The organism is Kitasatospora sp. NPDC036993 (assembly GCF_055607525.1).
In genome coordinates, this window is the sequence record NZ_JBVJRP010000003.1 from 401,289 (window position 1) to 458,101 (window position 56,813).

The following is a 56,813-nucleotide window of genomic DNA, read 5'->3' on the forward strand; positions in this document are numbered from 1 at the left end:
ACCGCGTTCAGCGCGAGCGGCAGTCCGCCGCACAGCTCGACCAGCTCCGCCAGCTCCCCGTCGGTGCCCCGCCCCGAGCCCACCCAGCCGCGCACCAGCTCGGCGCCCGCCGTCGCGCTCAGCGGCCCGAGCTGCCGCACCCGCGCGCCGTCCGTCCGCAGCGCGGGCAGCCGGCGCCGGCTCGCGACCACCACCAGCCCGCGGGCCGGGAGCAGCGCCCGGACCTCCGCGGCGTGTTCGACGTTGTCCAGGAAGAACAGGCAGCGGCGCTCGGCGGTGGCGGTGCGGAAGGCCGTGAACCGCTCGGCCTCCACGGCCGGCGGCTCGGTGCCGAGGGCGCGCAGGAAGCCGGCCAGCAGCTCGGGGAGGTCCACCCCGCCCTGGTGCCGGTAGGCGAGGAGGTCCGCGTAGAGGTCGCCGTCCGGGAAGCTCCCCCGGTGCTCCTCGGTGAACTTGGCGATCAGCTCGGTCTTGCCGACCCCGCCCAGACCGGTGAACACCACGATCCCGAGTCCGCCCGCCTCGACCGGGGCCAGGGCCTCGGCGAGGGCGGCGAGTTCCGGCTCGCGGTTGACGAACGGGCCGTGCGGCGACCGGACCTGACGAGGTCTCGCCTTCTGTTCGGGCTGGTGGATGTGCAGCGATCCGATGGTCCCGGCCTGCACCACATGGCCGCCCACCGTGGCCCCCGACAGGGTGTTGGCCACCTCGTGCCGCTCCATCTGCCCGCTCCCTCCGACCGGCCCGGGCCCCAGCCTACGGGCTGGGCGCCGGGCCGGAGGGGCACTCCGGGTGTCAGCGGGGGGTGATCTCCCCCATCTCAGCCCAGCCGTCCATGCCGGGGATCTCGGTGGAGACGATCCGCGGCTTGGCGGCCACCGCGTACGACAGGTCCTCCATGGCCTTGGCGAAGTGCGCGGACTCCACGTGCTCCTTGCCGGCCTCGCCGTCGCGGAACGCCTCGACCAGGACGAACTCGTTGGGGTCGTCGACGCTGCGGGACCACTCGAAGAAGATGTTGCCGGGCTCGTTCCGGGTGGCCCGGGTGAACTCGTCGACCAGGTCGAGCCAGCCGTCGACGCGCTCGGGGCGGACCGGGAACTTGACGGTGATGAAGATCATGGGGCTTCCTTCCACGCCACGCTCACACGTGGCGGTACGGGTTCGGGGACGGGCGGCTCGACGAGCACAGTGTCCATCGTCGCAGGTCAGCAGGGCCGCCTACGACACAGGACCGGTTCCGCTCAGGCCGCCTGGCAGCTCGGGCACCAGAAGAGGTTGCGGGCGGCGTGCTCCTCCGTCCGCACGTCGGTGCCGCAGACCAGGCACGGCATGGCCGCCCGCCGGTAGACGTAGACCTCACCGCCGTGGTCGTCCACCCGGGGCGGACGGCCCATCGCCTCGGGGGTGTGCTCGGGGCGGACGGTGTCGATCCGGCCCGCGGTGACACCCTCGCGCATCAGCGCGACCAGGTCGGCCCAGATCGCGTCCCACTCCCGGCGGGTGAGGTCGCGCCCGGCCCGGTGCGGGTCGATGCCGTGGCGGAACAGCACCTCGGCCCGGTAGACGTTGCCCACCCCGGCCAGCACCTTCTGGTCCATCAGCAGCGCCGCGACCGTCGTCCGGCTGCCCGATATCCGGCGCCAGGCGGCCTCCGCGTCGGCGTCGGCGCGCAGCGGGTCCGGCCCCAGCCGGGCGGCGACGGCCGCCTTCTGCTCCTCCGTGACGAGCGCACAGGTGTTGGGGCCGCGCAGGTCCGCGTAGCCGTCCTCGTTCTCCAGCCGCAGCCGGACCAGCCCGACCGGCTCCGGTGCCGGGCCCGTGCCGAAGGTGAACCCGCCGTAGAGGCCGAGGTGGACGTGCACCCAGCCGCCCTCCTCGAAGCCGAGGAAGAGGTGCTTGCCGGTGGCCTCCGCGCCGGTGAGCAGCTGCCCGTCGATCACCTTGGCCTCGTCGGCGAACCGGCCCTGCGGACTGGAGACCCTGACCGGGCGGCCGCCGAAGGCCTTCCGGTTCTCGGTGGCGAGGCGGTGGATGATGTGGCCTTCCGGCACGGGCGTCAGCTCCTCCGGGCGCTGCGACAGGACCCGTCCATCATCGCAGCCGGCCCTGACACTTCCACGACCGTGCGGGTCAGCGGACCGGGACGCCCATCAGCCTGGCCAGGATGACGCGGTCCAGCTCGGCGGCCGTCCCGGCGACGTCCAGGGCGGAGTTGTCGATGATCGGCAGCCCGGAGTTGTACCAGCCGGCCATCCGCCCGTGGATCCGGGCCACCTCCTCGTCCCCGAGGCGGCGGTTGCCGCTGCGCCGGGCGTTGCGGTGCAGCACCGAGTCCAGGCTGGGCAGCAGCACGACCGGGATCATGCCGGGGCCGATGTGCCGCTTCCAGCCGCCGAGGCCGATCGCCGGGCGGTCCGGGAAGACGGCGTCGTCGACGATGCAGGAGATGCCGTTGGCCAGGTAGTTGCGGCAGGCGAAGCCGCAGGTGCGGCGGGCGAGCCGGTACTGCGCCTCGGAGGCGTTGTTCCAGCCGGACTGCGGGTTGGCGAAGCCGGACTGCACCCACTCGCGGACGTCGTCCAGGCTGATGTGCGCGGTCGGGGTGGGCCTGCGCTCGGCCCAGTACCGGGCGACGGTGGTCTTGCCGGCCCCGGCCGGTCCGATCAGCAGGACGGCGATCGGCCCGGTGGGCGCGCGCCGCTGCGGCGGGTGGGTGGGCAGCTGGACCGGCATCCCGGCCGGCAGCACGAAGTGCCCGGTGCCTCCCGCGGGCACCGGCGCGCTCGGCGCCGGTGCGGGGGGAGGCGCAGCCGGTGCGGGGGCGGGCGCCGGACGGACCGGCGGCGGAGCGGAGATCGGCGTTCCCGACGACGTCCCCCGCGGACCGCCCCCCGGCGGCACCGGCGGAGCGACGGGACGCGGCGGGACCTGCCCGCCTCCGGCGTACTGCGTCACGACACCTCCCGACACCTCTCAGCGGGGACACTACACGGAGGCCCGGCAGCGGGCACAGTCCGCCGCCGGGCCACCGCCCGTACCCTCAGCGCGTGGCGAGCCGCTCGGCCAGCGCACGCAGCGCCAGCTCGTAGGAGCCGAGCCCGAATCCGGCGATGGTGCCGGAGGCCACCGCAGCGATCACCGAGGTGTGCCGGAAGGTCTCCCGGGCGTACGGGTTGGAGATGTGCACCTCGATCAGCGGCGCGGTGCGCTGGGCGGCGGCGTCCCGCATCGCGTACGAGTAGTGGGTGAACGCGCCGGGGTTGATCACCACCGGCAGCTGCCCGTCGGCCGCCTCGTGCAGCCACTCCACCATCTGCTGCTCGGAGTTGGTCTCGCGCACCTCGACCTCGAAGCCGAACTCCCGGCCGAGCGCGGTGCAGCGCTCGACCAGTCCGGCGTACGAGGTGGCGCCGTAGACGTCCGGCTCGCGGCTGCCCAGCCGGCCCAGGTTGGGGCCGTTGAGCACCAGCACCCTGGTCACGCCGAGACCTCCGCGTAGGCGGCGACCAGCAGGGACGGGTCGGGGCCCTCCAGCACGGAGGTCTTGCCCAGGCCGTCCAGCACGATGAAGCGGATCAGGTCGCCGCGGGACTTCTTGTCGATCTTCATCGCGTCCAGCAGCTTCGGCCAGGCGTCCGCCCGGTAGCTCAGCGGCAGGCCGACCGAGGCCAGCACGGTGCGGTGCCTGTCGGCCGTCTCGTCGTCCAACCGCCCTGCCAGCCGGCCGAGTTCGGCCGCGAAGACCATGCCGATGGAGATCGCGGCGCCGTGCCGCCACTTGTACCGCTCGTTGCGTTCGATGGCGTGGCCGAGGGTGTGGCCGTAGTTGAGGATCTCGCGGCGCCCGGACTCCTTGAGGTCCCCGGAGACCACGTCGGCCTTGACCTGGATGGCGCGGCGGATCAGCTCGACGGTGTGCGGGCCCGCCGGGGTCTTGGCGCCCTCGGGGTCGGCCTCGATCAGGTCGAGGATGGCCGGGTCGGCGATGAAGCCGCACTTGATGACCTCGGCGAGGCCGGAGACGTAGTCGTGCTTCGGCACGGTCTCCAGGGTGCCGAGGTCGGCCAGCACGCCCACCGGCGGGTGGAAGGCGCCGACCATGTTCTTGCCCTCGGCGATGTTGATGCCGGTCTTGCCGCCGACCGCCGCGTCGACCATGCCGAGCAGCGTGGTGGGCATGGAGATCCAGCGCACCCCGCGCAGCCAGGTGGCGGCCACGAAGCCGGCCAGGTCGGTGGTGGCGCCGCCGCCGAGGCCGACGACGACGTCGCTGCGGGTGAAGCCGGTCTGTCCGAGCACCGACCAGCAGTACGCGGCGACCTCGGCGCTCTTGGCGTCCTCGGCGTTGGGCACCTGGAGCGCGATCGCCTCGTAGCCCTCGCCGGCCAGGTCCTCGCGGACGGCGTCGGCGGTGGCGGCCAGCGCCTCCGGGTGGATGATCGCGACCCGCTTGGCCCGGGGACCGATCAGCGGCGCCAGCTCACCGAGCAGCTGGTGCCCGATCAGCACGTCGTACGGGTCGTGGCCGGCGCTGCCGCCGACGTGGATCCTGACGGTGGTGTCAGTCATGGGGGGTCTTCAGCTCCAGTGCTTCCAGTACGGCGTCCGCGACCTGCTCCGGGGTGCGCCCGGCGGTGTCGACCACGGCGGTGGCCACCTCCAGGTAGAGGGGGCGGCGGGCCTCCATCAGCTCGCGCCAGCGGGCCCGCGGGTTGACGGCCAGCAGCGGGCGCGGGGCGTCCAGGCCGACCCGCTTGACCGCGTCGGCGAGCGGGACCTCCAGCAGGACCACCGGCAGCTCGCGCAGCAGCGCGCGGGTGGCCTCGGCCAGCACCGCGCCGCCGCCGAGCGCCAGGATCCCGTCGTGCCCCTCGGCGGCGGCGCGCACGGCCGCCGCCTCCAGCGCGCGGAAGTGCGGCTCGCCCTCGTCGACGAAGATGTCCGGGATCGGCTTGCCGGCCGTCGCCTCGATGTCGGCGTCGGTGTCCCGGAAGCCGACGCCCAGGCGCTCGGCCAGGACCCGCCCGACGGTGGACTTGCCACTGCCGGGCGGGCCGACCAGCACGATGACGGGAGAGGTCATCGGATGATCAGGTTGTCGAGGTAGCCCTGCACGTTGCGACGGGTCTCGCTGACGTTGTCGCCGCCGAACTTCTCGCTGACCGCGTCCGCCAGCACCAGCGCGACCATCGCCTCCGCGACGATGCCGGCGGCCGGCACCGCGCAGACGTCCGAGCGCTGGTGGTGCGCCTTGGCCGGCTCACCGGTGCGCACGTCCAGGGTCTGGAGCGCCCGCGGCACGGTGGCGATCGGCTTCATCGCGGCGCGCACCCGCAGCACCTCGCCGGTGGACAGGCCGCCCTCGGTGCCGCCGGAGCGGCCGGAGGTGCGCTTGACGCCCTCGGCGGTCGGGACGATCTCGTCGTGCGCCTGCGAGCCCGGCACCCGGGCCAGCTCGAAGCCGTCGCCGACCTCGACGCCCTTGATCGCCTGGATGCCCATCAGCGCGGCGGCCAGCCGCGCGTCCAGCCGGCGGTCCCAGTGCACGTGCGAGCCGAGGCCCACCGGCACGCCGTACGCCAGCACCTCGACCACGCCGCCCAGGGTGTCGCCGTCCTTGTGGGCCTGGTCGATCTCGGCGACCATCGCCTTCGAGGCGTCGGCGTCCAGGCAGCGCACCGGGTCGGCGTCCAGCGCGGCCTCGTCCGAGGGCAGCGGGACCACGCCGGCCGGCGCCTTGGCGGCGGCCAGCTCGACCACGTGGCTGACGATCTCGATCCCGGCCACCTCCCGCAGGTACGAGCGGGCGACGGCGCCCAGCGCGACCCGGGCGGCCGTCTCCCGGGCGCTGGCGCGCTCCAGGATCGGCCTGGCCTCGTCGATCGAGTACTTCTGCATGCCGGCCAGGTCGGCGTGGCCGGGCCGGGGGCGGGTGAGCGCCTCGTTGCGGGCCAGGCCCGCCAGCACCTCGGGGTCGACCGGGTCGGCCGACATGACCTGCTCCCACTTCGGCCACTCGGTGTTGCCGACCATGACCGCGACCGGGCTGCCCATGGTCAGGCCGTGCCGGACGCCGCCGAGGAAGGTCACCTGGTCCTGCTCGAACTTCATCCGCGCCCCGCGACCGTAACCGAGCCGGCGGCGCGCCAGCGCGTCGGCCACCAGGTCGGTGGTGACCGGTACACCGGCGGGCAGGCCTTCCAGCGTCGCGACGAGTGCGGGGCCGTGCGACTCCCCCGCGGTGAGCCAGCGCAACGTACCCAACGGAGCTCCTTCATCAGCGGACCGGCCTCGGCACCGCCGGGGCCGCCCGGGCGTGCCTTGTGGCTGAATCCTTTCATGCCCCAGGAGCACCCGGCGGCACAGTCCGCGTGACGGACGGCGACCGGCCACCATCCGGCCGGGAAACCGGTCGCAGGACGGGCCCGGCCCCCGGCCCTACGGCCGGGCCGCCCGGCTCAGCGCCCGGCGAGCGCCTTCTCCCCCGCCTCGCGCATCGCCGCCAGCGGCCCGGGGGCCCGCCCGGTGAAGGCCTCGCTCTGCAGCACCGCCTGGTGCACCAGCAGGTCCAGCCCGCCCAGGACGGTCGCCCCGCGCCCGGCCACGGCGGCGGCCAGCGCCGTCGGCCACGGGTGGTACAGCACGTCGAACAGCGCGCCCGGCCCGGCGGGCAGCGCGTCGGCGAAGACGTCGGTGGCGCCGGCCGGCGTGGTGGAGACGGTCAGCGGCCCGGCCAGCGCCCCGGCCCCACGCTCCCAGTCGGCGGTCCGGACGGCCACGCCCAGCCGCTCGCCCAGCTCGGCCATCTCCCTGGCCCGCTCGGCGCTGCGCACGTAGACCGTCACCTCGCCGGTGCACACCTGGGCCAGCGCGGCCAGCGCCGAGGAGGCGGTGGCCCCGGCGCCCAGCACGGCCGCCTCGGGCACCTCGGTGATCCCGCGCTCGCGCAGCGCGTTGACCAGCCCGGGGACGTCGGTGTTGTCCCCGGTGCGCCGGCCGTCGGCGGTGAAGACCACGGTGTTCACCGCGTCCACCGAGCGGGCCGTCGCGCTGACCTCGTCGAGCAGCGGGACGATCGCCCGCTTCAGCGGCATGGTGAGCGACAGCCCCGCCCACTCGGCCTCGTCCAGGGCGGCGACGAACCCCGGCAGCCCGGCCTCGTCGACCTCGAAGCGGTCGTAGCGCCAGCCGTCCAGCCCGAGCGCCGCGAAGGCGGCCCGGTGCAGGTCCGGCGAGAGCGAGTGGGCGATCGGCGAGCCGAGTACGGCCGCCCGGTGCTTGCTGGTCAAGGCTGCCTCTCCACGAACTGTCTTCCGGCCGTCGCTACTTGGTGGTGCAGTGGCCACGGGCCTCGTCGAAGTTCTGCCCGGCCGCCGTGCAGTACTCCTTGACGTTGGCGTAGTGCTCCTTGCTCGTCTCCGCGAACCTGGTCTCGGTCGGGGACATCGCGATGAAGTACAGCCACTTGCCGTCCGCCGGGTGCAGCACCGCGTTGAGCGCGTCGTCGCCGGGGTTGGCGATCGGCGTCGGCGGCAGGCCCTGGTTGATGTAGGTGTTGTACTTGTTGGACGCGTCGTCCATGTCCTTCTTGTTGAGTTCCTTGCGGTTCAACGAGTACTGGAGCGTGGTGTCCATGCCGAGCCGGTGGTTGATCTCGCCGCCGGCGGCCAGCCGGTTCTGGATGGTCTTGGCCATCTTGGCGAAGTCCGCCGCGTTGTTGCCCTCGCGCTGGAGGATGCTCGCCTCGATGAGCACCTCGTAGCCCGTCTTCAGGCCCACCGAGGCGGCCTGGGAGTCCAGGTTGGCGTACTTCTCGGTGGCGTTCTTCACCATCTGCTTGAGCAGGTCCTCGGGCTTCATGCCCTCGGCGATGTTGTAGCGGGTCGGCCAGAGGAAGCCCTCCGGGTTGCCGTTCGCGTACGGCGGCAGGCCGAGGTCGTTGACCTGGGCCTTGGCGACGCCCGCCGTGGTGCCCTGCTGGAGCTTCAGCTTGGTGTCGATCAGGGTGTAGATCTCGGTGGAGTTCTTGCCCTCCGGGACCACGATCGCCGCACCGCCCGCCTGGGCTAGCAGCTCCTTGAGCGCGGCGGCGGCCGGCATCTCCTTCTTCAGCCCGTAGTAGCCGTACTGGATGGTGCCGCACTTGGGCTCGGCGTTGCAGGCGCCGGTGAAGGCGTCGACGCTCTTGACCACGCCGGCGTTCTTCAGCACCAGGCCGATCTGCCCGCCGACCGCGCCCTTCTTGACCTCGACCTGGACGGAGCCGGTGCCCTCGCCGGTGAAGTCCGGCGCCGGGCCGAAGTGGTCCTGGTAGAAGCCGTAGCCCCACCAGCCGGCCCCGCCCATGGCGCCGAGCAGCACCATCGCGACCAGCAGGCAGGCGCCGCCGTTGCGGCGGCCCGACTTCTTGCCCTTCTCCTTGCGCTTCTTCTGGGCCTCGCGGGAGTCGTCCCGGTCCCCGAGGAAGCCCGCCTCGGGCTGCTCCTCCAGGTACCCGCCGTCCTCGTGGCGGCCGTCCTCGTGGCCGTCCCACTCGTCCGCGGCGTCCTCGCGCGCTCCGCCGACCGGGCCGGTGCCGGCCTCCAGCGCGGCGGCCTCGGCCTCCCAGTCGATCCCGTCCGGGCCGGGGCCCGCGGCCGGGGCGGGAGCCGGCTGCGGCCGGGCCTGCTGCTGTTGCCGCGCCTGCTGCTGTTGGGCCACCTGCTGCTGGGGCTGCGCGGCCTGCTGCGGCATCCCCTGCTGCGACATCCCCTGTTGGGGCATTCCGAGCTGGGGCATCCCCTGCTGCTGCGCCGGCGCCTGCTGCTGGGGCACCTGCTGCGGGTAGCCCTGCTGCATCGGGTGCTGGGGCTGCCGGCCCTGCATGAACCCCTGCTGGGCGTAGCCCTGCTGCTGCATCTGCTGCGGGTACCCCTGCTGCCCACCGGGGAAGCCCTGCTGCGGCGCCATCTGCTGCTGGGGCTGCTGCTGGGGGTAGCCCTGCTGCGCCATCATCTGCTGCTGCATCTGCGGCGCCATCTGCTGCTGGGGCTGCTGCTGCGCGTACCCCTGCTGCACGTCCCCGTACGGCTGCTGGACCTGCTGGCCCTGCTGCTGGACCTGCTGCGGGTACTGCTGCTGCCACTGGCCGTCCTGCTGGCCGGGGACCGGCTGCCGGCCGTCGTACCCGGGATCACCGGGGTGCCACGGCTCGCCCTGGGGGCCGTAGCCCCCACCCAGATCGGTCATCGATCCCCTTAACCGACGGTGACGGCCGGAGGATCGAACCGGCCGTCCGGGACGACGCCGTCCCGGCTGATTCTCGAACCGGCGTGCTAGCGCAGCGCCTGGAGGGAGACGTTACCGTACCGCAGCCTCACCCCCGGCCGGGCGGACGCACCGTCAGTGAGCGACCTCACCGACGGCACACACCACCGTCACGGGGTCGCCGCACCGGCGCCGGACGGTGCGCCGGACCCGCCCGGCGCCGACGGGGACCCCGAGCCAGGGGCGCTCGGCTTGGCCGCCGCCCGGTTGGCGTTGAACTCCGCCACGTTGCGTTGCTGCACGTCGAAGCTGTCGGTGAAACGGGTGTCCCCCGGCTTCACGGTGACGAAGTACAGCCAGTCCCCCGGCGTCGGGTCCAGCGCCGCCATGATCGCCTGCCGCCCCGGGTTGGAGATCGGGCTCGGCGGCAGCCCGGCGTGCAGGTAGGTGTTGTACGGGGAGTCGAGCCTGGTGTCGGTCACCGAGGTGTTCAGGGTCGAACGGCCGAGCGCGTAGTTGATGGTGGAGTCCAGTTGCAGGGGCATGCCCTTGGCCAGCCGGTTGTAGATCACCCTGGCGACCTTGCCCATGTCCTCGGTGTTGTCGGCCTCGCCCTGGACCATGCTGGCCACGGTGACCAGTCCGTACTCGCTCTGCCCGAGGTTCTGCGCGACCACGGTGGCGTCGTCCCGGCTGAACTCCTTCCCGGCCCGGTCCACCATCTGCTTCAGCAGGTCGAAGGCGGTGGTGCCCTCGGTGACGCTGTACGTCGCCGGGAACAGGTAGCCCTCGGGGCTGCCGTTGGTGAAGTCCGGCAGGCCGAGGTCCGCGCCCTGTTCCTGGGCGGTCTTCTGGGCGGTGCCCTCGGGCAGGTCCAGCTTCTTGTCGATGGCCGCGTAGATCTGGTAGCCGCGCCAGCCCTCGGGGATGGTCAGGCCGTTGGCGTTGGCCGGGTCGATCAGGATCGCCAGCGCCGCCGCGGCCGACATCTTCTGCCTGAGCGTGTACGTCCCCGGCTGGATCCGCCCGGCGGCCGCCGCGCTGCCCTTCGCGGCCCGGGTGAAGGCGAGCGAGCTGGCCACCACCCCGTTGCGCACCAGCGCGGACGCGATCTGGGCGAGGCCGGCGCCCTCCGGCACCGAGACCTGGACGCTGCCGGTGCCCTGCCCGGCGAAGTCGGCGGCGACCGGGGGTTTGCGCTGCGACTGGACCCAGGTGTACCCGGTCAGCCCGATCCCGCCGAAGACCGCGATCAGCGCCAGCGCGGTGAGCCCGCAGGCCAGTCCGTTACGCCGTCGGTGCGGATCGGGCGCATCGAAGCGCGGACGGGGCGCGCCCGGCGGGCGGCCCTCCGGTTCCAGCACCGGCGCACCCAGGTGCCCGGGCGTGAGCCCCGGATGGAAGTCCTGGTCGGTCATGGCTCGCGTCCCCTCGGCGGTCCCAGAGCGTTCAGGATCGACGCGAATCAATCCAAAACGGACATGGAAACGAACGAAAAAGGGGTCCGTGCGGACGCGTCCGCACGGACCCCTCTTCGGGACGTTAGATCAGACCGGTCAGCCGGCCGTCTCGACGCTCTCACCGGGCGGGCGTCCGCTCACCCGTTCGGACTCAAGGGCGGTCTGGAGGATCACCACCGCGGCGGCCTGGTCGACCACCGAGCGGCCCTTCTTCGCCTTGACCCCCGACGCGCGCAGCCCGTGGGTCGCGGTGACGGTCGACATCCGCTCGTCGACCAGCCGCACCGGCACCGGGTAGAGCCGGTTGGCCAGCCGCGCCGCGTACGCCCTGACCTTCTCCGCCGCCGGGCCCTCCTTGCCGCTGAGCGAGCGCGGCAGCCCGACGATCACCTCCATCGCGCCGTACTCGTCGACGATGGCGGCGATCCTGGCCTGCGACTTCACTCCGGCCGGGACGGTCTCCACGGGCGTGGCGAGCACCCCGTCGGGGTCGCAGGACGCGACCCCGATCCGGGCGTCCCCGACGTCGACGGCGATCCGCCGCCCCCGCCGGAAGGGCCTCTCCTCCTGCTCCATCAGCTGGCGCGCTCCGCGACCAGGCCGCGCACCGCGGCGATGGCCTCGCCGACCGCGGCCGCGTCGGAGCCGCCGCCCTGGGCGACGTCGTCCTTGCCGCCACCGCCGCCGCCGAGGGTCTTGGCGGCGACTCGGACCAGCTCGCCGGCCTTGATGCCGCGGCCGCGGGCGTCCTCGTTGGTGGCGACCACGGTCAGCGGACGGTCGTTCGCCACGGTGAAGGCGGCGACCACGGCCGGGCGCGCGCCGAGGCGGCCGCGCACGTCCAGGACCAGCTTGCGCAGCTCGTCCGCGCCCACGCCGTCGGCGACCTGCGCGGCGACCACGGCGATGCCGTGCACGTCCTCGGCCGAGTCGGCCAGGCCCGCCGCGGCGGCCAGCACCTTCTCGGCGCGGAAGCGCTCGATCTCCTTCTCGGCGTCCTTGAGCTTGGCGAGCATGCCGGAGATCTTCTCCGGCAGCTCCTCCGGACGGCCCTTGACCAGCTCGGTGAGCTGGGCGACCACGGTGTGCTCACGGGCCAGGAAGTTGTACGCGTCGGTGCCGACCAGCGCCTCGACGCGGCGCACGCCGGAGCCGATCGACGACTCGCCGAGCAGCTTCACCAGGCCCAGCTGGGCGGTGTTGCCGACGTGGGTGCCGCCGCACAGCTCCTTGGAGAAGTCGCCGATGGTGACGACCCGCACCTCGTCGCCGTACTTCTCGCCGAACATCGCGATGGCGCCGGCCTTGCGGGCCTGGTCCATCGTCATGACCTCGGCGCTGACCTCCAGCTCGCGGCCCAGCACGTCGTTGATCTTCTGCTCCACGTCGGTCAGCACGCTGCCGGGCACGGCGGCGGGCGAGCCGAAGTCGAAGCGGAAGCGGCCGGGGGCGTTCTCGGAGCCGGCCTGGGCGGCCGTCGGGCCGAGCGCGTCACGCAGCGCCTGGTGGGTCAGGTGGGTGGCCGAGTGGGCGCGGGCGATCGCCCGGCGGCGCTCGGTGTCGATCGTGGCGTACGCCGAGGCGCCCAGCACGACCTCGCCGAACAGCACCCCGCCGGAGTGCACGACGACACCGGGGACGGGCTTCTGCACGTCGCGGATCTCCACCACCGCGCCGGACTCCAGCCGGATCCGGCCCTGGTCGGCGAGCTGGCCGCCGCCCTCGGCGTAGAACGGGGTCCGGTCGAGGATGATCTCGACCTCGTCCCCCTCGGAGGCGGCCGGCGACGGGACGCCGTTCACCAGCAGGCCGACCACGGTGGCCTCGCCCTCGGTGAGGGTGTAGCCGGTGAAGACGCTGGCGCCGGACCTGTCGGCGACCTCGCGGTACGCCGCGACGTCGGCGTGGCCCATCTTCTTGGCCTTGGCGTCCGCCTTGGCGCGGTCCCGCTGCTCCTGCATCAGCCGGCGGAAGCCCGCCTCGTCCACCTGGAGGCCCTGCTCCTCGGCCATCTCCAGGGTGAGGTCGATCGGGAAGCCGTAGGTGTCGTGCAGCTTGAACGCCTGCTCGCCGGAGAGCACCGCGCCGCCGGACTGCTTGGTCTCGGTGACCGCGACGTCCAGCAGGTTGGTGCCGGCCTTCAGGGTCTGGAGGAAGGCCGCCTCCTCGCCGACGACGACCGTCTCGACGCGCTTGCGGTCGGACTCCAGCTCCGGGTACTGCGGGGCCATCGCCTTGATCGCGACGTCGATGAGCTCCTTGGCCACCGGCTCGGTGGCGCCCAGCAGCCGCATGTTGCGGATGGCACGGCGCAGGATGCGGCGCAGCACGTAGCCGCGGCCCTCGTTGCCCGGGGAGACGCCGTCGCCCACCAGCATCAGCGCGGTGCGGATGTGGTCGGTGACCACGCGCAGCGAGACGTCCGACTTGTGGTCGGCACCGTAGGCGTGGCCGGTGAGCTCGGCGGCGCGGTCGAGGATCATCCGGCTGGTGTCGATCTCGAAGAGGTTGTCGACGTCCTGGAGGATGGCGGCGAGACGCTCCAGGCCGAGGCCGGTGTCGATGTTCTTGCTCGGCAGGTCGCCGAGGATCTCGAAGCCGTCCTTGCCGTCGCCGTGGCCGCGCTCGTACTGCATGAAGACCAGGTTCCAGATCTCCAGGTAGCGCTCGCCGTTGACGGCCGGGCCGCCCTCCTCGCCGTACGCGGGGCCGCGGTCGTAGTTGATCTCCGAGCACGGGCCGCACGGGCCGGGGACGCCCATCGACCAGAAGTTGTCCTTCATGCCCAGGCGCTGGATGCGCTCGGAGGGGACGCCGATGACGTCACGCCAGATCTGCTCGGCCTCGTCGTCGTCCTTGTAGACGGTGATCCAGAGCTTCTCCTTCTCCAGGCCGTAGCCGCCGTCCGCGACGGGAGAGGTGAGCAGCTCCCAGGCGAACTTGATGGCTCCTTCCTTGAAGTAGTCACCGAAGGAGAAGTTGCCGCACATCTGGAAGAAGGAGCCGTGCCGGGTGGTCTTCCCGACCTCCTCGATGTCCAGCGTGCGCACGCACTTCTGGACGCTGGTGGCGCGCGAGAACTGCGGCTTGACCTCGCCCAGGAAGTAGGGCTTGAACGGCACCATGCCGGCGTTGACGAGCAGCAGGGTGGGGTCGTCGGCGACCAGGGACGCCGACGGAACGACGGTGTGGCCGCGCTCCTCGAAGAAGCGCAGCCAGCGGCGGCGGATCTCAGCCGACTCCATTAGTGGTCCTTCCGGTTCGGGATGCCGCCCCGCGGCGGCAGCGCGCGGCGGGGCGTTTCTTCAGTGGTCTCGGGGGTGGTGCGGGCGCCGTCGGATCCGGCGCGGGTACGGGACGGAGGCAGGGCGGCGGCCGGGCGACCGGGCACCGCCTGGATAGCTCGGTACCGCTCCGCCGAGGGGGGCAGCGCGGAGCGCCGCCCGTGCGGGGCGGCGGGCAACGGGCGGGAGCCGCGGGGCTCCGTCACGGCGGTGCCGTGCAGCCCGAGGTCGTCCTTCAGCTGCTCCTCGCGCTCGGCCATGCCGGCCTTCACGTCCTGGGCGAACTGCTTGGCCAGGTCGCCCAGGTGCAGCGCACCGCGGGCGGCGGTGCCGGAGAGGCTGTCCGGGGTGAGCCGGTGCACGGCCTCGTTGGCCTTGTTCATGGCCCAGACGGTGGCGCCGGCGCCGACCGCCATCCAGAAGATGCGTCGCACCATGCCGTCAGCCCCTCACCGCGCGCCGGACCCGGGAGAACAGGCCGCTCCTGGGCGCGGTCGCGGCGCGCACCTCGGCCCGGATCAGCCGGGCCAGCTCCTCGCGCTCGCCGGCCTGCCCGGGCACCGACGACAGACCGCCCTGCTGCCGGGCGACGGCCTTGCGCACGCCGTAGCTGAAGGCGGCGACCTTCACCAGCGGTCCGCCCAGGGTGGCGGCCACGGTGGAGGAGAGCGCGTTGGCGTTGGCGGCGGCGTCCTGCACGTTGGCGGTGATCTCGTCGACCCGCTCCAGCTGCTCGTTGGCGCTGCGCACCGCGGCGCCCGCGTCGGTCAGCAGCGGGACGGCCTGCTCGGTGACCGCGGAGACCAGGACGGTGGCCTCCTTGAGCACCCGCGAGAGGCGGACCAGCACCACGGCGAGCAGGGTGACCAGGACCGCCCAGAACACGGCGACGAGCAATCCGGCCAGCTCTCCCACGGACACCTTTGCGCGCTCCCTCGCCTTGCTGTTCTCCAGGGGAACCCTATCGCGCCCGGGCCCGGTTTCCGGACCGGGTTGTTTCCCGGCGATCCGGTCGGGTGTGCGATCCGCGCGCGTAACCTACCGGCCGGTCACCTCGTTCTGCCGTGCAGGCCGTCGCCCGTACGGCCCGACGCACGCCCGGACCGCGACGGTCCGGCCTGGAAGCACGGGGAGCAGCCCTTGGCCGGGGACCGGAGAGCACGGGCGGGCGAGCCCGCGGCGGGGCCGCCCGAGCCGGAGCCGGGACGGCTGCCGGCCGAGGTGACCGGGTTCGTCGGGCGGCAGGACGAACTGGCCGAACTGGCCGGCCTGCTGGCCTCGGCCCGGCTGGTGACCGTCACCGGGCCCGGCGGCGTGGGCAAGAGCCGGCTCGCCCTGCGCGCGGCGGTGCTGGCGGCCGGCCCGTTCCCGGACGGCGCCTGGCTGGTGGACGTGACCCCGGTGCAGGACTCGCTGCTGCTCGGCCACGCCGTCCTGGAGGCGCTGCGCCTGGCCGAAGGCACCGCCCGTCCGCCGCTGGACGTCCTGGCCGAGCGGCTGGAGGGCCGGCGCCTGCTGCTGGTCCTGGACGGCTGCGAGCACCTGGTGGAGGCCTGCGCCGAGCTGGCCGACGCGCTGCTGCGGGCGCTGCCGGGCCTGCGGCTGCTGGCCACCAGCCGCACCGCCCTGCGGGCCTCGGGCGAGCACCTGCTGGCCCTGGCCCCGCTGCCGGTCGGGCCCGGGCCCGCCGGCCCGGCGCGGCCGGGCGCGCTGCCGGACGCGGTGCGGCTGTTCGCCGAGCGGGCCAGGGCGGTGCTGCCGGCCTTCGAGGTCACGGAGGCCAACGCGGAGGCGGTCACCCAGCTCTGCCGCCGGCTGGACGGCCTCCCGCTGGCCGTGGAGCTGGCCGCGGGCCGGCTGCGCGCGCTCTCGGTGGAGCAGATCACGGCCCGGTTGGACGACCGCTTCCGGCTGCTCACCGGCGGCTCCAGGACGGCCCTGCCGAGGCACCGGGCACTGCGCACGACGATCGGCTGGAGCCATGAGCTGTGCACCGTGCAGGAACGTTTACTCTGGGCCCGCCTGTCGGCCTTCGTCGGCGGTTTCGACCTGGAGGCCGCCGAGTACGTCTGCGCCGGCGAGGGCATCGAGCCCGAGGAGGTCCTCGACCTGCTCGACGAGCTGGTCGCCGGGTCCGTGGTGCTGCGCGAGGACGGCCCCTTCGGCGTGCGCTTCCGGCTGCTGGACACCCTGCGCGAGTACGGCGGCCAGTGGCTGCGCGCCGCGGGCGAGGAGCAGCGGCTGCTGCGCCGCCACCGGGACTGGTACCTGGGCCTGGCCACCTGGGGCGAGGTCGAGTGGTTCGGCCCCCGCCAGGCCGAGACCGCCGAGCGCACCGGACTCGCCCACACCAACCTCCGCGCGGCACTGGAGTTCTGCCTCGCCGAGCCCGGCGAGGAGCAGATCGCCCTGCTGCTGGCCGGCACGCTCTGGTTCTACTGGGTCGGCTGCGGCCACCTCGGCGAGGGCCGGCACTGGCTGGACCGCGCGCTCGCCCTGGACCGCGAGCCCACCGAGGCCAGGGCCAGGGCGCTCTGGGTGACCGGGTACCTGGCCACCCTCCAGGGCGACCTCGGCAGCGCCCGCCCGGCGCTGGAGGAGTGCCGCCGCCAGGCCCTGGACACCGGCGACGACCGGGCACTGGCCCACGCCGTCCACCGCCAGGGCTGCGTCGCCCTGGTCGGCGACGACCCCGACCGGGCCGCCGAGCTGTTCGAGGAGGCGCTCTGGCACTACCGGACCATCGGCGAGCTCAACAGCAACGTGGTGATGGCCATGCTGGAGCTGGGCCTGGCCTACCTGTTCCAGGGCGACCTGGACAGCGCCGAACTCTGGTTCGGCCAGGCCAGGGAGCTGTGCGAGGAGCACGGCGAGCAGTGGGCCTACGCGTACGCGCTCTACGCCACGGCGTACTCGCACTGGCTGGACGGCGCCGTGCAGCCCGCCCGGATGCTGGCCAGGGAGTGCGTCCGGCTGAACCACCTCTTCCACGACCTGCTGGGCATCGTGCTGGGCATCGACCTGCTGGCGCTGCTGGAGACCGAGCCGAGCGGCCCCGGCGATGCCGGCGACCTGCGCGAGGCCCGGCTGCTGCAGGGGGCCGCGCACCGGATCTGGCGCGCGGTCGGCAACCCGTTCCTGGGCTCGCGGAACTTCTTCGGCCCGCACCAGGAGTGCGCCGAGCGGGCCAGGGCCGGGCTGACCACCGAGGAGTTCGAGACGTGCTACGAGGCCGGCGCCCTGCTGGACCTGGACGCGGCGGTCACCCGGGCGCTCGACGGCGGGGGCCCGGCGGACGGCCGGGAGCTGACGGCGGGGCCCCGCTCGGTGCCGCCGGCTCCGACGTCCGCGACGGCCCGGAATAGTTGAAACTTGCCGATTGCTTGAGCAGGCAAGGATCCACCCCGGAAGGAGCACCATGGCCGTCCACAACGCCGCTGACGAGTACCGCATGGCGAAGTTCTACTTCGATTCCAAGGCGTACGCCGACGCGGCCCTCATGCTCGAAGGCGTGCTGGCCGAAGAGCCGGCCAACCTCTCCGTCCGGCTACTGCTGGCCCGCAGCTACTACCACTCCGCCCAGCTGCGCCGCGCCGAGTCCGAGCTGCTCCGCGTCCTGGAGGCCGACCCGGCCGAGGACTACGCCCGGCTGATGCTCGGCCGCGTCCTGGAGCGCCAGGGCCGCGCCGAGGAGGCCCGCCCGCACCTGCGACTGGCCGCCGCGATGACCGGCGAGAGCCGGTAGCGGCGCACCGGACCGAACGGAAAAGGGGCGAGCCCCCGCCGCCTCGAAGGGCGACGGGGGCTCGCTGGTGGTCTCGCGAAGAGCGAAGCCGGGTCAGCGCGAGTAGTACTCGACGACCAGCTGCTCGTCACAGATCACCGGGACCTCCTTGCGCTGCGGCGCACGGTCCAGGCGGAAGGCCAGGGCCTTCAGGTTGACCTCGAGGTACTTCGGGGTCTGGCCCTCACCCGCGTAGCCACCCTCGCGGGCGACCTGGAAGGGGACCTTCTCCTTGCTGCGCTCGCGGACGGTGACCACGAAGCCCGGCTTCATCTGGTACGACGGCTTGTTGACCTTGCCGCCGTTGACCTCGATGTGGCCGTGGACGACCATCTGACGGGCCTGGTAGATGGTGCGGGCGATGCCCGAACGCAGCACCAGCGAGTCCAGACGGGTCTCCAGCTCGGCGACGAGCGCCTCACCGGTCTTGCCCTCGGCCTTCTTCGCGCGGTCGAACGCGCGCGCCATCTGCTTCTCGCTCAGGTCGTACTGGGCGCGCAGACGCTGCTTCTCGAGCAGACGGACCTTGTAGTCCGAGTTCTGCTTGCGGCCACGGCCGTGCTGGCCGGGCGGGTACGGGCGGGCCTCGAAGTACTTGACGGACTTCGGGGTCAGCGGCACACCGAGGGCACGCGCGATCTTGACCTTGGGACGCTTCTGGTTCGCCATGAACCAAACCTTCCTTGCTTACGGATACGGCTTCACCAGGTGTTGACGGAGGTCGCATGTCGCGACCCGGAGAAAACCCCGCCGCCTGCGCGATGGGATCAGCCGCTCTCCGGAGCCGGGCACGGAAGTGCTGGTCACACGGGCCGGCCCAGGATCCTGGGCAGCCCGCGACACCGAAAACGGTGCGCGACGCTCCTGGTGCGGGCCTCCCTGGGGAGGCCTACGGCCGGTGCCCCGCTGGTGCGGCCGGTCGGTGGGGTCTCCCCCGCCGCCGTCCCGGGACATGGCACTCCGACCGAGTATACCGGTGGATCACTCGCCCTTTTCCCCGGGCTTCGCCTCTGCCGTCCCGTCCGGCTTCTCCGGCTTCCGCTCGGCCTTCTTCTCCACCCGGCGCTCGCCCCGCAGCCGGCCGCGCGTCCACTCCACCACGTCCGCGTACCTGGCCTCGCCGCCGCGCCTGGTCGGCTGGTAGTACTCCCTGCCGTGCACCGTGTCCGGCGCGTACTGCTGGGCGGCGATGCCCTCCGGCAGGTCGTGCGGGTACCGGTAGCCCTTGCCGTGGCCGAGCTTGCCGGCGCCGCCGTAGTGGGCGTCCCGCAGGTGCGCGGGGACCGCGCCGGCCAGGCCCTGCCGGACGTCCGCCAGCGCCGCGTCGATCGCCAGGTAGGCGGCGTTGGACTTGGGCGCCAGGGCCAGCGCGATGGCCGCCTGGGAGAGGATGATCCGGGCCTCGGGGAAGCCGATCAGGGCCACCGCCTGGGCCGCCGCCACCGCCGTCTGGAGGGCCGTCGGGTCCGCCAGGCCGACGTCCTCGCTGGCCGAGATCATCAGCCGGCGGGCGATGAAGCGCGGGTCCTCCCCCGCCTCGATCATCCGCGCCAGGTAGTGCAGGGTGGCGTCCACGTCGCTGCCGCGGATCGACTTGATCAGCGCGCTGGCCACGTCGTAGTGCTGGTCGCCGTCCTTGTCGTAGCGCACCGCCGCCTGGTTGACGGCCGTCTCGGTGGTGGCCAGCGTGATGCCGGGCTCGCCCTTCTCCAGCGCCGCCCCGGCCGCCGCCTCCAGCGTGGTGAGCGCCCGCCGGGCGTCCCCGCCGGCCAGCCGCACCAGGTGGTCCTCGGCCTCCGCGGTCAGCTCCAGCGCGCCCTCCAGACCGCGCTCGTCGGCCACCGCACGGCGCAGCAGCGCGCGGATGTCCTCGTCGGTGAGCGACTCCAGGGTGAGCAGCAGCGAGCGGGACAGCAGCGGGGAGATCACCGAGAAGTACGGGTTCTCGGTGGTCGCCGCGATCAGGGTGACCCAGCGGTTCTCCACGGCCGGCAGCAGCGAGTCCTGCTGGGCCTTGGAGAAACGGTGGATCTCGTCCAGGAAGAGCACCGTCTCCCGGCCCGACATCCCGACCGCCCGCCGGGCGCCGTCGATCACCGCCCGGACCTCCTTGACCCCTGCGGTGATCGCGGACAGCTCCACGAAGCGGCCCTCGACCGCCTGGCTGATCACGTGCGCCAGGGTGGTCTTGCCGGTGCCGGGCGGCCCCCAGAGGATCACCGAGCTGGTCGCCGCCGGGCCGCGCGAGCCCGCGACCAGCCGGCGCAGCGGCGAGCCCTGCTTCAGCAGCTGCCGCTGCCCGGCCACCTCGTCCAGGGTGCGCGGGCGCATCCGTACGGCCAGGGGCGCCCGGCCCGGCTCCCTGGTCTGGAGTTCCTCGGCTGCGGCGGTGAAGAGGTCCGGTTCGTCCACACCGGAAGCCTATGCGAGGGCCACGACAGCCCGGTTCGCTACGCCAGGCCGGCGGCGTGGTCGGGGACGTACCGCTGGAGGTCGCGCGGGGGACGCTGGTAGCCGTGCGACTCGGGGCGGGGCGGCAGCTCGATCTGCGGGGCCTTGATCTCGTGGTACGACACGGTGGACAGCAGGTGGGCGATCATGTTGATCCTGGCCCGGCGCTTGTCGTCGCTCTCCACCACGTGCCAGGGCGAGTCCGGGGTGTCCGTGTGGATGAACATCTCGTCCTTGGCCCGCGAGTAGTCCTCCCAGCGGGTGATCGACTCGACGTCCATCGGGGAGAGCTTCCAGCGCTTCATCGGGTCCTTCAGCCGCCCCCGGAAGCGCCGCTCCTGCTCCGTGTCGCTCACCGAGAACCAGTACTTGCGCAGCAGGATGCCGGACTCGCTCAGCATCCGCTCGAAGGTCGGGCACTGGTGCAGGAACTGCCAGTACTCCTCGTCGCTGCAGAAGCCCATCACGCGCTCGACGCCGGCGCGGTTGTACCAGCTGCGGTCGAACAGCACGATCTCCCCCGCGGCCGGCAGGTGCTCGACGTACCGCTGGAAGTACCACTGGGTCTTCTGCCGCTCGGTCGGCGTGGGCAGCGCCGCGACCCTGGCGATGCGGGGGTTCAGGTACTCCGTGACCCGCTTGATCGCCCCGCCCTTGCCGGCGGCGTCGCGGCCCTCGAAGACCACCACCAGCCTGGCACCCTCGACCCGCACCCACTCCTGGAGCTTCACCAGCTCCTGCTGGAGCCGCAGCAGCTCCCGCTCGTACGGCTTCCTCGCCAGCTTCTCCGGCTTCTCGGTCCGCTGCTGCCTCGTCACCCTCGGGTCCTCCGTCCGGCTGAATGCTGATGAGCACTCACCGTAGGCGCCGACGGCCGAATCCGCAGATCGGCGTGGCCGTGGCGACCGGGGCCGGTCTTGTGGACCGGCCCTGGGGAGAGGCCCCCGAGGAAGAGGCGCCCGGGGTTTTCCCAGGACGCGCCTCAGACCGAGACGAAGGGCTCGGGGTAGCGGCAGAGCCCGCGCGGGCCGCCGTCGTACGCCGTCAGCGGCAGCGCCTGGAAGTAGGCCTCCGGCACCTCGAACGGGCCGGTGACCTCGTGCCGTCCGGCCGGCGCGAAGCCGAACCGCTCGTAGTACTCCGGATCTCCGAGGACGACCACGAGCTTCTCGCCCGCGTCCTCGGCCGCCTCCAGCACGGCCCGGACGACCAGCTCGCCGACGCCGCGGCGCTGCCATTCGGGCGCCACCGCGACCGGCGCGAGCGCCAGCGCCTTGCCGTCGCCGACCCGCAGCCGGGTCAGCAGCGCGTGCCCGATCACCAGACCGGTGCCGTCCGTGGCGACCACGGACAGCCCGGGCAGCCAGGCGGGGTCGCGGCGCAGCGCGTCCACCAGGTCCGCCTCGTCAGGACCGGGGAACGCGGCCATGTGGACGCGTCTGGTCGCCGGGGCGTCCTCCGGACATTCGACTCTCGTTGTGACCTGCATGAGTCAACCCTCCCTGTGTCACACACCGTTGTGGACCGGCCCCGGACGGCGGGTGAGCCGTCCGGGGCCGTTGCAGGTTAGCGGATGACGCGGCGTCAGGCCTTGGGCTGCGCCTCGGGCTTGACGTCCTCGCGAACCTTGGGCTTGGCGTCCACGCCGGCCTCGCGGCGCTGCGCCGGGGTGATCGGGGTCGGGGCACCGGTCAGCGGGTCGCCACCGGTGGACGTCTTCGGGAAGGCGATGACGTCGCGGATGGTGTCGTACCCGCCCAGCAGCGTGACGATGCGGTCCAGGCCGAAGGCGACACCGCCGTGCGGCGGCGGGCCGTAGTTGAAGGCGTCCAGCAGGAAGCCGAACTGCGAGGCCGCCTCCTCCTCGGAGAGGCCGATCGCGTCGAACGCCCGCTTCTGCACGTCGCGCTGGTGGATACGGATCGAACCGCCGCCCAGCTCCGAGCCGTTCAGGACCAGGTCGTAGGCGTTGGAGAGGGCCGAGCCCGGGTCGGTGTCGAAGGTGGCCAGCGACTCCGCGGTCGGGGCGGTGAACGGGTGGTGCACCGCGTGCCAGCCCTGGAACTGGCCCTTGTCGTCCTCGATCGGCTCGAACATCGGGAAGTCGACCACCCAGAGGAAGGCCCACTTCGACTCGTCGATCAGCTCGCAGCGGCGGCCGATCTCCAGTCGGGCGGCGCCGAGCAGCTCCTGCGAGGGGCGCTCCTTGCCGGCCGCGAAGAAGACCGCGTCGCCGTTCTTGGCACCCGCGGCGGCGGCGAGGCCGGCCAGGTGCTCCGCGGAGAGGTTCTTGGCGACCGGGCCGCGCAGCTCGCCGGTCTCGGCGTCGATGAGGACGTACGCCAGGCCCTTGGCGCCGCGCGCCTTGGCCCAGTCCTGCCAGGCGTCCAGCTGCTTGCGCGGCTGCGAGGCGCCGCCGGGCATGACCACGGCGCCGACGTACGGGGCCTGGAAGACGCGGAACCCGGTGCCCTTGAAGTACTCGGTCAGGTCGGTGAGTTCCTGGCCGAAGCGGACGTCCGGCTTGTCCGAGCCGTAGCGGCCCATGGCGTCCGCGTAGGTCATCCGCGGCAGCGGGTTCGGGATCTCGTAGCCGTGCACCTCGCGCCAGACGGAGCCGACGATCTTCTCGCCGAGGGCCAGGACGTCCTCCTGGTCGACGAACGAGGCCTCGATGTCCAGCTGGGTGAACTCCGGCTGCCGGTCGGCGCGGAAGTCCTCGTCGCGGAAGCAACGGGCGATCTGGTAGTAGCGCTCCATGCCGGCCACCATCAGCAGCTGCTTGAACAGCTGGGGCGACTGCGGCAGGGCGTACCAGTGGCCGGGCTGGAGGCGGACCGGGACGAGGAAGTCGCGGGCGCCCTCGGGGGTGGAGCGGGTGAGGTACGGCGTCTCGATGTCGAGGTAGTCGTTCTCCTCCATCACCCGGCGGATGATGTTGTTGACCTTGGAGCGCAGGCGCAGGCCCTTGGCCGGGCCCTCGCGGCGCAGGTCCAGGTAGCGGTAGCGCAGCCGGACCTCCTCGTTGACCGTGCCCGGCTCGTACTCGGCGACCGGGAAGGGCAGCGGGGCGGCCTCGGAGAGCACCTCGATCGCGCTGACGACGACCTCGACCGCGCCGGTCGGGATGTCCGGGTTCTCGTTGCCCTCGGGGCGGACCCGGACGTCGCCGACGACCTTGACGCAGTACTCGGCGCGCAGGCCGTGGACCGAGTCGAGGTCGCGGACCACGATCTGCACGGTGCCGGAGGCGTCGCGCAGGTCGATGAAGGCGACGCCGCCGTGGTCGCGGCGGCGGGCGACCCAGCCGGCCAGGGTGACGGTGGTGCCTGCGTGCTCCGGGCGGAGCGTGCCCGCGTCGTGCGTGCGGATCACAGCTGCTTCTCCTTCAGGGTGGTGACGAGTGCGTCGAGGGCGACGGGGGACTGCTCGCCGGTGGTGAGGTCCTTGAGCTGGACGACGCCTTCGGCGAGGTCCCGGTCCCCGGCGATCAGGGCGAAGCGGGCGCCGGACCGGTCGGCGGACTTCATGGCGTTCTTGATGCTCTTGACGCCGAAGGCGAGGTCGGTGGCCACGCCGGCCCGGCGCAGCTCGACCACCTTGGCGAACAGGACGTTCTTGGCCTCCTCGCCGAGCGCGACGGCGTAGACGGAGGTGGCGGCCGGCAGGTCGAGGGTGACGCCCTCGGCCTCCAGCGCGAGGAAGGTGCGGTCCACGCCGAGCGCCCAGCCGACGGACGGCAGTTCCGGGCCGCCGATCATCTCGGACAGGCCGTCGTAGCGGCCGCCGCCGCCGATCGCGGACTGCGCGCCCAGGCCGTTGTGCACGAACTCGAAGGTGGTGCGGGTGTAGTAGTCCAGGCCGCGCACCAGCTTGGGGTCGTCCACGAAGGCCACGCCCGCCGCGGTGAGCAGCTCGCGGACCTTCTCGTCGTACGCCTTGCAGTCCTCGCACAGGTAGTCGCGCAGCATCGGCGCGCCGACCAGCTGGGCCTGCACCGACTCGCGCTTGTCGTCGAGGACGCGCAGCGGGTTGATCCCGGCGCGGCGGCGGGTCTCCTCGTCCAGGTCCAGCCCGGAGAGGAACTCGATCAGCGCGGCACGGTAGACCGGGCGGCACTGCCGGTCGCCCAGGCTGTTGAGCAGCAGCGAGTAGTCGCTCAGGCCCAGCGAGCGGAAGGCGTCGTCGGCCAGGATGATCAGCTCGGCGTCCAGCGCCGGGTCCTCCGCGCCGATCGCCTCCGCGCCGACCTGCGAGAACTGGCGGTAGCGGCCCTTCTGCGCGCGCTCGTAGCGGTAGTACGAGCCGGAGTACCAGAGCTTGACCGGCAGGTTGCCCTGCTTGTGCAGGTTGGCCTGGAGCGCGGCGCGCAGCACCGAGGCGGTGCCCTCGGGGCGCAGCGCGAGCTCGTCGCCGCCCTTGGTGGTGAGGTTGTACATCTCCTTGGTGACGATGTCGGTGGACTCGCCGACGCCGCGGGAGAACAGCTTCACGTCCTCGAAGACCGGGGTCTCGACGTAGCCGTAGCCGGCCCGGCGGGCGGGCGCGGCGATGCGCTCGCGGATCGCCAGGAAGGTCGCGGAGCTGGGGGGCAGCAGGTCGTAGGTGCCCTTGGGGGCGGTGAAGGTGCTCAACTTCTCTTCCGTCACATTCCTCGTCGCGGGAAAGCCGGGGCGCCGGCCGCCCCCGCTGCCTGTCGGAGGTAGGGGTTGGTGGCGCGCTCGCGGCCGATGGTGGTCTGACCGCCGTGGCCGGAGAGGACCACGGTGGAGTCGTCGAGGGGCAGGCACACCCGGGCCAGCGAGTCCATGATCGCTCCGCTGTCCCCGCCCGGGAGGTCGGTACGCCCGATGGAGCCGGCGAACAGCAGGTCGCCCGAGAACAGCACCGGGGGGAGGTCCTCGGCACCGGGCGTCCGGAAGGTCACCGACCCCTTGGTATGGCCCGGGGCGTGGTCCACGGTGAGGCTCAGGCCGGCCAGCTCCAGCACGCTGCCGTCGGTCAGCTCGCGCACGTCGTCGGGCTCACCGACGGTGAGCTCGCCCATCAGCTGGGTGCCCAGGGAGCGGCCGAGCGCCTTCTCCGGGTCGGACATCATGTACCGGTCCTCGGGGTGGATCCAGGCCGGGACGCCGCGGGCGCCGCAGACCGGGACCACCGAGGCCACGTGGTCGATGTGGCCGTGGGTGAGCAGCACGGCGACGGGCTTCAGCCGGTGCTCGCGGAGCAGTTCCTCGACGCCGTGCGCCGCCTGGTGGCCCGGATCGACGATGATGCACTCCTCGCCCGCCGCGGGAGCGACCAGGTAGCAGTTGGTGCCCCAGGCTCCAGCGGGGAATCCGGCGATGAACACGCGCGTCCTTCGGGTGTGCGGCGGTCGGCTGCGGCGCCTACCAGTGGTGATGCGGCCAGTGATGATTCAGGTGCAGCCTACCGGCGCTCCGGGTCCGGTTGCGAACCAGACAAGGGTGGCGGAGCGGCGCCGCCTGACAGGTTCACCGCGTTCTTACAGGCCCGGTCCCTACACTTGGCCGCCGAGGGATGCGATGATCCGCTCCGGAATCCGTCCACTTTTCCCGCACATGCGTAGGAGACACGGCCCGTGGTCAGCAGCGAACAGCGGCGGCGGCAGCTCGCCCGCGACAAGTACGAGCGCCAGATGGAACGCCGGGTCGCGGCCGCGGCCGCGCGCAAGCGCCGCAACACGATCCTGGGCGCCTCGCTCGCCGTGGTGGTGCTGGCCGGCGGCGGCACGCTGATCGCCACCGGCGCGTTCAGCTCGGACGACAAGGGCGACAAGAAGGCCTCGGCCGCGAACACCCCCCAGGCGGCGCCGACCTCCACCGACGAGCCCACCACCCCGACCCGCAAGCCGGTCGAGGGCTGCGCCGCCCCGGCGCCGGGCGCGCCCAACGGCAAGCAGTGGCAGGCCGAGCCGGCCATGACGATCGACCCGAGCGGTTCGTACGCCATGACGCTGGACACCAACTGCGGCAAGGTGACGGTGGCGCTGGACGCTGCCAAGGCCCCGCACACCGTGAACTCCTTCGCCTTCCTGGCCGGCGAGCAGTACTTCGACCACACCAAGTGCCACCGGCTCACCACCGACGGCATCTTCGTGCTCCAGTGCGGCGACCCGACCGCCAGCGCGACCGTCCCCGGCGGCACCGGCGGCCCCGGCTACAAGTTCGCGGACGAGAACCTGACCGGCGCCACCTACCCGGCCGGCACCGTGGCGATGGCCAACTCCGGCGCCGGCACCAACGGGAGTCAGTTCTTCCTGGTCTACAAGGACACCAAGCTGCCGCCGAACTACACCCCGTTCGGCAAGATCACCGGCGGTCTGGACGTGGTGCAGAAGATCGCCGCTGCGGGCACCCTGGAGGGCGCCCCTGACGGCCACCCGATGGCCGACGTCACCTTCAACTCCGTTACGGTGGCGAAGGGTTGACCGACCCCGGGGTCGTCCGTGAGCGGCCGGCGCGCCGCCCCGGCACGGCCCCGGCCCGAAATCGCCCGGCCCGGATGCGGACAGCACCGGTCCCGGTCGCCTATGTTGGCGTTGTATAGGGTGCCCGGACCCGCCTAGCCGTCACCCTCGGCAGCAAGGCACGGCGGACGGGGACGGCGGACTCTTTCGGTCCGTCGCACATCAACTGTGGACGACGGACGCGCGCCGCCCCGGCGCGGGCGCGACGTCATGTGGAGGACGCGCTATGAGCAGCGACCCGTGGGGCCGTGTGGACGAGCAGGGCACGGTCTACGTCAGGACGGCCGACGGTGAACGCGTCGTCGGTTCCTGGCAGGCCGGCTCGCCCGAGGAGGCCCTCGCCTACTTCGAGCGCAAGTACCAGGGCATCGAGGTGGAGATCGGCCTGCTGGAGAAGCGGGTGCGCACCACCGACCTGGCCGCCAAGGACGCCCAGGCCGCGCTGGAGCACCTGCGCGCCCAGGTGGTCGAGGGGCACGCGGTCGGTGACCTGGAGTCCCTGGCCAAGCGGCTGGACACGCTCACCGGCGAGATCGAGAGCCGGCGTGAGGAGCGCAAGGCCGCCCGCGCCAAGGCCCAGGACGAGGCCCGCTCGGCCAAGGAAGCCCTGGTCACCGAGGCCGAGCAGCTCGCCGAGTCCACCCAGTGGCGGGAGGCCGGGGACCGGCTGCGCGCCCTGGTGGACACCTGGAAGGGCCTGCCGCGGCTGGACCGCAAGAGCGACGACGAACTGTGGCACCGCTTCTCGCACGCCCGCTCGGTCTTCTCCAAGCACCGCAAGGCGCACTTCGCCACCCTGGACGCCGAGCGCGAGAAGGCCCGGCAGACCAAGGAGTCGCTGGTCACCGAGGCCGAGGCGCTGTCCTCGTCCACGGACTGGGGCAGCACCGCGGCCGCCTACCGCGACCTGATGGCGCGCTGGAAGGCCGCCGGCCGGGCCCAGCGGGACATCGAGGACGAGCTGTGGGCGCGGTTCCGCGGTGCCCAGGACGTCTTCTTCCAGGCCCGCTCCGCGGTGTTCAGCGAGCGGGACGCCGAGCAGGTGGAGAACCAGAAGCTCAAGGAGGCGCTGGCCGCCGAGGCCGAGGCGATCCTGCCGTTCACCGACCTCAAGGCCGCCAAGGCCGCGCTGCGCGAGGTCAACGAGCGCTGGGAGGCGATCGGGCACGTGCCGCGCGAGGTCCGTCCGAAGCTGGACGGCCGGCTGAACACGGTCGAGCGGGCCATCCGCGAGGCCGAGGACGCCGAGTGGAAGCGCTCGAACCCGGAGGCCAAGGCCCGCGCGGCCGGCATGGTGGGCCTGTTCGAGGCGAAGGCCGACAAGATCCAGGCCGACCTGGACAAGGCCCGCGCGGCCGGCAACGCCTCCAGGATCGCCAAGCTGGAGTCCGAGCTGTCCGGTGTGCGGACGCTGCTGGAGCAGGCGCAGAGGAGCCAGGAGGAGTTCAGCGGCTGATCGCCTCGGCGCGCTGGACGACGAAGGCCCCCGGGAGCGATCCCGGGGGCCTTTCGCGCGTACCCGTCGCGGGCGGAGAGCCCGGCTACTTGCGGGCGGAGGTGACCCGGTAGACGTCGTACACGCCCTCGACGCCGCGCACCGCCTTGAGCACGTGGCCGAGGTGCTTCGGGTCGCCCATCTCGAAGGTGAAGCGGCTCATCGCCACCCGGTCCCTGGAGGTCTGCACCGCCGCCGACAGGATGTTGACGTGCTGGTCGGAGAGCACCCGGGTGACGTCCGAGAGCAGCCTGGAGCGGTCCAGCGCCTCGACCTGGATGGCCACCAGGAAGACCGAGGACTGGGTGGCCGCCCACTCGACGTCGATCATCCGCTCCGGCTGCTGGTTCAGCGCCTCCACGTTGACGCAGTCGGCGCGGTGCACCGAGACGCCGTTGCCGCGGGTCACGAAGCCGACGATCGGGTCGCCCGGCACCGGGGTGCAGCAGCGGGAGAGCTTGACCCAGACGTCCTCGACGCCCTTGACGATCACGCCGGGGTCGCCCTTGGCCCGGCGGCGCACCGCGCGGCGGTTGTCGTGGGTCGGGGTGGCGGTCTCCGCCAGGTCCTCGGTCGCGCCCTCCTCGCCGCCGAGCGCCTGGACCAGCTTCTGCACGATGTTCGGCGCGGCGACGTGGCCCTCGCCGATCGCCGCGTAGAGCGAGGAGATGTCGGGGTAGCGCATCTCGTGGGCCAGGGTGACCAGCGAGTCGCCGGTCAGGATCCGCTGGATCGGCAGGCCCTGCTTGCGCATCGCCCGGACGATCGCCTCCTTGCCGTGCTCGATCGCCTCCTCGCGGCGCTCCTTGGAGAACCAGGCGCGGATCTTGTTGCGGGCGCGGGGTGACTTGACGAAGCCCAGCCAGTCCCTGGACGGTCCCGCGTTCTCCGCCTTGGAGGTGAAGACCTCGACGGTGTCGCCGTTCTCCAGGGTCGACTCCAGCGGCACCAGCCGCCCGTTGACCCTGGCGCCTATCGTCCGGTAGCCGACCTCGGTGTGCACCGCGAAGGCGAAGTCGACCGGGGTCGCCCCGGCCGGCAGGGCTATCACGTCGCCCTTGGGGGTGAAGACGAAGACCTCGTTGCTGGCCAGGTCGAAGCGGAGCGACTCCAGGAACTCGCCCGGGTCCGCGGTCTCCTTCTGCCAGTCCAGCAGCTGCCGCAGCCAGGCCATCTCGTTGACGGCGCCGGCCTTGTCGTCCTTGCGGACCTGGGTCGGGGTGTCGGTGCGGACCTTGGAGGCCCCGGCGACAGCGCGCTGCTTGTACTTCCAGTGCGCGGCGATGCCGTACTCGGCCCGCCGGTGCATGTCGAAGGTGCGGATCTGGAGCTCGACCGGCTTGCCCCCGGGGCCGATCACCGTGGTGTGCAGCGACTGGTACATGTTGAACTTGGGCATCGCGATGTAGTCCTTGAACCGCCCCGGCACCGGGTTCCACCGCGCGTGGATGGTGCCCAGCGCCGCGTAGCAGTCGCGGACGGTGTCGACCAGGACCCGGATGCCCACCAGGTCGTAGATCTCGGCGAAGTCCCGGCCCCGGACGATCATCTTCTGGTAGACCGAGTAGTAGTGCTTCGGCCGGCCGGTGACGGAGGCGGTGATCCGGGCGCCCCGCAGGTCCGCCTGGACCTGGTCGATGACGGTCGCCAGGTACTCGTCCCGCTTGGGGGCGCGCTCGGCGACCAGCCGGACGATCTCGTCGTACATCTTGGGGTAGAGGATCGCGAAGGCGAGGTCCTCCAGCTCCCACTTGATGGTGTTCATGCCCAGCCGGTGCGCCAGCGGGGCGTAGATCTCCAGCGTCTCGCGGGCCTTCTTCTCCTGCTTCTCCCGCTTGAGGTAGCGCATCGTGCGCATGTTGTGCAGCCGGTCGGCCAGCTTGATCACCAGGACCCGCGGGTCCTTGGCCATCGCCACGACCATCTTGCGGACGGTCTCGGCCTGCGCGGCCTCGCCGAACTTGACCCGGTCCAGCTTGGTGACGCCGTCCACCAGCAGGGCCACCGAGTCGCCGAAGTCCTTGCGCAGGGTCTCCAGGCCGTAGTCGGTGTCCTCCACGGTGTCGTGCAGCAGCCCGGCCATCAGCGTCGCGGCGTCCATGCCGAGCTCGGCCAGGATCGTCGCGACGGCCAGCGGGTGGGTGATGTACGGGTCGCCGCTCTTGCGCTTCTGCCCGCGGTGCCACTTCTCGGCCACCGCGTAGGCGCGCTCGATGTCCCGCAGCAGCGCCGGGTCGGCCTTGGGGTCGTTGGCCCGGATCGAGCGGAACAGCGGCTCCAGGACGGGGTTGAGCACGCTGGTGCGCTGGCCGCCGAGGCGGGCCAGCCGTGCCCGCATGCCGCCGGTGGAGCCGCGGCCGGAGGGGCCGAGCGAACGCGAGGAGGTCGGCGCCGGGCGTACCGGGGTGGCCCCCGAGGGCGTGGGACGGTCTTCGGGGGCGGCCGCTGGGGCCGTGGGCACAACCTCGTCGGGCAAGGACAACTCCTGGGGCACCGGGGCCGGCCCCTGCCGAGACCCGAACGGTCGGGTACAACCGGGAGGGGATGAATCTTCATGGTACCGAGCCGGGCGCCCCGGTGTTCATCCGGCCGGGCCAGGAAACGGGAGGACGGCGGTCGGATGTTCCGACCGCCGTCCTCCCGACAGGTCCCTCAGACCGTGACCAGCGTCTCCAGCGGAGCGCCGTCGAGGTGCCCGGCCAGCCGCTCGCGGCCGTCCAGGAAGCCCAGCTCCATCAGCACCACGACGCCCGCCAGCTCGGCCCCGGCCTCCTTCACCAGGTCCAGCGAGGCACCGATGGTGCCGCCGGTGGCCAGCACGTCGTCCACCACCAGCACCCGCTCACCGGGCGCGAAGGCGTCGCACTGCACCTCCAGCGTCGCCGAGCCGTACTCCAGCTCGTACGAGCGCCGGAACACCTCGCCGGGCAGCTTGCCCTGCTTGCGGATCGGCACGAAGCCGAGCCCGGCCGCGAAGGCCGCCGGGGCCGCCAGCACGAAGCCGCGCGCCTCCAGGCCCACCACCTTGGTCGCACCGAGTTCCTTCGCCCGGTCCGCCAGCGCCCTGGTGAGGGCGCCGAAGGCCTCGGCGTCGGCGAGCAGCGGCGCGATGTCCTTGAACAGCACGCCCGGCTTCGGGTAGTCCCGGACGTCCCGGATCCGGCTGTTCAGCAGCTCGGCCAGTGCGGTGTCGGCGGTGGTCACGGTGGTGTCCTTCACGGTCTGGTGGTGCCTCGCGGTCGTGGTCGGGCTCAGCGCTTGGTGGACGGACGGCCCTTGGCACGCGTGCCGGCCGAGCCGCGCTGTCCGACCATACCCGCGGGCTGCTCCTCGCCCGTCAGGTCCTCGTCCGCCCCGGTGGCGGCCTCGGCCTTGGCGGCCGCGGCCCGGTGCTGGAGGACCCGCTTGCGCAGCGCCTTCATCTCCGGCTGCTCCTCCTTGAGCTGCGCCAGCAGCGGGGTGGCGACGCAGATCGAGGAGTAGGCACCGGCCGCGAGACCGATGAACAGCGCGAGCGAGATGTCGTTCAGGGTGCCGGCGCCCAGGAAGCCGCCGCCGATGAACAGCAGCGCGGCGACCGGCAGCAGCGCCACCACGGTGGTGTTGAGCGAGCGCACCAGGGTCTGGTTGAGGCCCGCGTTGGCGGCCTCGCTGTAGGTGCGCCGGTTCTGCTTGGTGAGGTCCTTGGTGTTCTCCTTCACGGTGTCGAAGACGACGACCGTGTCGTAGAGCGAGTACCCGAGGATGGTCAGGAAGCCGATCACCGTACCCGGGGTGACCTCGAAGCCCACCAGGGCGTACACCCCGATGGTGATCAGGAGGTCGTGGATGAGGGCGACCAGGGCGGACACCGCCATCCGCCACTCGAAGGCGATCGCCAGGTAGACCGTCACCAGGACCATGAAGACGATCAGACCGGTGAGCGCCTTCTGGGAGATCTGCTTGCCCCAGCTGGGGCCGATCACCTGGGCCTCGACGGTGTCCAGCGGCACGCCGAGCTTCTGCGAGAGCTCGGAGCGGATCTGGTCCGAGCTCTTCGTCTCCTCGGTGCTGACCTGGATGCGGATCTTGCCGTTGTCGGTCGACTGCACCAGCGGGTGCGAGGCGACGACCCCGTCAGCGGTGTCCTGCGCCTGGGAGACCGTCAGGCCGGGCTTGGACACGGTGTAGACCGAGCCGCCCTTGAACTCGATGCCCAGGTGCAGGCCCATGGCCAGACCGATCGCCGCGACCAGGACGATCACGCCGGAGATGGAGTACCAGAGCTTGCGGCGTCCGACGAAGTCGAAGCTGACTTCACCCTGGTAGAGCCGGTGGCCCAGGTTGGAGAAGCGTGACACGGTGTCAGGCCTCCTTCACGGCGGAAGAGGAGGGGCTACGGCGACGGCTGCTGCGCAGCGGCGGGCGGGCGCCCAGCCGCTTCGGGTCCAGACCGGACCACGGGTGGCCTTCCAGGAAGAACTTCCGGCGGGCCAGCAGCGTGATCATCGGCTTGGTGAAGAGGAAGATCACCACGACGTCGAGCGCCGTGGTCAGACCCAGGGTGAACGCGAAGCCCTGGACCTTGCCGACCGAGACCACGTAGAGCACGGCGGCACAGAGGAAGGACACGAAGTCCGAGACCAGGATGGTGCGCCGGGCGCGCGGCCAGGCCCGCTGGACCGCCGGGCGCAGCGGGGCGCCCTCGCGGACCTCGTCGCGGATGCGCTCGAAGTACACGATGAAGGAGTCGGCGGTGATGCCGATCGCGACGATCGCACCGCAGACCGCCGGCAGGTTCAGCGCGAAGCCGATCGCGTTGCCGAGCAGGCTCATGATCGAGTAGGTCAGGGCCGCCGAGACGAGCAGACCGGCGATCGAGACCAGGCCGAGGCCGCGGTAGTAGATCAGCGAGTAGGCGACCACCAGCACCATGCCGATCAGGCCGGCGACCAGGCCGGCCTTGAGCTGGTCGCTGCCGAGCGCCGGGGAGACGGTGGTGATGTCGCTCTTGCTGAACTCCAGCGGCAGCGCGCCGTAGCCCAGCACGTTGGCGAGGTCCTGCGCCTCGGCCTGCTTGAACTGGCCGGTGATGACCGCGCTGCCGCCCGGGATCGGTCCGTTGACCTGCGGGTGGGAGACGACCTGGTTGTCCAGCACGATGGCGAACTGGTTGGTCGGCGGGGCCTGGCTGGCCAGCTGGCCGGTGACCTTGGAGAAGGCGTCGGTGCCGGCACCGTTGAACTGGAGCTGGACCTGCCAGCCGGCGCCGGTCTGGGTGTCGATGCCGGCCTGGGCCTTCTCGACGTCCGAGCCCTTCACGGCCACGGGGCCGAGGGCGAGCTTCTCGTAGTAGCCCTTCTCGTCCTTCTGGGAGCAGGCGACGACGGCCTTGTCATCGGCGCCGGTCTGAGCGGCGCGGACCTCGGGCTTGGAGCAGTCCAGGGCGGCGAACGCGGCGGTGAGCTCGGGCGGCACGGTGCCCTGGGTCATCGCGGCGGTGAGGTCGGCGGCGCTCGGCGGGGTGGCCGGGGCCGTCGGGGCCGCGCTGCCGGGGGCGGACGGCGCGGCGCTCGCGGCGGCGGACGGGCTGGAGCCCTCGGCGGCCAGCGCCTCGCTCTCGGCGCGGCCCTGCTTGGTGGCGCTCGCGGACGGGGTACCGGTCGTGGCGCCGGCGGACGGGGTCGCCGCGGGGGTGCCGGTGGCGCCGGCGGACGGGGTGCCGGTGGGCTCCGGAGCGGTGACGCCGCTGGGCGCCACGGCCAGGACCGGACGGAAGAACAGCTTCGCGGTGGTACCGACCTGGTCCGCCGCGTTCTGCCGGTCGCCGCCCTTGGGGATGTTCACGATGATCGTGTCCGAGCCCTGGGTCTGGACCTCCGCCTCCGAGACACCCATCCCGTTGACGCGACGCTCGATGATCCCGACGGCGGTGTCCATGTTGGACTTGCTGAGCGCCTTGGGATCGGTCGACTTCGCGGTCAGCGTGATGCTGGTGCCACCGGCGAGGTCGATCCCGAGCCGGGGCTTGGTGGTGCCCGTCCCGAACATGAGGGCGACCAGTCCGACGGTGACGACCAGGATGAGGGCCAGCGCCCGCCCTGGGTAGCCGTCGCGCGGGCGCGACTTGGGTGTTGCCACCTTGCTCGTTTCTCCCTGTCCATGCCACTTCCCCGGCCGTACCCCCGGCCTGCGCATGGCAGGACGGGGGTACGGCGGTTGTGCGGCCCTGAGATCCTGTGGGCTCGCGGCACTGCGCCGCGCGGCCGGGCGGGTTGCCCGGCCGTACTACTTGCTCGCGGGAGCCCCGCCCTCGGCATCGCCCTTCGCGGCGCTGTCCTTGGTGAGCGTCAGCGGCTTGTCCTCGGCCGGCTCGGCGTCGGCCGGCTCGGCCTCCTCGGCCTCCGGCTCGGGCAGCTCGTCATCCGCGGGGCGGCCGTTGATGATCGCGTCGTACTCCTGGGGGTCCAGGACGGCCGCGATGGCGCTCTTGGTGAAGTGGGTGACCACGCCGGGCGCGATCTCCAGCTCGATGGTCTCCTCGTTGACCGCCTTCACCTGGGCATACAGGCCGCCGATGGTGCGCACCCCCGCCCCGGGCTCCAGCGAGGTCTGCATCTGCTGCTGCTGCTGCTGGCGCTTCTTCTGCGACCGGAACATGAGCACGATCGCGATGATCGGGAGGAGAAGGATGATGAGGTTCACTGCAGCCAGGGTCCTTTACGGGCCGCCGGCCGGCGGCCTGTGTGGTATTGGTCGGCCCGTCAGGTGAGAGGGGCGGTCCGGCGGAGTCTAGGCGACCCCGAATCGATCGGACAACGCCAAGCATCGCATCATGCCGCCGAAAGTGGCGAGCCTCCTCCTGCACGGATTCCCCGGACCTCGTTCCGGGCTCCTCCCTGTGCCGACAGGGAAGCACCGGGCGGGAACCGACCGGGCCGAGTCACCCGTTCAGCCGATGGCGGTCAACTCTCGTCTGCCGGGAACAGCTCCGACTGGGCCGGGACGCCTCCCCGAGTGGTCTGGACCGGGTGGGTCTGCGCCGGTGGAGTCAGGCCGAGGTGCTGCCAGGCGGCGGCGGTGGCGATCCGACCGCGCGGGGTCCTGGCGAGCAGGCCCTCGCGGACCAGGAACGGCTCGGCGACCTCCTCGACCGTCTCGGACTCCTCCCCCACGGCGACCGCGAGTGTCGACAAACCGACCGGGCCGCCGCCGAACAGCCGCAGCAGCGCGCCCAGCACCGCGCGGTCCAGCCGGTCCAGACCGCGGGCGTCCACCTCGTAGACGTCCAGCGCCTGGGCGGCGATCTCCACGGTGACCACCCCGTCGTGCCTGACCTGGGCGTAGTCCCGGACCCGGCGCAGCAGCCGGTTGGCGATGCGCGGCGTGCCGCGCGAGCGCCCGGCGATCTCGGCCGCGCCGGCCGGGTCTATCTCCACGTCCAGCAGCGCGGCCGAGCGGTGCACCACCCGCTGGAGCTCGGCCGGGGCGTAGAACTCCATGTGCCCGGTGAAGCCGAAGCGGTCGCGCAGCGGGGGCGGCAGCAGGCCGGCCCTGGTGGTGGCACCGACCAGGGTGAAGGGCGGCAGCTCCAGCGGGATGGCGGTGGCGCCCGGCCCCTTGCCGACGATCACGTCGACCCTGAAGTCCTCCATCGCCATGTAGAGCATCTCCTCGGCCGGCCGGGACATCCGGTGGATCTCGTCGAGGAAGAGCACCTCACCCTCGGTGAGCGAGGAGAGGATCGCCGCGAGGTCCCCCGCGTGCTGGATGGCCGGGCCCGAGGTGATCCGGATCGGCGCGCCCAGCTCGGCGGCGATGATCATGGAGAGGGTGGTCTTGCCGAGTCCGGGCGGCCCGCTCAGCAGCACGTGGTCGGGCGCGCTGCCGCGCTTGCGGGCGGCCTGGAGCACCAGCGACAGCTGCTCGCGCACCCGCTCCTGGCCGATGAACTCGTCCAGCAGCTTGGGGCGCAGCGCCGCCTCCACCGCCTGGTCCTCACCGTCGGCGGCAGCCGTGACCAGCCGGTCGGCGGGTTCCGGGTCGTACATCGTCGCGGGCTCCAGAGTCTCCGGTGTCGACAAAGGGACAGATCGTCAGATGGGTCAGCGGGCGCGGTTGAGGCCGCGCAGGGCGAGCCTGAGCAGGGCGCCGACGTCCGGCGCCGCCTGGGCCTCGGCCTCCGGGGTGACGGCGGCGACCGCCTCGTCCGCCTCGCGCGGGGCGTAGCCGAGACCGGTCAGCGCGGAGTGCAGTTGCTCGCTCCACGGTGCCGGGCCGGCGGCGATCGGCTTCTGCGCCGGGACGGCGCCGTGCGGGGCGCCGAGCTTGTCCTTGTACTCCAGCAGCAGCTTGGCCGCCTTCGCCTTGCCGATGCCCGGCACGGCGACCAGTGCCTTCTCGTCGCCGCCCGCGATCGCCGCGCGCAGCGCGTCGGGACTGTGCACGCCGAGGATCGCCTGCGCCAGCTTGGGGCCGACGCCGGGCGCGGCCTGGAGGATTTCGAACACGGCGCGCTCGTCGTCGTCCGCGAAGCCGAACAGGGTCAGCGAGTCCTCCCTGACCACCAGCGAGGTGGCCAGCCGGGCGGGCTCCCCCAGCCGCAGCCCGGCCAGGGTGTTCGGGGTGCACTGCACGGCCATACCGACCCCGCCGACCTCGACCACCGCGAGCCCGGAGGAGATGGCCGCCACGGGCCCCTGCACGAAGGCGATCATCGGACGGTGCCTCTCACGGAAGTGGTACGGGGGCTGGTGCGGGAGGTGGTGCGGGCGGCCTGCACCGCGGCCTCCAGCCGGTTGGTGGCCCCGCCGCGCCAGATGTGGCAGATGGCCAGCGCCAGCGCGTCGGCGGCGTCGGCGGGCTTGGGCGGTGCGTCCAGCCGCAGCAGGCGCTGCACCATGGCGGTGACCTGCGCCTTGTCGGCCCGGCCCGAGCCGGTGACGGCGGCCTTGACCTCACTGGGGGTGTGCAGGGTGACGGGGATGCCGCGCCGGGTGGCGCAGAGCATCGCGACCGCGCTGGCCTGGGCGGTGCCCATCACGGTGCGCACGTTGTGCTGGGCGAAGACCCGCTCGACGGCGACCAGGTCGGGCCGGTGCTCGTCCAGCCAGGCCTCGATGCCCTGCTCGACCAGCAGCAGCCGCTGCCCGATCCCGGCGTCGGCGGGGGTGCGCACCACGCCGACCCCGGCCATCCGCAGCGGCCGGCCCGGCGCGCCCTCGACCACGCCGACCCCGCACCTGGTCAGCCCCGGGTCCACGCCCAGTACCCGTACCACTCGTCCCGTCTCCCTGCTGCTCGCCACGAAGGACCTCCGCAGGCTACCGCCCGGGTCCGACAACCCCACCGACGACACCGGCCCGGTGGTCCAGGGACCACCGGGCCGGGCAGTGAGAACGGTCACTCGCCGTCGATCGACCGAAGGCGTGTCACTCGGCGTCGAGCTGCGCGCCGACCTCGTCGGAGATGTCGAAGTTGGCGAAGACGTTCTGCACGTCGTCGCTGTCCTCCAGCGCGTCGATCAGCTTGAGGATCTTGCGGGCGCCGTCGACGTCCAGCTCGACCTGCATGCTGGGGAGGAAGTTCGCCTCGGCCGAGTCGTAGTCGACGCCGGCGTCGACCAGCGCGGTGCGCACGGCGACCATCTTCGAGGCCTCGGAGACGATCTCGAACGAGTCGCCGAGGTCGTTGATCTCCTCCGGCTCCTGGTCCAGGACGACCTCGAAGAGCTTGTCCTCGTCCACGCCGTCGGACTTGGGGACGACGACGACGCCCTTGCGGTTGAACAGGTACGACACCGAGCCCGGGTCTGCCATCGAGCCGCCGTTGCGGGTCATCGCGACGCGCACGTCGGAGGCGGCGCGGTTGCGGTTGTCGGTGAGGCACTCGATCAGAACCGCGACGCCGTTCGGGCCGTAGCCCTCGTACATGATGGTCTGGTAGTCGGCGCCGCCGGCCTCCAGGCCGCCACCGCGCTTGACGGCGCGGTTGATGTTGTCGATCGGGACCGAGCTCTTCTTCGCCTTCTGGATGGCGTCGTAGAGGGTCGGGTTTCCCTGCGGGTCGGGACCGCCGGTGCGCGCAGCCACCTCGATGTTCTTGATCATCTTGGCGAAGAGCTTGCCGCGCTTGGCGTCGATCACGGCCTTCTTGTGCTTGGTGGTAGCCCACTTAGAGTGGCCGGACATCGCCAGCTCCTTTACGTCGCCAAAGGGAAATGAACAGATGAGATCTTACCGGTGTCGTCACCGGTGGGGCGCACACAGTCAGCGCGCGGCCGACACGGTCAGTGCGCGGCCCCGGCGAGGTGCTCCTCGACCATCCGCACGAAGTACGCGTGCACCCGGTGGTCGCCGGTCAGCTCCGGGTGGAACGAGGTGGCCAGCAGGTTTCCCTGACGCACCGCGACGATCCGGCTCTCCGGGCCGTCCGCGGCGGGCAGCTCGGCCAGCACCTTGACGCCGGCGCCGACCGCCTCGACCCAGGGGGCGCGGATGAAGACGCCGTGCACCGGCTCCTCGTCCAGGCCCGCGAACTCGACCCCGGACTCGAAGGACTCGTTCTGGCGGCCGAAGGCGTTGCGGCGCACCGTCATGTCGATGCCGCCGACGGTCTCCTGGTCGTCGCGGCCGTCCAGGATCTTGTCCGCCAGCATGATCATGCCCGCGCAGGTGCCGTAGACCGGCATCCCGGCCGCGACCCGCTCGCGCACCGGGTCCATCACGCCGAACAGCAGCGCCAGCTTGGACATCGTGGTGGACTCCCCGCCGGGGATCACCAGCGCGTCGACCTCGGCCAGCTCCTCGGCGCGGCGCACCGGACGGGCGAGCGCGTCGGCCTCGGCCAGCGCCACCAGGTGCTCTCGGACGTCGCCCTGGAGGGCGAGGACGCCGATGACAGGAGTGCTCACGGTCTTCAACCTCAATCGATCGTTACGACGGACTACGTGGCGCGGCCCGCCGCGCGCCGAAGCGCTGCGGCGGGCCGGCTCAGGGGGTGGTGACTACCAGCCGCGGTTGGCGTAGCGCTCGGTCTCCGGCAGGGTGTCGCAGTTGATGCCGACCATGGCCTCGCCCAGGTTGCGGGAGGCGTCCGCGATGATCTTCGGGTCGTCGAAGAAGGTGGTGGCCTTCACGATGGCGGCCGCGCGCTTGGCCGGGTCGCCCGACTTGAAGATGCCGGAGCCGACGAAGACGCCCTCGGCACCCAGCTGGCGCATCAGCGCGGCGTCGGCCGGGGTGGCCACGCCACCGGCGGAGAACAGCACCACCGGCAGCTTGCCGAGCTCGGCGACCTCCTTGACGAGCTCGTACGGGGCGCGCAGCTCCTTGGCCGCGGCGAACAGCTCGTTGTTGTCCAGGACGCGCAGCTTGCCGATCTCGTTCTTGATCTGGCGCAGGTGGCGGACCGCCTCGACGACGTTGCCGGTGCCGGCCTCACCCTTCGAGCGGATCATGGCCGCGCCCTCGGCGATGCGGCGCAGGGCCTCGCCCAGGTTGGTGGCGCCGCAGACGAAGGGGGTGGTGAACGCCCACTTGTCCGAGTGGTTGACCTCGTCGGCCGGGGTCAGCACCTCGGACTCGTCGATGTAGTCGACACCCAGCGACTGGAGCACCTGGGCCTCGACGAAGTGACCGATGCGGGACTTGGCCATCACCGGGATGGAGACCGCCTCGATGATCTCCTCGATCATGTTCGGGTCGGACATGCGGGCCACGCCGCCGTCCTTGCGGATGTCCGCCGGAACCCGCTCCAGGGCCATGACGGCCACCGCTCCGGCATCCTCGGCGATCTTGGCCTGCTCGGCGTTGACCACGTCCATGATCACACCGCCCTTGAGCTGCTCGGCCATGCCCCGCTTGACCCGGGCGGTGCCGATCTGCGGCTGGTCTGCGGTGGTGGGGGTGGTGGACACGTGAGACCTCACTCGAAATGAACCAGTGCTATCGCCCTATGGTAGGCAGACCCGATCGCGCCTCCATGCGCCACCAAGTCCAGCCAGGACGACGGGACACGACAAACGGGCCGTATCCGGGGGACACCCTAAGCAGGCGATCCCTCGGGCGTAAGAGCGGGCGGCGGAGCATCGTCCATCTCGAACGCCAACGGGAACGGCGCCTTCCCCGCCAGCCGGAAGTAACGCACCAGCCGGTGCTCCCGCACCGCCCGCGCCGCCCGGACCGCGTCGTTGTGGAACCGGCGGGCCATCGGCACCCGCCGCGCCGCGGCCGTCAGATCACGAACCGTGTCCTCGCCGCCCGGCTCGGCCACCAGCGCCGCCACCTGCTCCGGCTCCTCGAACACCGCCCGCAGCGCCAGGCTCAGCTGGCTCTCCGCCACCTCGCGCTGTTCGTCCTCGGCCTGCCGGGCCGCGTGTGCCGCGTCCAGCAGCAGCAGCGAGGCCGCCGGATCCAGCAGCGAGGACGTCGCCAGCTCCATCGCCACCGAGGCCCGGCGGACCAGCTGCGCGTCCAGCGCCGCCCGCGCGGCGTCGATCCGGGCGTGCAGCCGGTCCAGGCGCCCTGCCGTCCAACTCAGGTACATGCCGAACAGCACCACGGCCACGCCGGCCCAGATCCAGGTAGTCACGAGCCGCTACGTTACCGGGTGTCACCGGTTCAGCCCCGGGCGGTCGCGTTCCGGTAGCTCTCCCGGTCGATGTCCGCGATGTTCACCGCCGTGAACAGCCGGATCCCCGGCTCCGGCCGGACGTACTCGGCCAGCAGCGCCAGCACGCCCTCGCTCAGCGCCGCCTTCGCCTCCGGCGTACGGCCCGGGAAGAGCTGGAACTCGACGTACACCTGGGCGTCGTCGGCGATCCCGCCGGTGCCGACCAGCAGCATCTCGCTCTGCCGGAACACCGTCCGGCAGGAGTCCGGCTTCGCGCCGATGGTCCTCTCCGCCAGCTCGTTGATCGCCAGGCCCAGGCCCCTGCGGTCGAAGGTGCCGGCCAGCCGGGCCGAGTAGTCGACGGAAATCTGCGGCATCGGAGGCCCCCATGCGGTGAAGCGGTACGGTCGCCCGACCCTAACCCGGCCGGCCGCCTGACCTCGCAGGCCCCCGGAGGCCGCCGCCGGGGGAGATCAGTCCCTGGCCAGGCCGAACCGGCCGCGCCACCCGTTGCGGACGTCCTCCTCGACCACCGCCGCCTCGCCGGCCGTCACCGTCTCGTACACCGAGAGGATGTCCGCGCCGACCGTCGACCAGTCGAACCGCCGCACGTGCCGCGAGGCCGCCTCCCGCAGCTCCCCCAGCCGCACCGGGTCACCCAGCAGCCGCAGCGCCGTACGGGCCAGCGCGTCCGCGTCCTCCACCGGGAACAGCTCGCCCGCCTCGCCACCGTCCAGCACCTGCTTGAACGCGTCCAGATCGCTCGCCAGCACCGGCGCACCCGCCGACATCGCCTCGACCAGGATGATCCCGAAGCTCTCGCCACCGGTGTTCGGCGCCACGTACAGGTCCACGCTGCGCAGCAGCCTGGCCTTCTCCCGGTCGCTCACCATGCCGAGGAACTCCACCTGGCGGCGCACCTCGGGCGCCAGACCGGAGACCGCCTCCTCCTCGTCGCCCTTGCCCGCCACCAGCAGCCGCACCCCGGGGCGCTCCGCCAGGATCCCCGGCAGCGCCGCCAGCAGTGTCGGCAGGCCCTTGCGCGGCTCGTTGATCCGGCCGATGAAGCCGATCGTGCCCGGCTCCCCCTTCGCCGCGTGGCCCATCCAGCGCTCGTCCGGCTCGGCCCCCGCGAAGAACCCGACGTCCACGCCGTTCGGGATCACCACCGCGTCCCCGCCCAGGTGCTCCACGAGGGTCCGCCGGGCGTACTCCGACACCGCGATCCTGGCCCGCATCTTCTCCAGGCCCGGCTGGAGGATCGGCGAGGCCGCGATCATCACCCGCGAGCGCGGATTGGAGGTGTGGAAGGTCCCCACCATCGGCCCGGTGGCCGACCACGCGGCGAGCATCGACAGGCTCGGCGCGGCCGGCTCGTGCACGTGCAGGATGTCGAAGCGCCCGTCGTGCAGCCACCGCCGCACCCGCGCCGCCGACAGGATCCCGAAGCTCAGCCGCGCCACCGACCCGTTGTACGGCACCGCCACCGACCGCCCCGCCGGGACCACGTACGGCGGCAGCGCCTCGTCGTCCTCGGCCGGCGCCAGCACCGACACCTCGTGCCCCAGGCTGATCAGGTGCTCGGCCAGGTCCCGGATGTGGAACTGCACCCCACCGGGGACGTCCCAGTCGTACGGGCAGACGATGCCGATCTTCACGGGTTCCTCAAGCTCCTTCGGACAAGTCGTGCGGGCGGGCTCCGAACGGGCCCCGGGTCACCGGCCCTAGGCCCCGGAGGCCTCGGCCGCGGGTTCGGGAGCCGCCTGCCCGTGCCCGGGGGCTGCCTCCGCACGCTCCGCGGGCGCCGCCTTCACCGTCTCACGGACCGGCAGGTCGGCCAGCCAGAACTTCTGCAGCATGTGCCAGTCCTGCGGGTGCTCGCGGATGCCCTGCTCCCACACCTCCGCCATCGCCTGGGTCATCGCCCGGGTGCGCTCCTTGCGGTCGCCCTCCTCCGGCACCGGCACCTCGGGGTGGATCATCCCGCGCAGCACCGGGCCGTCGTACCAGAGCGTCACCGGCATCAGCGCCGCCCCGGTCCGCTGGCACAGCGCCGCGGGACCGGCCGGCATCCGGGTCCGCTCACCGAAGAACGACACCTCGATGCCCGCCTCCGACAGGTCCCGGTCCCCCACCAGGCAGACCATCCGGCCCTCGCGCAGCCGCCGCGCCAACGTGCCGATCACGTTCACCGACCCACCGGTCAGCGCCAGGACCTCCATGCCCTGGCCCTCCCGGAACTCCACGAACCGGTCGAACAGCCGCTCCGGCTTCAACCGCTCCGCGACCGTCGTGAACGGGTAGCCCTTCTGTGCCACCCAGGTGCCCGCGAGGTCCCAGTTGCCCATGTGCGGCAGCGCTATCAACGCGCCGCGGCCGGCGTCCAGCTGCGCCCGCAGGTTCTCGAAGCCCTCCACCCGGACGTCCCTGGCCACCCGCTCCCGGCTCCACACCGGCAGCCGGAACGACTCCATCCAGTACCGCAGGTACGAGCGCATCCCGGCCCGGGACAGCTCCCGCATCCCGGCCTCGTCCAGCTCCGGACGGACCCGGCGCAGGTTCGCCTCCAGCTGGAGCACCCGCTTGCCGCGCCTGCGCCACGCGTAGTCCGCCAGCCGATCGAACAGCCCCCGGGCCGCCCGCTCCGGCAGGTGCTTCAGCAGCCCCCACCCCAGCGCGTACGCCCAGTACACCAGTCGGTCCGTCACCGCAGGACGCCCCCCATCAGCTCCCGGCCGCCGCTCGGTCGGCCTCGAACGCCTCCCGGCGCACGGTCAGCATCCGCTGGAACACCGTCACCAGGCTGCCCGCCGCCACCAGCCACAGCGCGACCGGCAGCAGCCACTCCACGTACGGCACACCGAACTTGTGCAGACCCGAGACCCCGGCCGCCACCAGGCCGGCCACCAGCCGCTCGGCCCGCTCCACCAGCCCCGACACGTCACACGGCAGCCCCTGGCTCTCCGCCCGCGCCTTGGTGTACGAGACCACCAGGCCGCTCGCCAGGCAGAAGATCGCCACCGCGCACAGCAGGTCGTTGTCGCCCTTCCCGGCGTACCACATCGCCAGGCCGCCGAAGATCGCGGCGTCCGCGACCCGGTCCAGGGTGGAGTCGAGGAACGCCCCCCACTTGGAGCTGCGGCCCAGCTGGCGGGCCATGTTGCCGTCCACCAGGTCCGAGAAGATGAACAGCGTGATCGTGATGGTGCCCCAGAAGAACTCCCCACGCGGGAAGAACACCAGCGCACCGGCCACCGAACCGGCGGTACCGATCAGCGTCACCGCGTCCGGACTCACGCCCAGACGGATCAGGAACGCGGCGAACGGGGTCAGAACACGTGTGAAGAAGGCACGCGCGTATTTGTTGAGCATGGCCTTCCCAGCCGCTCCGAATCTCCCGGGTACCCGACTGGCGCAGCACACACGACAGACGACCGGACGGATCAGCCCGCCCGGCGCTCCCATCGTAGCCACGCCTGGGACACGCTCCGGCGCACGCACCGCCGGACGGCACCCCGCCACGGCACGCACACGTACGGTCACCGACCGGCCGTACGACACGCGCCACCGCGACACCCGACCTCAGGCGTGCCGCGCGGATCAGCTCGGGTCCGCGGCGTTGGGGCACGCACCTCGCCGCGTTGTCGTCAGTCGCCAATGCTCCGCAGTGACTCCGCCCCCAGCCTTCGGCCGGGAGGTGCCCCCACCTCCGCCTTGCGATGCACGCACCCCAACGCCGCAGCCTCATCCGGCCTCATCCGCGCGGCACGCCTAGACTGCCAAGGACAGCCTCGGCGCCACGGGAGGAGACCCCGATGCCCGACCGCAGCACGGCACGAGCCGGCCAGGCACCCGCCGTCACCGGCCCGAAGGACCTGCGCAACGTCGTCCTCATCGGTTCCAGCGGTGTGGGGAAGACCACCCTCGCCGAATCCCTCGCCCACGCCGCCGGCGCCACCGGCCGGGCCGGCCGCGTCACCGACGGCACCACCGTCTCCGACCACGAGGACATCGAGCACCAGCAGCAGCGCTCCGTCCAGCTCGCGCTCCTCCCCCTCGAATGGAAGGGCGTCAAGATCAACCTGATCGACCCGCCCGGCCACCCCGACTTCGCCGCCGACCTGCGCGCCGCCCTGCACGCCGCCGACGCCGCCGTGTTCGTCGTCTCCGCCCCCGACCCGGTCACCGCCCCCACCCGCGCCCTGTGGCGCGAGTGCGCCGCCGAGGGCATCCCCCGCGCCATCGCCGTCGCCAAGCTCGACCTCGCCCGCACCGGCTTCGACGACATCCTCGCCGCCTGCCACGACGCCTTCGAACTGGGCCCGGACACCCTCCGCCCGCTCTTCCTGCCCGTCCTCCACGACGGACACCCCGACGGCAGCGTCGACCTCCTCACCGGCGACACCTACGGCGACGCCGAACCCCTGCCGGACACCGCCCCCGCCCACGACAGCCTCGTCGAGGCCATCTCCGGCCAGGACGACACCCTCATGGAGCGCTACCTCTCCGGCGACCCCCTCGACACCGACTCCCTCGAAGCCGGACTGCGCCGCGAAGTCCTCGCCTGCGCCCTCCACCCCGCCGTCCCCACCAGCGACAACGGCCTCGGCGCCACCGAACTCCTCGACCTGATCGCCCACACCTTCCCCGACCCCACCGAACGCACCCGCCCCGGCCCCGCGTGCGACCCCGACGCCCCGCTCGCCGCCCAGGTCGTCCGCGTCACCGGCGACGCCTACGTCGGCCGGATCAGCCTGCTGCGCCTGTACGCCGGCACCCTGCGCCCGGACAGCAGGATCCACCTCGCCGGCCCCGCCCACACCGCCGACCAGAACGGCGACGAACGGGTCACCGGCCTCACCAGCCCCTTCGGCAAGCTCCAGCGCCCCGTCCCGCACGCCGTCGCCGGTGACCTCGTCTGCGCCGCCAAACTCACCACCGCCCGGGCCGGCGACACCGTCCACGACCCCGGCCACCCCGTCGCCCTCGACGGCTGGCCCCTCCCCGAGCCCCTGCTCCCGATCGCCGTCGAAGCCCACAGCAAGGCCGACGACGACAAGCTCTCCCAGGCCCTCGCCCGGCTCACCGCCGAGGACCCGGCGCTCCGCCTGGAACAGAACCCCGACACCCACCAGCTCGTCCTCTGGTGCACCGGCGAGGCCCACGCCGAGGTCGTCCTCGACCGCCTCCGCACCCGCCACGGCGTCCACGTCGACACCGTCGAGCCCCGGGTCGCCCTGCGCGAGACCTTCGGCAGCGCCGCCGCAGGGCACGGCCGCCTCGTCAAGCAGTCCGGCGGCCACGGCCAGTACGCCATCTGCGACCTGGAGGTCGAACCGCTCCCGGCCGGCTCCGGCTTCGAGTTCCTGGAACACGTCGTCGGCGGCTCCGTCCCCAAGCACTTCATCCCCTCCGTCGAGAAGGGCGTCCGCGCCCAGCTCGCCAAGGGCGTCACCACCGGGTACCCGCTCGTCGACGTCCGGGTCACCCTCACCGACGGCAAGGCGCACTCCGTCGACTCCTCCGACGCGTCCTTCCAGAACGCCGCCGCACTCGCCCTGCGCGACGCCGCCGGTCACGCCGTCATCCGGCTGCTCGAACCCGTCGCCGCCGTCAGCGTCCTGCTGCCCGACGAGTACCTCGGCGCCGTCCTCGGCGACCTCTCGGCCCGCCGCGGCCGCGTCCTCGGCACCGAGACCGGCTCCGCCGGCCTCACCCTGCTGCGCGCCGAGGTCCCCGAACTCGAACTCGTCCGCTACCCGACCGACCTGCGCTCGCTCACCCACGGCACCGCCGAGTTCTCCCGCGCCTACCTGCGCCACGAACCCATGCCCGCCGCCCTCGCCGAGCGCTACACCGACTGAGGCGCTACTCCGGCCGGACGGCGGGCTTGCGGGCCGGCAGCGCGCAGGCCGCCGTACCCCCCGGCAGCCGGTGCCGGTTGCGCGCCACCCAGCGGTAGGCGAGCCCCGCCAGCGGACGCACCGGCGCCGCCGTCAACACCGCGCCCAGGTACGCCCACACCCCGCCGGAGCGCATCAGCAACCGCGCGACCGCCTGCGCGCCCCCGTACACCCGCCCGGACGGCGTCACCCAGAGCACCTCCCGCTCCGCCCGCTCCGCCGAGACCTCACCCCGGGCACCCGCGTGCCCGTCCAGCCCCGAGAGGTCCGCCCACTGGAACGCCACCACCTCCCAGCCCCCGGACGCCAGCGTCTGCCGCAGGTACCGCTCCGCCCAGCGCACGCAGGACGAGCAGAACGCGCAGTCCCCGTCGAAGACCAGCACCGGATCCTTCACGACCGCTCCCCTCTCCGTACTTCCACCCTCCATCCTGCCCCACCGCCACCAAGCGCACCGCGACGGGTATCGACCCGTCCGAAGCTGGGCATCATGCCCCTCAGGCCTCCGGTGACGGTACTTCAGACGATCATCCGCGCGGGGGTGCCACGGCACGGTAACCTGCCGCTGACAAGGGGAGGAGGGGACGCCACCGTGACCACACTCGACATGACCCCGGGTGCGCAGATACCCAGGACCGACGCCGGTCCGCAGACCGCCATCACCCAGGGGCTCTCCTCGACCGCCTACCGCGACGGCGAGATCGGGGGCTTCGTCAACGCCGTCACCGACGCCAAGGAGAAGAAGGGCCGCTTCGCGCTCTTCCGCCCCAACCTCGGCGAGGCGTTCAGCAAGGCACTGATCTCCCGCGCGCTGGGCGGCGGCCGCAAGCCCCTCGTCCCGGCCTTCGGGGTCGACACCCGCCAGGTCGTCGAGCACTGCCTGGCCGCCGAGGAACTGCGCACCACCCGCGACCGCCGGCTCAGCGTCGTCTCCGTGGTCACCGGGCTGCTCTTCCTGCCCGGCACCCTGGTCTGGCTCGGCGCCTTCCAGCTGCGCGCCTGGCTCAAGCGGGACAGCCCGAAGTACGCGGACGTCTACGGCGGCATCGTGCTCCTCCTGACGGCCGGCCTCGCGATCCTCTTCGCGCTGCGCCCGCCGGCCTCGGGCGTCCTCGGGATCTACCTGCGGATCACCATGCTCGCCCCGATCATCGGCTGGTACCTCGCCCGCCGGATCGTCGAGCGCTTCGCCAAGGACCTGCGCACCCGCTGGCAGGCGCTGGTCGAGGGCAGCGTCGTGGCCGCCTCCGTCGCCAAGGCCGTCCCCCGCGACGACCTCGACAAGAAGGCCAACGACCTGCGCGACCAGCTCGGCCGCCTGGACGCCGAGCAGGAGACCAACATCCACCACTACGCCGGTCCCAAGGGCATCCTCGGTGCCGGCCGCCGCTGGGGCGAGTGGCGCCTCGCCGACACGCTCCACCCCGCCGAGGGCCACGCCGACTTCCGCGCCTTCCACCCCTGGGACCTGATCCGCCGGATCTCCGCCCACCTCAAGGGGCTCGGCGTCAGCCACGTCGCCAACAGCGGCATGCCCAACGTCGCCATCAAGCAGTGGGTGGTCTTCGACATCGGCGAGGGCGCCGACGAGATCAGCCGCCCCGGCAACGCCGACATGGACGGCGACCGGATGCGCGACTTCGCCGTGCAGAGCGTCGCCGACAAGCAGACCTTCTCCGGCGGCCCCCGGCACTACCTCGCCACCCAGTTCATCACCCACGACGGCAAGCTGGTCCTCACCTTCACCGTCACCGTGACGCTGCTCGCCAACGTCCTGAACATCACGGTGTCCGGCTACGCGCTCGGCCCGGTCAAGGGCGTCTTCTTCGACAAGCCCAAGGACAAGGAGAAGTCGGTCTCCAAGACCGTGAGGTTCTGGGAGGAGCGCACGGTCAAGCTCCGCCTGATCGACAACGACGAGGTCGTCCGCCAGGCCGTCCGCGCCCCCTTCTACCGGATGCCCGGCCTGCTCGGCTGGCTCGGCGGCGGGCTCGGCCTGCCCGAGCCCTTCGGGCTGCGGCACATCTGGGCCGGCCGGGCCTGGGAGAACCGCTCCATGGTCGACAACGCCCAGAACGCCGCCGTCCCGGTGCTCGCCGCGGTCCACGCCGCCACCCTGGAGTTCCTCCAGGAGCACGACCTGGACGCCGACCGCTTCTTCAAGAACCGCACCTCGATCATCAAGTCCGAGGCGCAGAGCCCCCGCCCGTACAACGTGGACGAGTTCAGCGCCGGCTGATGTCCCGAACGGCACGGGAGGGCCCCGCCGAGATCCTCGGCGGGGCCCTCCCCCGTACTCCCGGCGTGCTCCGGGTCAGCCCTGCGGCCAGGCCTCGGCCAGCATCTTCCGGGTGTCCGCCAGCAGCTGCGGCAGCACCTTGGTATGGCCGACCACCGGCATGAAGTTGGTGTCCCCGCCCCAGCGCGGCACCACGTGCTGGTGCAGGTGCGCCGCGATCCCGGCCCCGGCCGCCGCGCCCTGGTTCATCCCGATGTTGAACCCGTGCGCCCCGGAGGCCGCCCGCAGCGCCGTCATGGCCTTCTTGGTGAAGTCCGCCAGCTCGGCCGTCTCGGCCTCGTCCAGGTCGGTGTAGTCGGCCACGTGCCGGTACGGCACCACCATCAGGTGCCCGCCGTTGTACGGGTACAGGTTCAGCACCGCGAACACGGCGCTCCCCCGGGCGATGACCAGCCCGTCCTCGTCGCTCAGCGACGGGATCGAGCAGAAGGGACAACCGTCGTCCGGAGCCGGACCGGTGGGCTTGTTCTCACCCTGGATGTAGGCCATCCGATGAGGGGTCCACAGGCGGCGGAAGCCGTCCGGCTCGCCGACGCCCCGCTGAAGTTCCGGCTCAGTCGTCATGCTGATCAGCATATTCGCCCGACGGTGCTTGCAAAGCCGCGCGGGGCAGACTCTTCGAGAGGCTGCCCCGCGCGGTCCCCGCCGGGGCGGGGGCTACGTCACACCTGGATCCGGTTCTTCACCGCGTCCACGATCTCGGCGACGGCCTCGTCGACCGGCACGCCGTTCTTCTGCTCACCGTTGCGGTAGCGGAACGACACCGCGCCCGCCTCGACGTCGTCGTTGCCCGCGATCAGCATGAACGGCACCTTGGTCTTCTGGGCGTTCCTGATCTTCTTCTGCATGCGGTCGTCCGAGGTGTCCACCTCGACCCGGATCCCGTGCTTCCTGAGCTTGGCCGCGACCTCCAGCAGGTACGGCACGTGCTCGTCGGTGATCGGGATGCCGGTCACGGTGACCGGGGCCAGCCACGGCGGCATGGCGCCCGCGTAGTGCTCCAGCAGCACCGCGAAGAACCGCTCGATCGAACCGAAGAGCGCACGGTGGATCATGACCGGACGCTGACGCGAGCCGTCCGCCGCCGTGTACTCCAGGTCGAAGCGCTCGGGCAGGTTGAAGTCCAGCTGGATCGTGCTCATCTGCCACGTCCGGCCGATGGCGTCGCGCGCCTGCACCGAGATCTTCGGGCCGTAGAAGGCCGCGCCGCCCGGGTCCGGCACCAGCGGGAGGCCCTGCTTCTCGGCCACGCTCGCCAGGACGGCGGTGGCCTCCTCCCAGGTCTCGTCGCTGCCGACGTACTTCACCGGGTCCTTGGTCGACAGCTCCAGGTAGAAGTCGGTCAGACCGTAGTCGCGGAGCAGGTTGAGCACGAAGGTCAGCGTGGAGTCGAGCTCCTCCGCCATCTGCTCGCGGGTGCAGTAGATGTGCGCGTCGTCCTGCGTGAAGCCGCGGGCCCGGGTCAGGCCGTGCACCACGCCGGACTTCTCGTAGCGGTACACCGTCCCGAACTCGAAGAGGCGCAGCGGCAGTTCACGGTACGAGCGGCCGCGCGCGTCGAAGATCAGGTTGTGCATCGGGCAGTTCATCGGCTTGAGGTAGTAGTCCACGCCCTCGTCGAGCTGCATGGGCGGGTACATACCGTCCGCGTACCAGTCGAGGTGGCCGCTCTTCTCGAAGAGCTTCCCCTTGGTGGCGTGCGGGGTGTAGACGAACTCGTAGCCCTCCTCCTCGTGCCGCTTGCGCGAGTAGTCCTCCATGGCCCGGCGGATGATGCCGCCCTTGGGGTGGAAGACGGCGAGGCCGGAGCCGATCTCCTCCGGGATGGAGAAGAGGTCGAGTTCGTTGCCGAGCTTGCGGTGGTCGCGCTTCTCGGCCTCGACGAGGAAGTCGAGGTGGGCCTTGAGCTCGTCCTTGGTCGGCCAGGCGGTGCCGTAGATGCGCTGCAACATCGGGTTCTTCTCGCTGCCGCGCCAGTAGGCGGCCGCGTTGCGCATCAGCTTGAACGCCGGGATGTGCCGGGTGCTGGGCAGGTGCGGGCCGCGGCAGAGGTCGCCCCAGCACTGGTCGCCGGTCTTGGCGTCCAGGTTGTCGTAGATGGTGAGCTCGCCGGCGCCGACCTCGACGTCGGCACCCTCGCCGGCGGTCGCGGCGGAGCCCTTGAGGCCGATCAGCTCGAGCTTGTACGGCTCGGCGGCCAGCTCCTCGGCGGCGGCCTCGTCGGTGACCACCCGGCGGGAGAACTTCTGCCCGCGCTTGATGATCTCCTGCATCTTCTTCTCGATGGCCTTGAGGTCATCGGGGTGGAACGGCTTCTCGACGTCGAAGTCGTAGTAGAAGCCGTCCTTGACCGGCGGGCCGATGCCCAGCTTGGCCTCGGGGTAGAGCTGCTGCACGGCCTGGGCCATGACGTGCGCGGTGGAGTGGCGCAGGATGTCCAGGCCGTCCTTGCTGCCGATCCCGACCGGCTCGACCTCGTCGCCGTCCTGGACGGCGTACGCGAGGTCCTTGAGCAGGCCGCCGACGCGGGCGGCGATGATCGAGCGGTCGTCGGCGAAGAGCTCGGCGGCCGTGGTGCCCGTCGTCACCACGCGCTCTTCCCGATCGGGTTCGCGGCTGATGATTACCCGGACGTCCGTCACCGGTCTCTCCTGACGTGCTGGATTTCAGAGGACGCAACACTGCGCTGCGCGTGACGATGGTACCGAGAGCGCCGCCCCCGCCGTCCACCTACGCCCCTCCCCGCTCTCCCTCCGCCTTCTCCCCGAGCGACTTCAGCAGGCGCTCGCGGTCCCCTTCCTCCCAGGCGCAGAACTCCAGTCCGTGCGGGCCGGCCAGTCGGCGGAAGCCGTCGTTCCGGTCCAGCCGGCCGCGGACCCGGACCGGCAGGCCCGCGAGGTGGGCCTCGGCGGCCAGCCGGTAGTCGGGGTCGGGCAGGCGGAGCCTGAGTTCGCGGACCTCGGCGCCGGCCAGCACCCGCAGCCGTACCGAGCCCCGGCCCGTCGGGTCGGCGCGCTTGAGCCGGGTGACCACGCCGACCACGGTGACGGCTACGGCGGGCTCACTGCGTTCCAGCAGGTCGGCGGCCTCCGCCAGGGCGGGCAGGTCGCCGGGCGAGAAGTCGAGGTCGATCCGGCGGTCCCCGAAGCCGCCGGGCGTCCCCGCGGCGGGCGACCAGGCGACGCCGAACCGGGCGCCGGTCGCGCCGCGCACCAGGTCCTCGACGGACCGGACGAGCTCCCTGCTGACCCCGGCCCGGACGGCGTTCCCGAGCGCCTCGGGCCCGCCGCTGACCCGCCGGTAGTCGACGGCGTCGCGCAGTGCCTCCAGGGCGCGGACCAGGGTGGTGACGGCGGCCCGGCCCTCCGGGGCGGGGGTGTACGCGGTGAGGGTGGCGCCCTGTTCGACGAGCAGGACGCGGTCCAGGAAGTCCCCGGCCAGGCCGTCCAGCCGGGCGCCGAAGTAGCCGGCCGTCGCCCGGGAGGCCTTGGCGCCGGCGGCGAGCATCCCGCGCGCCGCCCGGCGCAGCCGCTCGGCCTCGTCCCAGGGAGCGGCCCCGGCGGGGCCGGACGGTTCCCGCTGCCAGCGCAGCTCGTCGCCGGGGACGGCGAGGGCGAGCAGGATCGAGCGGGCGGAGGGGGTGCGGGAGCGGGAGAGCGCGGTGACGGCGTCGGTGAGGAGCTCGACGGCGTCGTCGAAGCCGTCCCCGGCCGGCACGAGCAGGCTGGTGCCTGGCTCGTCGTCGGGCGGGGTCCAGCGTCCGTACCGGGCGGCGGGTCCGCCGCGGCGGACCCAGCCGTGCCGGGCGAGCAGGGTGGCCAGCACCGTCGGGTCGACGGCGGCCGGATCGGGCAGGGGCCTGGCCGGCTCGCCCGGTCCGTACGGCGGTGTCATGGGTCCGCTTCCTCCCTGCCGGGGCCGGGCCGTCACGGGCTGCCGCCCGCGCCGACCCTGGCCATGATGGCGCACAGCGCGCGGTCGTCGAAGACCTCGCCGGTGGGCACCCTGACGTTGGTACGCCGCTGTCCGGTGACCGGGTGGCCGGCCAGGTTGATCCAGTAGCAGCAGTGCCGCAGCTCCAGGGCGTCCGGGCGGGCCCGCAGCCAGTCGTCGACCCGGCGCGGCAGCAGCATCACGACCAGGATCCGCGGCACGGCGACCCTGGGCCGGGCGAGCTTGCGCAGGTGGTCGTTGTCCAGGGTGAAGCTGAAGAACGGCCCGGCCGGGTCGGGCGCGACCTGCTGGGTGGCCTTGAGCTGGATCTTGACGGTGACCTCGTCGTCCACCTCGTGCGTCCGGGAGCCGTGGCTGACGTGCCAGTCGATGCCGTTGTCCGGGAACGGCTGGGAGAGCGAGCAGCCGGCCGCGGCGGCGACCGCGTGCAGGTAGCCGACCTGCAGGGTCTCCATGCAGGCGGTCACCGCGAGGTTCCCCCGCAGGACGGCCGCCGCCCCCTCGGGCTGCGGCTGGGTCAGTGCCATCGCCCGTGGCCTCCCCCGGTTCCGGGCCCGTCCCGGTCCGGGCGGGCCAGTCGATTCGAACGGGACGGTCATGGGCAGGATCCCCGGTCGGGCTTGGGCCAAACGGGTTGAAGGAGCGTCAGGACCGGGTATCAACCGGGCGCAACGCTCGTCTGAGGGGCAGTCATGCAGCAGCTCTGGTACACCGGCCCGCTCGCCTCCTTCGACACCGAGACCACCGGCGTGGACGTGGAGCACGACCGGATCGTCTCGGCCGCCCTGGTCGTCCAGCTCGCGCCGGGCGCAGCGGTGCGGACCACCACCTGGCTCGCCGATCCGGGCGTGCCGATCCCGGACGGCGCCCGCGCGGTGCACGGCATCACCGACGAGCAGGTGCGCGCCCACGGCCGCCCGGCCCGCACGGTGGTGGCGGAGGTCGTCCGCGCGCTGGCGGCCGAGGCGCTGGCCGGGCGTCCGGTGGTGGTGATGAACGCGCCCTACGACCTGACGCTGCTGGACCGGGAATCGCGCCGTCACCACGGCCTGACGCTGACCGACGGGCTGGCCGCGGCCGGGCTGGTGGTGCTGGATCCGCGGGTGCTGGACAAGCACGTGGACCGCTACCGCAAGGGCCGCCGGACGCTGACCGACCTGTGCGCCCACTACGGCGTGGAGCTGGCCGGAGCGCACGACGCGGCGGCGGACGCGACGGCGGCACTGGAGCTGACCCGGCGGATGGGCACCCGCTACCCGGCCGCGATCGGCGGGCTGACGGCGGCGGAGCTGCATCTGCGGCAGGCGGCCTGGCACGCGGCGCAGGCCCGAGGGCTGCAGCGCTGGTTCGACCGCTCGGGGACGCCGGAGCGGGTGGACCCGTCCTGGCCGCTGCGGCCGGCCCGGTGCGGCTGCGGGCGCCGGCTGGAGCCCGAGCACGGCTGCGAGGCGGCGGCGTAGCGGCCGGCCCGGCATTCGGTCCCGAACGCGCCGCAGGCCCTGACCGGTTTCCTGGTCAGGGCCTGCGTGCTGTCCGGTGGGCGATACTGGGATCGAACCAGTGACCCCTTCGGTGTGAACGAAGTGCTCTCCCGCTGAGCTAATCGCCCGGGCAACGAGATGAACTCTAGCACCATTCACGGGTGGTCGTACAACTCGTCCGTTCCGGGTACTTCCGGGCACCGCCGACGCCTCCGCAGAACTCCCGCTCCGCGCGGAAGGTGACTGTGCCTCAGCCGATTACCGACGGCTCTTCGGGCGGATTCCGGAAATACATGTGAGGCCCAGCCGATAATCGACTGGGCCTCACATATCACAATGCATTCCGGTGGGCGATACTGGGATCGAACCAGTGACCCCTTCGGTGTGAACGAAGTGCTCTCCCGCTGAGCTAATCGCCCGGGTGCAGGGAAAACATTACCGCATCCCAGGGGGTGCTCCGAACACCGTCGCCGCCCTCGGCCGCGCGCCCGGGCAGGTCAGCTCCCGTCCGGCCACCAGGGGACGGCCAGGCCGTAGCGGGCGAAGTACCAGCCGCCCGCCCCGGCGATCGCGGCCAGGCCGATCACGGTGAGGGTGAGGTTGCGGCGGCGCACCCGCGGGTCCATGGCCCGCTGGGCGGCCTCGGCGACCTTGCGGCGGGTCCGGCGCAGGGCCAGCTGGGCCCAGCCGAACTCGGTGGCCCAGATCCCCATGCCGAGGAAGATCACCAGCCAGCCGGGGCCGGGCAGTGGCAGCATGACCAGTCCGAGCACGACCACGGCGAGCCCGGCCAGGAAGATCGCCACCTGCCAGGCCCGGTGCAGCGTCCGCGAGCGGCGGACGAAGGCCGGGGCCCGCGAACCGACCGCCCTGCCGCCGTCGACGGCCGCGTCAACCTCCCCGGCCGCTTCACCCGTTCCCGTGTTCCCGCCCGCCTTGTCGTTTCGCACAGTCATGCCAGGAAACTAACCAAGAAGTACCCGGGTAATGCCCGGCCCGGCTGCCCCGAGGCGATTCCGCAATGCGCCGTAAGGGGTACGACTCGCGCCCGAATCGGGACAGAGGGGTTTACATCGGTCGTGGGGGTGGGATGGTCCGTTCGCCGACGTGCGATTCCCCGAGCGCACACTGAGCGAAAGGCCATGGCGCTTATGAACACCACGGTCAGCTGCGAGCTGCACCTGCGCCTCATCGTGTCCAGCGAGTCCTCACTGCCTGTCCCCGCAGGCCTGCGCTACGACACCGCCGACCCCTACGCCGTGCACGCCACGTTCCACACGGGCGCCGACGAGACCGTGGAGTGGGTGTTCGCCCGAGATCTCCTCGCGGAGGGGCTGCACCGACCCACCGGTACCGGCGACGTCCGGGTGTGGCCGTCGCGCAGCCACGGGCAAGGGGTGGTCTGCATCGCGCTGAGCTCTCCGGAAGGAGAAGCCCTGCTGGAGGCCCCGGCCCGGGCGCTTGAGTCGTTCCTCAAGCGGACGGACGCCGCGGTGCCCCCCGGCACCGAACACCGTCACTTCGACCTCGACCGGGAGCTGTCCCACATCCTCGCCGAAAGCTGACCCCGACCGGGAGGAGGTCACGCCCCGCCGTCGGCGGGGCCGTAACTCCTGCCGTCATCGCAGCCGTCCTACTCGGGGGCACGGCAGCGGACTCAGCCGCGCACCACGCGGCCTCGGGGCCGGCGGGCGGACCGCTCCCACCGGAACGGGTCCACAGCACCACAGGCGCCCGGCGGCCGCACCCGCCTCGGCCCCAGCCGGTTCGGAGGCCGGTGCGCCGGGGGCGGTGCCCGGTTTGGGAGGCCTTGCCGGACTGCGCACACGTATTCGAAAGAAGGCACCGCCCTACCGGCACCGGGCCCGGTATGGTCTGGGGTGACCGTGGACGCGGGGCACCGGAGTCCCCCTGCGCGAGGAGCCCCCACCGTGCTGATCACCCATGACACCGAGTGCGCGCTGAGCATCCTCGTGGAACTGCTCAACACCGCGCCCGACGTCTGCGGCGCCGAGCGGCTGCCGGACGTCGCCGCGCTCGACGCCTTCGTGGTCCGCCAGGAGATCAGCGAGATCGACTCGCTGACCGAGGACGACCTGCGCCGGGTACACGACCTGCGCACCCGGCTGCGCGAGGTGTTCGGGACGGAGTCCACCGCGGAGGCCGCCGAGCTGGTCAACTCGATCGTCGCGGCCGCCGGGACGACGCCCCGGCTGACCGACCACGACGGCCACGACTGGCACATCCACTACTTCGCGCCGCACGCCGCGCTCGACGACCACCTGGCGGCCGAGCTGGGCATGGCGCTGGCCCTGATCCTGATGGCGGGCGAGCGGGAGCGACTGCGCCGGTGCGAGGCACCGGACTGCGCG

Annotated in this window: 53 protein-coding genes and 2 tRNA genes (2 of these 55 cut by a window edge); 9 read left to right on the forward strand and 46 right to left on the reverse strand. The window is 72.4% G+C overall.

The features are described 5' to 3' along the window. The 15 genes from ACZ7C5_RS08040 to ACZ7C5_RS08110 form a co-directional block, all read right to left on the reverse strand. On the reverse strand, positions 1-722 hold the beginning of the coding sequence (locus tag ACZ7C5_RS08040) for an AAA family ATPase (protein ID WP_470322253.1). Its footprint begins 1,297 nt before the window's first position; the window shows 722 of its 2,019 coding nt (coding positions 1-722); it begins with the start codon at positions 720-722; its stop codon lies beyond the left edge, outside the window. A gap of 73 nt (positions 723-795) precedes the next feature. Further along, positions 796-1,122, reverse strand: a complete 327-nt coding sequence (locus ACZ7C5_RS08045; RefSeq protein ID WP_188297220.1) for a putative quinol monooxygenase — start codon at positions 1,120-1,122, stop codon at positions 796-798. 122 nt (positions 1,123-1,244) lie between these two features. After that, positions 1,245-2,054: an Fpg/Nei family DNA glycosylase gene (locus tag ACZ7C5_RS08050; protein WP_188297219.1), complete on the reverse strand. Its 810-nt coding sequence runs from the start codon at positions 2,052-2,054 to the stop codon at positions 1,245-1,247. A gap of 79 nt (positions 2,055-2,133) precedes the next feature. Then, positions 2,134-2,973: an AAA family ATPase gene (locus ACZ7C5_RS08055; RefSeq protein ID WP_401087449.1), complete on the reverse strand. Its 840-nt coding sequence runs from the start codon at positions 2,971-2,973 to the stop codon at positions 2,134-2,136. Positions 2,974-3,043: 70 nt separating this feature from the next. After that, the gene (aroQ, locus tag ACZ7C5_RS08060; RefSeq protein WP_470322254.1) at positions 3,044-3,484 is read right to left on the reverse strand and encodes a type II 3-dehydroquinate dehydratase; all 441 of its coding nucleotides are present in this window, start codon (positions 3,482-3,484) and stop codon (positions 3,044-3,046) included. Further along, positions 3,481-4,572, reverse strand: coding sequence for a 3-dehydroquinate synthase (gene aroB, locus ACZ7C5_RS08065; RefSeq protein ID WP_188297216.1), 1,092 nt, complete (start codon positions 4,570-4,572; stop codon positions 3,481-3,483). Before aroB ends, aroQ begins: the two co-directional genes overlap by 4 nt. Beyond that, the gene (locus tag ACZ7C5_RS08070) at positions 4,565-5,086 is read right to left on the reverse strand and encodes a shikimate kinase (RefSeq protein ID WP_401087453.1); all 522 of its coding nucleotides are present in this window, start codon (positions 5,084-5,086) and stop codon (positions 4,565-4,567) included. Before ACZ7C5_RS08070 ends, aroB begins: the two co-directional genes overlap by 8 nt. Next, positions 5,083-6,267 (reverse strand): chorismate synthase, encoded by a 1,185-nt coding sequence (gene aroC, locus ACZ7C5_RS08075; RefSeq protein ID WP_401087455.1) that lies wholly within the window; start codon positions 6,265-6,267, stop codon positions 5,083-5,085. Before aroC ends, ACZ7C5_RS08070 begins: the two co-directional genes overlap by 4 nt. Positions 6,268-6,461: 194 nt before the next feature. Continuing rightward, positions 6,462-7,292 carry a shikimate dehydrogenase gene (locus ACZ7C5_RS08080; RefSeq protein ID WP_401087457.1) on the reverse strand — a complete coding sequence of 277 codons (831 nt, stop codon included), beginning with the start codon at positions 7,290-7,292 and terminating at the stop codon, positions 6,462-6,464. 34 nt (positions 7,293-7,326) lie between these two features. After that, on the reverse strand, positions 7,327-9,231 hold the full coding sequence (mltG, locus tag ACZ7C5_RS08085) for an endolytic transglycosylase MltG (protein ID WP_470322255.1): 1,905 nt from the start codon (positions 9,229-9,231) through the stop codon (positions 7,327-7,329). 188 nt (positions 9,232-9,419) lie between these two features. Continuing rightward, positions 9,420-10,667, reverse strand: a complete 1,248-nt coding sequence (gene mltG, locus ACZ7C5_RS08090; RefSeq protein WP_401087460.1) for an endolytic transglycosylase MltG — start codon at positions 10,665-10,667, stop codon at positions 9,420-9,422. 138 nt (positions 10,668-10,805) lie between these two features. Further along, on the reverse strand, positions 10,806-11,285 hold the full coding sequence (gene ruvX / locus ACZ7C5_RS08095; protein WP_401087462.1) for a Holliday junction resolvase RuvX: 480 nt from the start codon (positions 11,283-11,285) through the stop codon (positions 10,806-10,808). Beyond that, complete coding sequence (gene alaS / locus ACZ7C5_RS08100; RefSeq protein WP_470322256.1) at positions 11,285-13,954, reverse strand: alanine--tRNA ligase; 2,670 nt, start codon at positions 13,952-13,954, stop codon at positions 11,285-11,287. Before alaS ends, ruvX begins: the two co-directional genes overlap by 1 nt. Next, positions 13,954-14,430, reverse strand: a complete 477-nt coding sequence (locus ACZ7C5_RS08105; protein ID WP_470322257.1) for a DUF6167 family protein — start codon at positions 14,428-14,430, stop codon at positions 13,954-13,956. Before ACZ7C5_RS08105 ends, alaS begins: the two co-directional genes overlap by 1 nt. Before the next feature lie 4 nt (positions 14,431-14,434). Next, entirely contained in the window at positions 14,435-14,914 is a 480-nt protein-coding gene (locus ACZ7C5_RS08110) for a DUF948 domain-containing protein (RefSeq protein ID WP_188297207.1), read from the reverse strand. Between the two features lie 219 nt (positions 14,915-15,133). On the opposite strand from ACZ7C5_RS08110, the gene ACZ7C5_RS08115 reads away from it, so the two are divergent. Continuing rightward, the gene (locus ACZ7C5_RS08115) at positions 15,134-17,362 is read left to right on the forward strand and encodes an ATP-binding protein (RefSeq protein ID WP_470322258.1); all 2,229 of its coding nucleotides are present in this window, start codon (positions 15,134-15,136) and stop codon (positions 17,360-17,362) included. Positions 17,363-17,411: 49 nt separating this feature from the next. Beyond that, positions 17,412-17,738 (forward strand): tetratricopeptide repeat protein, encoded by a 327-nt coding sequence (locus tag ACZ7C5_RS08120; protein ID WP_470322259.1) that lies wholly within the window; start codon positions 17,412-17,414, stop codon positions 17,736-17,738. A gap of 93 nt (positions 17,739-17,831) precedes the next feature. Here the strand turns inward: ACZ7C5_RS08120 and rpsD are convergent, their stop codons facing one another. The 7 genes from rpsD to ACZ7C5_RS08155 all read right to left on the reverse strand — a co-directional run bounded on the left by rpsD (position 17,832) and on the right by ACZ7C5_RS08155 (position 25,581). Further along, positions 17,832-18,446 carry a 30S ribosomal protein S4 gene (rpsD, locus tag ACZ7C5_RS08125; RefSeq protein ID WP_063346792.1) on the reverse strand — a complete coding sequence of 205 codons (615 nt, stop codon included), beginning with the start codon at positions 18,444-18,446 and terminating at the stop codon, positions 17,832-17,834. 312 nt (positions 18,447-18,758) lie between these two features. Further along, the gene (locus ACZ7C5_RS08130) at positions 18,759-20,189 is read right to left on the reverse strand and encodes a replication-associated recombination protein A (RefSeq protein ID WP_401087472.1); all 1,431 of its coding nucleotides are present in this window, start codon (positions 20,187-20,189) and stop codon (positions 18,759-18,761) included. 38 nt (positions 20,190-20,227) lie between these two features. Continuing rightward, a complete protein-coding gene (gene ppk2 / locus ACZ7C5_RS08135) occupies positions 20,228-21,046 on the reverse strand; it encodes a polyphosphate kinase 2 (protein WP_470322260.1) in 819 nt (272 codons plus the stop codon). 164 nt (positions 21,047-21,210) lie between these two features. After that, the gene (locus tag ACZ7C5_RS08140; protein ID WP_188296891.1) at positions 21,211-21,717 is read right to left on the reverse strand and encodes a GNAT family N-acetyltransferase; all 507 of its coding nucleotides are present in this window, start codon (positions 21,715-21,717) and stop codon (positions 21,211-21,213) included. A gap of 95 nt (positions 21,718-21,812) precedes the next feature. Continuing rightward, positions 21,813-23,603, reverse strand: coding sequence for an aspartate--tRNA ligase (aspS, locus tag ACZ7C5_RS08145; protein WP_401087476.1), 1,791 nt, complete (start codon positions 23,601-23,603; stop codon positions 21,813-21,815). Further along, positions 23,600-24,862 (reverse strand): histidine--tRNA ligase, encoded by a 1,263-nt coding sequence (hisS, locus tag ACZ7C5_RS08150; RefSeq protein WP_401087478.1) that lies wholly within the window; start codon positions 24,860-24,862, stop codon positions 23,600-23,602. Before hisS ends, aspS begins: the two co-directional genes overlap by 4 nt. A gap of 11 nt (positions 24,863-24,873) precedes the next feature. Next, on the reverse strand, positions 24,874-25,581 hold the full coding sequence (locus ACZ7C5_RS08155) for an MBL fold metallo-hydrolase (RefSeq protein ID WP_188296894.1): 708 nt from the start codon (positions 25,579-25,581) through the stop codon (positions 24,874-24,876). Between the two features lie 249 nt (positions 25,582-25,830). On the opposite strand from ACZ7C5_RS08155, the gene ACZ7C5_RS08160 reads away from it, so the two are divergent. After that, entirely contained in the window at positions 25,831-26,679 is an 849-nt protein-coding gene (locus ACZ7C5_RS08160; protein WP_401087480.1) for a peptidylprolyl isomerase, read from the forward strand. Between the two features lie 265 nt (positions 26,680-26,944). Next, positions 26,945-28,174: a DUF349 domain-containing protein gene (locus ACZ7C5_RS08165; RefSeq protein ID WP_401087482.1), complete on the forward strand. Its 1,230-nt coding sequence runs from the start codon at positions 26,945-26,947 to the stop codon at positions 28,172-28,174. Between the two features lie 85 nt (positions 28,175-28,259). Here the strand turns inward: ACZ7C5_RS08165 and ACZ7C5_RS08170 are convergent, their stop codons facing one another. The 16 genes from ACZ7C5_RS08170 to pgsA form a co-directional block, all read right to left on the reverse strand. Beyond that, the gene (locus ACZ7C5_RS08170; RefSeq protein ID WP_401087483.1) at positions 28,260-30,707 is read right to left on the reverse strand and encodes a RelA/SpoT family protein; all 2,448 of its coding nucleotides are present in this window, start codon (positions 30,705-30,707) and stop codon (positions 28,260-28,262) included. Positions 30,708-30,865: 158 nt separating this feature from the next. After that, positions 30,866-31,417, reverse strand: coding sequence for an adenine phosphoribosyltransferase (locus ACZ7C5_RS08175; RefSeq protein WP_470322261.1), 552 nt, complete (start codon positions 31,415-31,417; stop codon positions 30,866-30,868). Positions 31,418-31,464: 47 nt separating this feature from the next. Further along, positions 31,465-32,553, reverse strand: a complete 1,089-nt coding sequence (gene secF, locus ACZ7C5_RS08180) for a protein translocase subunit SecF (protein WP_401087487.1) — start codon at positions 32,551-32,553, stop codon at positions 31,465-31,467. Between the two features lie 4 nt (positions 32,554-32,557). Further along, on the reverse strand, positions 32,558-34,333 hold the full coding sequence (secD, locus tag ACZ7C5_RS08185) for a protein translocase subunit SecD (protein WP_401087489.1): 1,776 nt from the start codon (positions 34,331-34,333) through the stop codon (positions 32,558-32,560). Between the two features lie 147 nt (positions 34,334-34,480). Continuing rightward, positions 34,481-34,897 (reverse strand): preprotein translocase subunit YajC, encoded by a 417-nt coding sequence (gene yajC / locus ACZ7C5_RS08190; protein ID WP_401087490.1) that lies wholly within the window; start codon positions 34,895-34,897, stop codon positions 34,481-34,483. A gap of 260 nt (positions 34,898-35,157) precedes the next feature. Further along, complete coding sequence (gene ruvB, locus ACZ7C5_RS08195; RefSeq protein WP_401087492.1) at positions 35,158-36,243, reverse strand: Holliday junction branch migration DNA helicase RuvB; 1,086 nt, start codon at positions 36,241-36,243, stop codon at positions 35,158-35,160. Between the two features lie 54 nt (positions 36,244-36,297). Then, positions 36,298-36,909, reverse strand: a complete 612-nt coding sequence (ruvA, locus tag ACZ7C5_RS08200) for a Holliday junction branch migration protein RuvA (RefSeq protein ID WP_401087494.1) — start codon at positions 36,907-36,909, stop codon at positions 36,298-36,300. Then, positions 36,906-37,472 carry a crossover junction endodeoxyribonuclease RuvC gene (gene ruvC / locus ACZ7C5_RS08205; protein ID WP_401087740.1) on the reverse strand — a complete coding sequence of 189 codons (567 nt, stop codon included), beginning with the start codon at positions 37,470-37,472 and terminating at the stop codon, positions 36,906-36,908. The genes ruvA and ruvC overlap by 4 nt, the downstream gene beginning before the upstream one ends. A gap of 151 nt (positions 37,473-37,623) precedes the next feature. Next, the gene (locus ACZ7C5_RS08210) at positions 37,624-38,382 is read right to left on the reverse strand and encodes a YebC/PmpR family DNA-binding transcriptional regulator (RefSeq protein ID WP_401087496.1); all 759 of its coding nucleotides are present in this window, start codon (positions 38,380-38,382) and stop codon (positions 37,624-37,626) included. A 98-nt stretch (positions 38,383-38,480) separates the two neighbouring features. Beyond that, positions 38,481-39,104 (reverse strand): pyridoxal 5'-phosphate synthase glutaminase subunit PdxT, encoded by a 624-nt coding sequence (gene pdxT / locus ACZ7C5_RS08215; protein ID WP_188301513.1) that lies wholly within the window; start codon positions 39,102-39,104, stop codon positions 38,481-38,483. A 93-nt stretch (positions 39,105-39,197) separates the two neighbouring features. Next, positions 39,198-40,109: a pyridoxal 5'-phosphate synthase lyase subunit PdxS gene (pdxS, locus tag ACZ7C5_RS08220; protein WP_401087499.1), complete on the reverse strand. Its 912-nt coding sequence runs from the start codon at positions 40,107-40,109 to the stop codon at positions 39,198-39,200. Between the two features lie 128 nt (positions 40,110-40,237). Then, positions 40,238-40,783 carry a LemA family protein gene (locus tag ACZ7C5_RS08225; RefSeq protein WP_401087501.1) on the reverse strand — a complete coding sequence of 182 codons (546 nt, stop codon included), beginning with the start codon at positions 40,781-40,783 and terminating at the stop codon, positions 40,238-40,240. 29 nt (positions 40,784-40,812) lie between these two features. Continuing rightward, positions 40,813-41,181, reverse strand: coding sequence for a 5-carboxymethyl-2-hydroxymuconate Delta-isomerase (locus ACZ7C5_RS08230; protein ID WP_470322262.1), 369 nt, complete (start codon positions 41,179-41,181; stop codon positions 40,813-40,815). 96 nt (positions 41,182-41,277) lie between these two features. Then, positions 41,278-42,462: a glycosyltransferase family 4 protein gene (locus tag ACZ7C5_RS08235; RefSeq protein WP_401087504.1), complete on the reverse strand. Its 1,185-nt coding sequence runs from the start codon at positions 42,460-42,462 to the stop codon at positions 41,278-41,280. Between the two features lie 66 nt (positions 42,463-42,528). Further along, complete coding sequence (locus tag ACZ7C5_RS08240) at positions 42,529-43,512, reverse strand: phosphatidylinositol mannoside acyltransferase (RefSeq protein WP_401087506.1); 984 nt, start codon at positions 43,510-43,512, stop codon at positions 42,529-42,531. Positions 43,513-43,528: 16 nt separating this feature from the next. Next, positions 43,529-44,176: a phosphatidylinositol phosphate synthase gene (gene pgsA / locus ACZ7C5_RS08245; protein WP_401087508.1), complete on the reverse strand. Its 648-nt coding sequence runs from the start codon at positions 44,174-44,176 to the stop codon at positions 43,529-43,531. Positions 44,177-44,619: 443 nt separating this feature from the next. Here pgsA and ACZ7C5_RS08250 point away from each other — a divergent pair, with 443 nt between their 5' ends. Further along, positions 44,620-46,668 (forward strand): elongation factor G-like protein EF-G2, encoded by a 2,049-nt coding sequence (locus ACZ7C5_RS08250; protein WP_470322263.1) that lies wholly within the window; start codon positions 44,620-44,622, stop codon positions 46,666-46,668. Between the two features lie 4 nt (positions 46,669-46,672). Here the strand turns inward: ACZ7C5_RS08250 and ACZ7C5_RS08255 are convergent, their stop codons facing one another. Further along, positions 46,673-47,137, reverse strand: a complete 465-nt coding sequence (locus ACZ7C5_RS08255; RefSeq protein WP_470322264.1) for a thiol-disulfide oxidoreductase DCC family protein — start codon at positions 47,135-47,137, stop codon at positions 46,673-46,675. Between the two features lie 162 nt (positions 47,138-47,299). Here ACZ7C5_RS08255 and ACZ7C5_RS08260 point away from each other — a divergent pair, with 162 nt between their 5' ends. Beyond that, positions 47,300-48,946, forward strand: a complete 1,647-nt coding sequence (locus ACZ7C5_RS08260; RefSeq protein WP_401087514.1) for a hypothetical protein — start codon at positions 47,300-47,302, stop codon at positions 48,944-48,946. A gap of 75 nt (positions 48,947-49,021) precedes the next feature. On the opposite strand, the gene ACZ7C5_RS08265 is transcribed toward ACZ7C5_RS08260, so the two are convergent. The 4 genes from ACZ7C5_RS08265 to ACZ7C5_RS08280 form a co-directional block, all read right to left on the reverse strand. After that, positions 49,022-49,582, reverse strand: a complete 561-nt coding sequence (locus ACZ7C5_RS08265; RefSeq protein WP_224278767.1) for an HIT family protein — start codon at positions 49,580-49,582, stop codon at positions 49,022-49,024. Positions 49,583-49,668: 86 nt separating this feature from the next. Continuing rightward, positions 49,669-51,648 (reverse strand): threonine--tRNA ligase, encoded by a 1,980-nt coding sequence (gene thrS / locus ACZ7C5_RS08270; protein ID WP_470322265.1) that lies wholly within the window; start codon positions 51,646-51,648, stop codon positions 49,669-49,671. 88 nt (positions 51,649-51,736) lie between these two features. After that, positions 51,737-52,900, reverse strand: coding sequence for a hypothetical protein (locus tag ACZ7C5_RS08275; RefSeq protein ID WP_401087519.1), 1,164 nt, complete (start codon positions 52,898-52,900; stop codon positions 51,737-51,739). Between the two features lie 32 nt (positions 52,901-52,932). After that, complete coding sequence (locus ACZ7C5_RS08280) at positions 52,933-53,487, reverse strand: DUF4365 domain-containing protein (RefSeq protein ID WP_401087521.1); 555 nt, start codon at positions 53,485-53,487, stop codon at positions 52,933-52,935. A 165-nt stretch (positions 53,488-53,652) separates the two neighbouring features. On the opposite strand from ACZ7C5_RS08280, the gene ACZ7C5_RS08285 reads away from it, so the two are divergent. Beyond that, positions 53,653-54,420 carry an exonuclease domain-containing protein gene (locus tag ACZ7C5_RS08285; RefSeq protein ID WP_470322266.1) on the forward strand — a complete coding sequence of 256 codons (768 nt, stop codon included), beginning with the start codon at positions 53,653-53,655 and terminating at the stop codon, positions 54,418-54,420. A 77-nt stretch (positions 54,421-54,497) separates the two neighbouring features. Here the strand turns inward: ACZ7C5_RS08285 and ACZ7C5_RS08290 are convergent. The 3 genes from ACZ7C5_RS08290 to ACZ7C5_RS08300 form a co-directional block, all read right to left on the reverse strand. Then, a tRNA-Val gene (locus tag ACZ7C5_RS08290) sits at positions 54,498-54,569 on the reverse strand. Positions 54,570-54,788: 219 nt separating this feature from the next. Beyond that, a tRNA-Val gene (locus tag ACZ7C5_RS08295) sits at positions 54,789-54,860 on the reverse strand. 78 nt (positions 54,861-54,938) lie between these two features. Continuing rightward, positions 54,939-55,397, reverse strand: a complete 459-nt coding sequence (locus ACZ7C5_RS08300) for a TIGR02611 family protein (protein WP_470322267.1) — start codon at positions 55,395-55,397, stop codon at positions 54,939-54,941. A gap of 195 nt (positions 55,398-55,592) precedes the next feature. Here ACZ7C5_RS08300 and ACZ7C5_RS08305 point away from each other — a divergent pair, with 195 nt between their 5' ends. Beyond that, positions 55,593-56,006: an SsgA family sporulation/cell division regulator gene (locus tag ACZ7C5_RS08305; RefSeq protein WP_030056266.1), complete on the forward strand. Its 414-nt coding sequence runs from the start codon at positions 55,593-55,595 to the stop codon at positions 56,004-56,006. Positions 56,007-56,372: 366 nt separating this feature from the next. Then, on the forward strand, positions 56,373-56,813 hold the 5' portion of the coding sequence (locus ACZ7C5_RS08310) for a CGNR zinc finger domain-containing protein (RefSeq protein ID WP_188301499.1). It continues 129 nt past the right edge of the window; the window shows 441 of its 570 coding nt (coding positions 1-441); it begins with the start codon at positions 56,373-56,375; its stop codon lies beyond the right edge, outside the window.

What these genes read in the sequence shown, in the direction of transcription:
- ACZ7C5_RS08230 (WP_470322262.1), bottom strand. Translation starts at nt 41,181, where the DNA reads ATGCCGCAGATTTCCGTCGACTACTCGGCCCGGCTGGCCGGCACCTTC.
- ACZ7C5_RS08165 (WP_401087482.1), top strand. Translation starts at nt 26,945, where the DNA reads ATGAGCAGCGACCCGTGGGGCCGTGTGGACGAGCAGGGCACGGTCTAC.
- ACZ7C5_RS08265 (WP_224278767.1), bottom strand. Translation starts at nt 49,582, where the DNA reads ATGCTGATCAGCATGACGACTGAGCCGGAACTTCAGCGGGGCGTCGGC.
- ACZ7C5_RS08120 (WP_470322259.1), top strand. Translation starts at nt 17,412, where the DNA reads ATGGCCGTCCACAACGCCGCTGACGAGTACCGCATGGCGAAGTTCTAC.
- ruvA (WP_401087494.1), bottom strand. Translation starts at nt 36,909, where the DNA reads ATGATCGCCTTCGTGCAGGGGCCCGTGGCGGCCATCTCCTCCGGGCTC.
- mltG (WP_470322255.1), bottom strand. Translation starts at nt 9,231, where the DNA reads ATGACCGATCTGGGTGGGGGCTACGGCCCCCAGGGCGAGCCGTGGCAC.
- ACZ7C5_RS08070 (WP_401087453.1), bottom strand. Translation starts at nt 5,086, where the DNA reads ATGACCTCTCCCGTCATCGTGCTGGTCGGCCCGCCCGGCAGTGGCAAG.
- ACZ7C5_RS08285 (WP_470322266.1), top strand. Translation starts at nt 53,653, where the DNA reads ATGCAGCAGCTCTGGTACACCGGCCCGCTCGCCTCCTTCGACACCGAG.
- ACZ7C5_RS08105 (WP_470322257.1), bottom strand. Translation starts at nt 14,430, where the DNA reads ATGGTGCGACGCATCTTCTGGATGGCGGTCGGCGCCGGCGCCACCGTC.
- ACZ7C5_RS08210 (WP_401087496.1), bottom strand. Translation starts at nt 38,382, where the DNA reads ATGTCCGGCCACTCTAAGTGGGCTACCACCAAGCACAAGAAGGCCGTG.
- ruvB (WP_401087492.1), bottom strand. Translation starts at nt 36,243, where the DNA reads ATGTACGACCCGGAACCCGCCGACCGGCTGGTCACGGCTGCCGCCGAC.
- ACZ7C5_RS08275 (WP_401087519.1), bottom strand. Translation starts at nt 52,900, where the DNA reads ATGACACCGCCGTACGGACCGGGCGAGCCGGCCAGGCCCCTGCCCGAT.
- ACZ7C5_RS08255 (WP_470322264.1), bottom strand. Translation starts at nt 47,137, where the DNA reads ATGGAGGGTGGAAGTACGGAGAGGGGAGCGGTCGTGAAGGATCCGGTG.
- ACZ7C5_RS08140 (WP_188296891.1), bottom strand. Translation starts at nt 21,717, where the DNA reads ATGCAGGTCACAACGAGAGTCGAATGTCCGGAGGACGCCCCGGCGACC.
- ACZ7C5_RS08305 (WP_030056266.1), top strand. Translation starts at nt 55,593, where the DNA reads ATGAACACCACGGTCAGCTGCGAGCTGCACCTGCGCCTCATCGTGTCC.
- ACZ7C5_RS08250 (WP_470322263.1), top strand. Translation starts at nt 44,620, where the DNA reads ATGCCCGACCGCAGCACGGCACGAGCCGGCCAGGCACCCGCCGTCACC.
- ruvX (WP_401087462.1), bottom strand. Translation starts at nt 11,285, where the DNA reads ATGGAGCAGGAGGAGAGGCCCTTCCGGCGGGGGCGGCGGATCGCCGTC.
- ACZ7C5_RS08300 (WP_470322267.1), bottom strand. Translation starts at nt 55,397, where the DNA reads ATGACTGTGCGAAACGACAAGGCGGGCGGGAACACGGGAACGGGTGAA.
- alaS (WP_470322256.1), bottom strand. Translation starts at nt 13,954, where the DNA reads ATGGAGTCGGCTGAGATCCGCCGCCGCTGGCTGCGCTTCTTCGAGGAG.
- ACZ7C5_RS08280 (WP_401087521.1), bottom strand. Translation starts at nt 53,487, where the DNA reads ATGGCACTGACCCAGCCGCAGCCCGAGGGGGCGGCGGCCGTCCTGCGG.
- aroB (WP_188297216.1), bottom strand. Translation starts at nt 4,572, where the DNA reads ATGACTGACACCACCGTCAGGATCCACGTCGGCGGCAGCGCCGGCCAC.
- ACZ7C5_RS08045 (WP_188297220.1), bottom strand. Translation starts at nt 1,122, where the DNA reads ATGATCTTCATCACCGTCAAGTTCCCGGTCCGCCCCGAGCGCGTCGAC.
- pgsA (WP_401087508.1), bottom strand. Translation starts at nt 44,176, where the DNA reads ATGCTCAACAAATACGCGCGTGCCTTCTTCACACGTGTTCTGACCCCG.
- mltG (WP_401087460.1), bottom strand. Translation starts at nt 10,667, where the DNA reads ATGACCGACCAGGACTTCCATCCGGGGCTCACGCCCGGGCACCTGGGT.
- rpsD (WP_063346792.1), bottom strand. Translation starts at nt 18,446, where the DNA reads ATGGCGAACCAGAAGCGTCCCAAGGTCAAGATCGCGCGTGCCCTCGGT.